The 57,671-nt window shown below is 53.5% G+C and carries 58 protein-coding genes (2 of these 58 running past the window's edge); 43 read left to right on the top strand and 15 right to left on the bottom strand.

All coding sequences use genetic code 11. From position 1 onward, the window contains the following. The 19 genes from CBW46_RS11420 to CBW46_RS11330 all read left to right on the top strand — a co-directional run. Positions 1-33, top strand: partial view of an anti-sigma-I factor RsgI family protein gene (locus CBW46_RS11420; protein WP_089200135.1) — the 3' portion only. The gene continues 1,824 nt to the left of window position 1, outside the view; only the last 33 of its 1,857 coding nucleotides appear in the window; its start codon lies off the left edge, out of view; its stop codon occupies positions 31-33. A gap of 270 nt (positions 34-303) precedes the next feature. Further along, on the top strand, positions 304-1,320 hold the full coding sequence (locus CBW46_RS11415) for an aldo/keto reductase (RefSeq protein ID WP_089200134.1): 1,017 nt from the start codon (positions 304-306) through the stop codon (positions 1,318-1,320). Positions 1,321-1,344: 24 nt separating this feature from the next. Then, complete coding sequence (locus CBW46_RS11410; protein ID WP_243633275.1) at positions 1,345-2,925, top strand: leucyl aminopeptidase; 1,581 nt, start codon at positions 1,345-1,347, stop codon at positions 2,923-2,925. 672 nt (positions 2,926-3,597) lie between these two features. Next, a complete protein-coding gene (locus CBW46_RS11405; protein WP_089200133.1) occupies positions 3,598-5,136 on the top strand; it encodes a class I adenylate-forming enzyme family protein in 1,539 nt (512 codons plus the stop codon). Between the two features lie 14 nt (positions 5,137-5,150). Next, the gene (locus tag CBW46_RS11400) at positions 5,151-5,921 is read left to right on the top strand and encodes a response regulator (RefSeq protein WP_089200132.1); all 771 of its coding nucleotides are present in this window, start codon (positions 5,151-5,153) and stop codon (positions 5,919-5,921) included. Positions 5,922-6,025: 104 nt separating this feature from the next. Further along, positions 6,026-7,231, top strand: coding sequence for an XdhC family protein (locus tag CBW46_RS11395; protein ID WP_089200131.1), 1,206 nt, complete (start codon positions 6,026-6,028; stop codon positions 7,229-7,231). Between the two features lie 14 nt (positions 7,232-7,245). Continuing rightward, complete coding sequence (locus CBW46_RS11390) at positions 7,246-7,839, top strand: nucleotidyltransferase family protein (RefSeq protein ID WP_165842274.1); 594 nt, start codon at positions 7,246-7,248, stop codon at positions 7,837-7,839. Continuing rightward, positions 7,836-10,256 carry a xanthine dehydrogenase family protein molybdopterin-binding subunit gene (locus CBW46_RS11385; RefSeq protein WP_243633274.1) on the top strand — a complete coding sequence of 807 codons (2,421 nt, stop codon included), beginning with the start codon at positions 7,836-7,838 and terminating at the stop codon, positions 10,254-10,256. The genes CBW46_RS11390 and CBW46_RS11385 overlap by 4 nt, the downstream gene beginning before the upstream one ends. Before the next feature lie 14 nt (positions 10,257-10,270). Then, entirely contained in the window at positions 10,271-10,726 is a 456-nt protein-coding gene (locus CBW46_RS11380; RefSeq protein ID WP_089200129.1) for an SRPBCC family protein, read from the top strand. Positions 10,727-10,782: 56 nt separating this feature from the next. Next, the gene (locus tag CBW46_RS11375; RefSeq protein ID WP_089200128.1) at positions 10,783-11,667 is read left to right on the top strand and encodes an FAD binding domain-containing protein; all 885 of its coding nucleotides are present in this window, start codon (positions 10,783-10,785) and stop codon (positions 11,665-11,667) included. Further along, a complete protein-coding gene (locus tag CBW46_RS11370) occupies positions 11,664-12,188 on the top strand; it encodes a (2Fe-2S)-binding protein (protein WP_089200127.1) in 525 nt (174 codons plus the stop codon). The genes CBW46_RS11375 and CBW46_RS11370 overlap by 4 nt, the downstream gene beginning before the upstream one ends. Continuing rightward, positions 12,166-13,725, top strand: a complete 1,560-nt coding sequence (locus CBW46_RS11365; protein WP_089200126.1) for a class I adenylate-forming enzyme family protein — start codon at positions 12,166-12,168, stop codon at positions 13,723-13,725. Before CBW46_RS11370 ends, CBW46_RS11365 begins: the two co-directional genes overlap by 23 nt. Next, positions 13,725-14,525, top strand: coding sequence for an enoyl-CoA hydratase/isomerase family protein (locus CBW46_RS11360; protein ID WP_089200125.1), 801 nt, complete (start codon positions 13,725-13,727; stop codon positions 14,523-14,525). Before CBW46_RS11365 ends, CBW46_RS11360 begins: the two co-directional genes overlap by 1 nt. Positions 14,526-14,666: 141 nt before the next feature. Beyond that, positions 14,667-15,995 carry an MFS transporter gene (locus CBW46_RS11355; RefSeq protein WP_089200124.1) on the top strand — a complete coding sequence of 443 codons (1,329 nt, stop codon included), beginning with the start codon at positions 14,667-14,669 and terminating at the stop codon, positions 15,993-15,995. A gap of 79 nt (positions 15,996-16,074) precedes the next feature. Continuing rightward, positions 16,075-17,553 carry an aldehyde dehydrogenase family protein gene (locus tag CBW46_RS11350; protein WP_089200123.1) on the top strand — a complete coding sequence of 493 codons (1,479 nt, stop codon included), beginning with the start codon at positions 16,075-16,077 and terminating at the stop codon, positions 17,551-17,553. A 34-nt stretch (positions 17,554-17,587) separates the two neighbouring features. Continuing rightward, positions 17,588-18,793 (top strand): iron-containing alcohol dehydrogenase family protein, encoded by a 1,206-nt coding sequence (locus CBW46_RS11345; RefSeq protein ID WP_243633273.1) that lies wholly within the window; start codon positions 17,588-17,590, stop codon positions 18,791-18,793. A gap of 34 nt (positions 18,794-18,827) precedes the next feature. Then, entirely contained in the window at positions 18,828-19,697 is an 870-nt protein-coding gene (locus CBW46_RS11340) for a R2-like ligand-binding oxidase (RefSeq protein ID WP_243633272.1), read from the top strand. After that, positions 19,694-21,085 carry a UbiD family decarboxylase gene (locus tag CBW46_RS11335; protein ID WP_089200121.1) on the top strand — a complete coding sequence of 464 codons (1,392 nt, stop codon included), beginning with the start codon at positions 19,694-19,696 and terminating at the stop codon, positions 21,083-21,085. The genes CBW46_RS11340 and CBW46_RS11335 overlap by 4 nt, the downstream gene beginning before the upstream one ends. Positions 21,086-21,134: 49 nt before the next feature. Then, on the top strand, positions 21,135-22,907 hold the full coding sequence (locus tag CBW46_RS11330; protein ID WP_089200120.1) for an adenine deaminase C-terminal domain-containing protein: 1,773 nt from the start codon (positions 21,135-21,137) through the stop codon (positions 22,905-22,907). Between the two features lie 263 nt (positions 22,908-23,170). Here CBW46_RS11330 and CBW46_RS11325 read toward each other — a convergent pair whose 3' ends face one another. Next, positions 23,171-23,743: a hypothetical protein gene (locus CBW46_RS11325; protein ID WP_089200119.1), complete on the bottom strand. Its 573-nt coding sequence runs from the start codon at positions 23,741-23,743 to the stop codon at positions 23,171-23,173. Positions 23,744-23,998: 255 nt separating this feature from the next. On the opposite strand from CBW46_RS11325, the gene CBW46_RS11320 reads away from it, so the two are divergent. Continuing rightward, positions 23,999-24,592, top strand: coding sequence for a sulfite oxidase-like oxidoreductase (locus CBW46_RS11320; RefSeq protein WP_089200118.1), 594 nt, complete (start codon positions 23,999-24,001; stop codon positions 24,590-24,592). 173 nt (positions 24,593-24,765) lie between these two features. After that, positions 24,766-25,305 (top strand): acyl-CoA thioesterase, encoded by a 540-nt coding sequence (locus CBW46_RS11315; RefSeq protein WP_424446299.1) that lies wholly within the window; start codon positions 24,766-24,768, stop codon positions 25,303-25,305. A 170-nt stretch (positions 25,306-25,475) separates the two neighbouring features. Here CBW46_RS11315 and CBW46_RS11310 read toward each other — a convergent pair whose 3' ends face one another. Further along, positions 25,476-26,267, bottom strand: coding sequence for an SDR family NAD(P)-dependent oxidoreductase (locus CBW46_RS11310; RefSeq protein ID WP_089200117.1), 792 nt, complete (start codon positions 26,265-26,267; stop codon positions 25,476-25,478). Between the two features lie 170 nt (positions 26,268-26,437). On the opposite strand from CBW46_RS11310, the gene CBW46_RS11305 reads away from it, so the two are divergent. The 13 genes from CBW46_RS11305 to CBW46_RS11250 all read left to right on the top strand — a co-directional run bounded on the left by CBW46_RS11305 (position 26,438) and on the right by CBW46_RS11250 (position 38,709). Further along, on the top strand, positions 26,438-26,932 hold the full coding sequence (locus CBW46_RS11305) for a DinB family protein (protein ID WP_089200116.1): 495 nt from the start codon (positions 26,438-26,440) through the stop codon (positions 26,930-26,932). A gap of 127 nt (positions 26,933-27,059) precedes the next feature. Beyond that, positions 27,060-27,851 carry an ABC transporter substrate-binding protein gene (locus tag CBW46_RS11300; protein WP_243633271.1) on the top strand — a complete coding sequence of 264 codons (792 nt, stop codon included), beginning with the start codon at positions 27,060-27,062 and terminating at the stop codon, positions 27,849-27,851. Positions 27,852-27,884: 33 nt separating this feature from the next. Beyond that, complete coding sequence (locus CBW46_RS21780; protein WP_243633270.1) at positions 27,885-28,124, top strand: hypothetical protein; 240 nt, start codon at positions 27,885-27,887, stop codon at positions 28,122-28,124. 4 nt (positions 28,125-28,128) lie between these two features. Further along, a complete protein-coding gene (locus CBW46_RS11295) occupies positions 28,129-28,905 on the top strand; it encodes an ABC transporter ATP-binding protein (RefSeq protein ID WP_089200115.1) in 777 nt (258 codons plus the stop codon). Between the two features lie 3 nt (positions 28,906-28,908). After that, a complete protein-coding gene (locus CBW46_RS11290) occupies positions 28,909-29,757 on the top strand; it encodes an ABC transporter permease (protein WP_089200114.1) in 849 nt (282 codons plus the stop codon). Positions 29,758-29,995: 238 nt separating this feature from the next. Further along, complete coding sequence (gene nikA, locus CBW46_RS11285) at positions 29,996-31,573, top strand: nickel ABC transporter substrate-binding protein (protein WP_089200113.1); 1,578 nt, start codon at positions 29,996-29,998, stop codon at positions 31,571-31,573. Positions 31,574-31,575: 2 nt separating this feature from the next. Next, positions 31,576-32,520: a nickel ABC transporter permease gene (nikB, locus tag CBW46_RS11280; RefSeq protein ID WP_279386464.1), complete on the top strand. Its 945-nt coding sequence runs from the start codon at positions 31,576-31,578 to the stop codon at positions 32,518-32,520. Continuing rightward, positions 32,517-33,380, top strand: a complete 864-nt coding sequence (gene nikC, locus CBW46_RS11275) for a nickel transporter permease (protein ID WP_089200112.1) — start codon at positions 32,517-32,519, stop codon at positions 33,378-33,380. The genes nikB and nikC overlap by 4 nt, the downstream gene beginning before the upstream one ends. A gap of 25 nt (positions 33,381-33,405) precedes the next feature. Continuing rightward, positions 33,406-34,434, top strand: coding sequence for an ABC transporter ATP-binding protein (locus CBW46_RS11270; RefSeq protein ID WP_089200111.1), 1,029 nt, complete (start codon positions 33,406-33,408; stop codon positions 34,432-34,434). Further along, a complete protein-coding gene (locus tag CBW46_RS11265; RefSeq protein WP_243633269.1) occupies positions 34,382-35,158 on the top strand; it encodes an ABC transporter ATP-binding protein in 777 nt (258 codons plus the stop codon). Before CBW46_RS11270 ends, CBW46_RS11265 begins: the two co-directional genes overlap by 53 nt. A gap of 505 nt (positions 35,159-35,663) precedes the next feature. Continuing rightward, on the top strand, positions 35,664-36,149 hold the full coding sequence (locus CBW46_RS11260; protein ID WP_089200109.1) for a tripartite tricarboxylate transporter TctB family protein: 486 nt from the start codon (positions 35,664-35,666) through the stop codon (positions 36,147-36,149). 18 nt (positions 36,150-36,167) lie between these two features. Continuing rightward, positions 36,168-37,673, top strand: coding sequence for a tripartite tricarboxylate transporter permease (locus CBW46_RS11255; RefSeq protein WP_243633268.1), 1,506 nt, complete (start codon positions 36,168-36,170; stop codon positions 37,671-37,673). Positions 37,674-37,707: 34 nt separating this feature from the next. After that, positions 37,708-38,709: a Bug family tripartite tricarboxylate transporter substrate binding protein gene (locus CBW46_RS11250; RefSeq protein ID WP_243633267.1), complete on the top strand. Its 1,002-nt coding sequence runs from the start codon at positions 37,708-37,710 to the stop codon at positions 38,707-38,709. A gap of 77 nt (positions 38,710-38,786) precedes the next feature. Here the strand turns inward: CBW46_RS11250 and CBW46_RS11245 are convergent, their stop codons facing one another. The 5 genes from CBW46_RS11245 to CBW46_RS11225 all read right to left on the bottom strand — a co-directional run bounded on the left by CBW46_RS11245 (position 38,787) and on the right by CBW46_RS11225 (position 41,730). Then, complete coding sequence (locus tag CBW46_RS11245) at positions 38,787-39,239, bottom strand: c-type cytochrome (RefSeq protein WP_089200108.1); 453 nt, start codon at positions 39,237-39,239, stop codon at positions 38,787-38,789. Between the two features lie 67 nt (positions 39,240-39,306). Then, the gene (locus CBW46_RS11240; protein WP_089200107.1) at positions 39,307-39,558 is read right to left on the bottom strand and encodes a hypothetical protein; all 252 of its coding nucleotides are present in this window, start codon (positions 39,556-39,558) and stop codon (positions 39,307-39,309) included. A 186-nt stretch (positions 39,559-39,744) separates the two neighbouring features. Further along, on the bottom strand, positions 39,745-40,644 hold the full coding sequence (locus tag CBW46_RS11235; protein ID WP_089200106.1) for a DMT family transporter: 900 nt from the start codon (positions 40,642-40,644) through the stop codon (positions 39,745-39,747). 37 nt (positions 40,645-40,681) lie between these two features. After that, positions 40,682-41,362, bottom strand: coding sequence for an LrgB family protein (locus CBW46_RS11230; RefSeq protein WP_089200105.1), 681 nt, complete (start codon positions 41,360-41,362; stop codon positions 40,682-40,684). After that, a complete protein-coding gene (locus CBW46_RS11225) occupies positions 41,359-41,730 on the bottom strand; it encodes a CidA/LrgA family holin-like protein (RefSeq protein ID WP_089200104.1) in 372 nt (123 codons plus the stop codon). Before CBW46_RS11225 ends, CBW46_RS11230 begins: the two co-directional genes overlap by 4 nt. A 105-nt stretch (positions 41,731-41,835) precedes the next feature. Here CBW46_RS11225 and cidR point away from each other — a divergent pair, with 105 nt between their 5' ends. Continuing rightward, positions 41,836-42,747 carry a cidABC operon transcriptional activator CidR gene (gene cidR, locus CBW46_RS11220; protein ID WP_089200103.1) on the top strand — a complete coding sequence of 304 codons (912 nt, stop codon included), beginning with the start codon at positions 41,836-41,838 and terminating at the stop codon, positions 42,745-42,747. Positions 42,748-42,920: 173 nt separating this feature from the next. Here the strand turns inward: cidR and CBW46_RS11215 are convergent, their stop codons facing one another. Next, a complete protein-coding gene (locus CBW46_RS11215) occupies positions 42,921-43,319 on the bottom strand; it encodes a hypothetical protein (protein ID WP_089200102.1) in 399 nt (132 codons plus the stop codon). A gap of 301 nt (positions 43,320-43,620) precedes the next feature. On the opposite strand from CBW46_RS11215, the gene CBW46_RS11210 reads away from it, so the two are divergent. The 3 genes from CBW46_RS11210 to CBW46_RS11200 all read left to right on the top strand — a co-directional run bounded on the left by CBW46_RS11210 (position 43,621) and on the right by CBW46_RS11200 (position 45,337). Further along, complete coding sequence (locus CBW46_RS11210; RefSeq protein ID WP_243633281.1) at positions 43,621-44,316, top strand: DsbA family protein; 696 nt, start codon at positions 43,621-43,623, stop codon at positions 44,314-44,316. A 2-nt stretch (positions 44,317-44,318) separates the two neighbouring features. Then, positions 44,319-44,765 (top strand): disulfide oxidoreductase, encoded by a 447-nt coding sequence (locus CBW46_RS11205; RefSeq protein WP_424446295.1) that lies wholly within the window; start codon positions 44,319-44,321, stop codon positions 44,763-44,765. A gap of 227 nt (positions 44,766-44,992) precedes the next feature. Further along, positions 44,993-45,337: a KGG domain-containing protein gene (locus CBW46_RS11200; protein WP_089200101.1), complete on the top strand. Its 345-nt coding sequence runs from the start codon at positions 44,993-44,995 to the stop codon at positions 45,335-45,337. Between the two features lie 75 nt (positions 45,338-45,412). On the opposite strand, the gene CBW46_RS11195 is transcribed toward CBW46_RS11200, so the two are convergent. Further along, complete coding sequence (locus tag CBW46_RS11195; protein WP_089200100.1) at positions 45,413-46,579, bottom strand: ROK family transcriptional regulator; 1,167 nt, start codon at positions 46,577-46,579, stop codon at positions 45,413-45,415. 196 nt (positions 46,580-46,775) lie between these two features. Between CBW46_RS11195 and xylA the strand changes: the two genes are divergently transcribed. After that, on the top strand, positions 46,776-48,092 hold the full coding sequence (gene xylA, locus CBW46_RS11190; RefSeq protein ID WP_089200099.1) for a xylose isomerase: 1,317 nt from the start codon (positions 46,776-46,778) through the stop codon (positions 48,090-48,092). A gap of 373 nt (positions 48,093-48,465) precedes the next feature. On the opposite strand, the gene CBW46_RS11185 is transcribed toward xylA, so the two are convergent. Together CBW46_RS11185 and hisA are read right to left on the bottom strand one after the other, a co-directional pair. Then, positions 48,466-49,245 carry an ABC transporter ATP-binding protein gene (locus tag CBW46_RS11185; protein WP_089200098.1) on the bottom strand — a complete coding sequence of 260 codons (780 nt, stop codon included), beginning with the start codon at positions 49,243-49,245 and terminating at the stop codon, positions 48,466-48,468. A 20-nt stretch (positions 49,246-49,265) separates the two neighbouring features. Then, entirely contained in the window at positions 49,266-50,030 is a 765-nt protein-coding gene (hisA, locus tag CBW46_RS11180) for a phosphoribosylformimino-5-aminoimidazole carboxamide ribotide isomerase (RefSeq protein ID WP_089200097.1), read from the bottom strand. 329 nt (positions 50,031-50,359) lie between these two features. On the opposite strand from hisA, the gene CBW46_RS11175 reads away from it, so the two are divergent. The 3 genes from CBW46_RS11175 (at position 50,360) to CBW46_RS11165 (ending at position 52,619) form a co-directional block, all read left to right on the top strand. Further along, complete coding sequence (locus CBW46_RS11175; RefSeq protein WP_089200096.1) at positions 50,360-51,676, top strand: deoxyguanosinetriphosphate triphosphohydrolase family protein; 1,317 nt, start codon at positions 50,360-50,362, stop codon at positions 51,674-51,676. Positions 51,677-51,854: 178 nt separating this feature from the next. Beyond that, complete coding sequence (locus CBW46_RS11170) at positions 51,855-52,043, top strand: hypothetical protein (RefSeq protein ID WP_089200233.1); 189 nt, start codon at positions 51,855-51,857, stop codon at positions 52,041-52,043. Between the two features lie 246 nt (positions 52,044-52,289). Continuing rightward, positions 52,290-52,619: a hypothetical protein gene (locus CBW46_RS11165; protein ID WP_089200095.1), complete on the top strand. Its 330-nt coding sequence runs from the start codon at positions 52,290-52,292 to the stop codon at positions 52,617-52,619. Positions 52,620-52,774: 155 nt separating this feature from the next. Here the strand turns inward: CBW46_RS11165 and CBW46_RS11160 are convergent, their stop codons facing one another. The 4 genes from CBW46_RS11160 to CBW46_RS11140 all read right to left on the bottom strand — a co-directional run bounded on the left by CBW46_RS11160 (position 52,775) and on the right by CBW46_RS11140 (position 57,093). Continuing rightward, complete coding sequence (locus CBW46_RS11160) at positions 52,775-53,326, bottom strand: hypothetical protein (RefSeq protein WP_165842273.1); 552 nt, start codon at positions 53,324-53,326, stop codon at positions 52,775-52,777. Between the two features lie 206 nt (positions 53,327-53,532). Beyond that, positions 53,533-55,263: a hypothetical protein gene (locus CBW46_RS21775; protein ID WP_243633266.1), complete on the bottom strand. Its 1,731-nt coding sequence runs from the start codon at positions 55,261-55,263 to the stop codon at positions 53,533-53,535. A gap of 211 nt (positions 55,264-55,474) precedes the next feature. Continuing rightward, positions 55,475-56,275, bottom strand: coding sequence for a Cof-type HAD-IIB family hydrolase (locus CBW46_RS11145; protein WP_089200094.1), 801 nt, complete (start codon positions 56,273-56,275; stop codon positions 55,475-55,477). A gap of 62 nt (positions 56,276-56,337) precedes the next feature. Further along, entirely contained in the window at positions 56,338-57,093 is a 756-nt protein-coding gene (locus CBW46_RS11140; RefSeq protein WP_089200093.1) for a DeoR/GlpR family DNA-binding transcription regulator, read from the bottom strand. A 245-nt stretch (positions 57,094-57,338) separates the two neighbouring features. Between CBW46_RS11140 and CBW46_RS11135 the strand changes: the two genes are divergently transcribed. Further along, on the top strand, positions 57,339-57,671 hold the beginning of the coding sequence (locus CBW46_RS11135; protein WP_165842272.1) for an alginate lyase family protein. It continues 840 nt past the right edge of the window; the window shows 333 of its 1,173 coding nt (coding positions 1-333); it begins with the start codon at positions 57,339-57,341; the stop codon falls past the right edge of the window.

Raw genomic sequence — 57,671 nt, 5'->3', positions numbered from 1 at the left:
CGGAATGCCGACGGCAGAAAAGGCGACGACTAGAGGGGACCACACGGCTGGCTTGAATGTAAAGCGATTTCATGACACAAAGTGCTTATCCGGCGCTTGTGTCTTTTTTCGTGCTGGTTTATGCTCACTCGCCATGACGCAGACCATATCGTTGTGATAATATTAGTAGTTGAAAACACCGATACCTCGGAGAAGCAAGGGAATCGGCGCACAATCCTGCTTCGCCGCTTTAAAGCATATGGGAACCAGTCATCGAGTGTATAGGAGTATGATTTTATACCATCGGAACAGGGGAGAATAACCGTGAGGTATACTTTATTTGGTCAAACCGGTCACCGTGTGTCGGCGCTGGGCTTTGGGGCAATGAATTTGCCCGATGTGCCTCTCACGCAAGCGGGGGATGCCCTCAATTATGCGTTGGATCAAGGCATCAACTACGTTGATACGGCTGCCGCCTACCGCAACAGCGAGGAAATTATCGGGGAAACGATTTCACACCGGCGGTCGGATTATTTTTTGGCGACCAAGACAAAGTACCGGGACTACGAGACGGCGAAGCAGGATATCGACAACAGCTTGAAGCGGCTGAAAACCGATGTGATTGACTTGCTGCAGATTCACTATGTGAATATGGTCAGCGACTACCAGGCGGCGATGGCCGAGCAGGGCGCATATAAAGCAGCGCTGGAAGCGAAAGCAGCCGGTAAAATCCGGTTTATCGGTATTACCGGCCATCGGCCGGACCTGCTTGCCAAATGGATCGGCAAGGGCAGCTTCGATCAAGTATTGTTTCATTTGAACTTGGCGCAGCCATTTGCCTTGCAGGAATTAATTCCTAAGCTGACCGAGATGGGCATGGGCAAGGTCGCGATGAAGCCGCTGTCCGGCGGGTTTATTCAACCGGTGGAGAAGGCGATACGCTATCCGTATAGCCAGGACGTGCACGTGATTATTTCCGGGATGGTGAGCGTCGAGCAGGTAAAGGAAAATTTGGCCGCCATGGAGCTGGAAGTGGCGGATGCCGAGCGGCAGGAGCTGGAGCAGCTGGCTCTGGATCTGGGCGCTCACAACTGCCGCCGCTGCAACTACTGTTCCTGTCCGGTAGATGTGAAGATTCCCGATGTGATGATTTCGAGCCGCATCCGGGATGTGTTTGGTTTGCTGCCTAAGGGTAATCAATTTTACGAAAAACAACAGCATAGCATACTATCGTGCGCTGACTATGAGCCATGTAAAGAAACACCACTCTGCGAACAGAAGTGTCCATACCATTTGCCGATGCGTAAAACAGTCATGGAGGCAGCTTCATACTACAGATGACTTGGAACTAACGGAGGACATACAATGGACAATTTGCATAATCTGATCAAGGACGATATACATACTAAATTATATTTTGTCGAGTCCGACGGAGCGGCTGATGCGGCAGCGATGCTGCAGCGCGTCGCTGTCGATGCGCTGGTGATGTTGGTGGCGCCGGTAGAGTTGGACGATGCCGCCACGATGAAAGAGCGGCTGCCGGCGCCTCTGGCGGCCGAAGTGGCGGGCATGCGCGAACGTGACCTGTTCGGGGGCCGGCTCGGCCAAGTGCAGGCGCTGCCCACGCTTGGCCTGCTGCCCTGCCGCTCGCTCGTGCTGAGCGGCCTTGGCCCTGCCGCGTCAAGCGCGGACGCTTGGCGGGACGCCGGCGTTTACGCCGCCCGCGCGGCGCTAGCCCGCGGCCTGCAGCGGCTCGCGGTACCGCTGCCGCAGGCCGCGGGCGATGTTCGCGAGCGTGTGCGCGCGCTCGCGGAAGGGCTGCTGCTCGGCGGCTATCGCATGCCGAGCTTTGCTGCGGCGGCGCAGCCGTCGCCGCCTGCGCTGCGCGAGATCGCCCTGGTCGCAGACCGGGCGGATCTCGCGGCGCTCGGCGGGGACGACGCCGCCGAGGGCTTCGCGCAGCCATTGGAGGCTGCGCGAGTGCTGGCGATCGCGACGCAGTACGCGCGCGATCTGACGAACTTGCCCGGCAACGTGCTCGTGCCGGACACGTTGGCGCAGGAGGCCGCCCGAGTGGCGTCCCGCTACGGCATGGCCTGCACGGTGCTGGACGAGGCGGCCATCAAGGAGCACGGCATGGGCGGACTCTATGCCGTGGGCCAGGGCAGCGCCAATCCGCCGCGCATGATCTCTATCCGGTACCAGGGCACGGATACGTGGGATGACGTGGTCGGCTTGGTCGGCAAAGGGATCACCTTCGATACCGGGGGAATCTCCCTCAAGAAACCGGAAGGCATGGAGGAGATGATCAGCGATATGGGCGGCGCCGCCGTGCTGCTCGGACTTTTGCACGTGCTCGGCCGGCTGAAGCCCAAAATTAATCTCGTAGTTGTCATTCCTTCTGCGGAAAATATGCCCTCTGGGCGTGCTTACCGGCCTGGTGACGTGATTACAATGATGAGCGGACATACGGTGGAGGTGTTAAACACGGACGCGGAGGGCCGGATCGTGCTAGGCGACGGAATACACTATGCCAAGCAGCTAGGCGCTCAGCGGATCGTTGACGTTGCGACTTTGACAGGCGCCGTTCTCATTACTTTAGCGGATGTGGCGACGGGTGCTTTGTCGAACAACGAGCAGCTGCAGCAGGAGATTCTAGGCGCTGCGCGCCAGGCAGGGGAAAAGGTATGGGCATTCCCTAACTATCCCGAATACCATGAAATGTTGAAAAGCGAAGTCGCAGACATAAAGAATGCCTCCTCACGCGACAGGTGGGCAGGCAGTATTACAGGGGGCTTATTTATAGGCTTTTTTGCCGGTGATACGCCATGGCTGCATTTGGATACAGGCGGAACCGCCTGGCTGTGGAACGAGCGCGACACGCAGCCCAAGGGAGGGACTGGCGCCATGGTGCGGACGTTGGCGCATTGGCTGTGTAATGTGTGACGGCCTACGGCCGGGAGAGCGCTTCGAGCAAGCTAGCCCGACACAGCGCGGCTCGCTGCTCCGTAGCACCGGACGCCGGCGCCACGCGAACTGGAAAGTGGCGACCGGATGCTGCAGCTTCAATTAGCGTAAAGCTGTATGAGATGAGACCGGTGTAAGAGAGAAAGGGCCGTGGAAGCCCGTGAAAACGACAGAAATTCCACGGGTGTTGTCCATGCAGGATTACGGGAGATGTACCTGACTAAATAACGGCAGCAGAGGTCATGGCTGAGATTGTCGCTCGCTGCAAATGCGCCAAGGCATGAACCGTGCCGCTTTGCAGGACGGAATAGAGGCTGTCCATAGCATGGATTTGTTGGAACGGGCATTTATAAAGCAAAAATTGCGCGCGTGCTTGGAAAAAATACGTTAGGGAGGCCCCCTTCCTTGAAAATCATTCGCCCTTTCATCCGGCGCTTTTACCGTGACTCTGACCAACTTTGATGAGTTGGTTTTTTTATTGCGCTCTAAAGTGCGTTGCTCCGCATTACGGGAACAACCGGCATGATCCGGGATCTCTTTTGTTTCATAAAGTTGATCAGTTTATAAAAGTGCAAATATCAAAAAAACAAAGGTCCTGCTTCCGGCGGCAATGTAGAATACGAGTAACAAGCTATAGAGGAGTTGGTCACCATGGATTTAGGTACCGTATTCGATTGTGCCGTTGACAGATATCCGCACAAAATAGCTATGGTTCAAGACAATAAAGTGTTAACCTTCCTGCAGCTCAACGATGAGGTCAACCGGTTGGCTTCTTCCCTTCAGAAGCTGGGCATTGTGAAAAGAGACCGTGTCATGGTCCTGCTCAAAAATCGTATTGAAACGGTGTGTTTATTTTGGGCGGCACAAAAGCTGGGCGCTATATTCACACCGATCAACCTGCGCCTCTCTCCGGAGGCCACCCAATACTGTATTAATGATGCCGAACCAAAAATCGTGGTGTATGAGAAAATTAGCCAGCGTGCCGTTATGAACGCCAAGTTTAATGAGCGGCCGCTCTTGATCAGTTTGGAGCCGGATGAAGGAGACCTTTCCTATGGAGAATTGGTGGCTAAAGGTTCCAATGCTTTCTCCGGTTCGCCTTGTGGTGACGATGATATAGCGGTCATGCTGTACACTTCGGGCACCACCGGTGTTCCCAAGGGCGTACCAAGGTTCCACAGAAATGAATACGCTTCCACTATGGCTCACATCGTCCAGAACCGTTACGAGCTTTTTGACAGCACCCTGGGGGCGATGCCTTTATACCATACGATGGGGGTGCGCTCGCTCCTTTCCATGTGTGTTTTGAATGGGAAGTTTGTTCTTTTCCCGGATTTCGACGCCCGAAAAGCATTGATGCTTTTGTCCGAAGAACAAATCACCTGCCTCTATATGTTCCCGACCATGTACCTCGAACTGCTGAATGATCCGTGTTTTGCTGATTTCGATCTCTCCGTCCTCAAGAAAATAGGCTACGCAGGCGCCCCGATGTCAGCAGCGTTAACGCAAAAATGCTTTCACATGCTGAAACCGAATCATTTTATTAACCATTATGGCAGTACAGAAATTTATACCTTTACCACCTGCTCCATACTGGACAAAAAGCCGGGGTGCGCAGGCAGGCCCGGTATTCATCAGAAGATCCGCCTGGTTCGGCCGGATGCCGGCTCCGCCGCCGCGCTGGAGAATATTATTGAGCCGGGAGAGATTGGAGAAATTCTTATATATGCCGAATCCATTGAGGCATTCAAGGGCTATTGGAACCGGCCTGAAGCGACCAGAAAAGCAATCCGCAATCATTGGTACCACACCGGGGATTTAGGCTACTACGATGAAGACGGTGATCTGTATGTCGTCGGAAGAGTGGATGAAATGGTCATTTCCGGCGGGGAAAACATATCCCCCGGGGAAATTGAGGAAGTGCTGCTTCAGCACCCGAAGGTAGCGGAGGCTGTGGTATTGGGAGAAGAGGACGAGCATTGGGGGCAGATCGTGGCTGCTTTTATTGTGGCCAAAGACGCAAGCGTGACGGTGCAGGAACTGGATCAATTTTGCAAGCAGCATCCAAAGCTGTCCAATTTCAAACGCCCCCGTAAATATGTGTTTATTCCCGAGATTCCGAACAGCCCTTCAGGAAAAATGCTGCGTCGTGAAATAAGGAAAGAACTGCTTTCGAAAATTGAGATGTGAACAGGAGGGATAGCATGTCTGGGTTGCTGATTATAGATGATGAAGCGCAATGCCGTGAAGAAATACGTTTGATCATTGAAGAAAGCCAGTATAACTATCTCACTGTCTACGAAGCAGCCTCCGCGGAAAGAGGGTTGTTTTCGTTCAAGCAAAACCAGCCGGACATCGTCATTTTGGACTTGTCCCTGCCCGACATGGACGGCGTGAAGTTAGGGAAAAAGATAATAGAATTGAATCCGAAAGTTTCCATTGTCGTAGCGACTCAGTTAAAGATGTTTGACATGGTGCAGATGTCGATGAATGCGGGATTCAGAAAATATTTTTTGAAACCGCTGTCAAATACCGAATTAACTTCCGCGCTCGACGCCCTGCTGCTGCCCAACTTAACGAAAGAAACCAATTATTTCGGTAAACTGGCAGCATCCTCCAAGCCGTCGGTGATTGACCTCGGCAACCCGATAAAGAGTGTTATCACTTATATTCACCATCATTTCTACGAGCAGGTTACTTTGAATGAAGTGGCCGACTGGGTCTATCTCAGCGCATCTCATTTCAGCCGCTTGTTCAAGGCCGAGATGGGTGTGACATTCATTGAATATTTGACGAAATACCGTGTGGAGCAGTCCAAACGGTTGATCAAAATGACTTCTCTGCCCATTGAAGTGATTGCCAATAACACCGGATTCACGAATGCAGGTTATTTCGCGACCACATTCAAGCGGCTGGAGGGAAAAACGCCTACGGAATACCGTACGATGTTTTGTAATTTTATGAATCAAAGCTAAAAATTAAAACTCATGATGAAATAATAATTAAACCGCAAACCGCCTTCTTTTTCTATTATGAAGATGAGCACTTAGATTGACGTCGAGCGAGGTGTGAATGGATCATGGTTGAAATTCTGCACGGGTTACAGAACTGCTGGGCGAACAAAGAACGGGCCGCATTGGCAACGATCGTCGAAGTGAAAGGGGCAGCATACAGACGCGAAGGCGCAAGGTGCCTGATTTGTGAAAGCGGCAGCATGATCGGTACATTAAGCGGCGGCTGTGTGGAAGGAGATCTCGTGGAACATGCCCGTCAAGTCATAGAGCAGGGAGAATCGCGGGAGATCCGCTATGATTTTGGCGGGGAGGGCGACCTCTTATGGGGACTCGGAGTGGGCTGCAATGGGGCGGTGACGGTATGGCTTCAGCCCTTCGATCCGGTACGGTTTCCCGACCAGGCGCAGCAGATCGTTCAAGCTTTCGCACAAAGGGTGTCGTGTACAGAAGCATATACAGCAGGCATCGTGTTGGAATCGGATGATCCCATCGGTACTCCGGTGGGCTCGCACCGGGTGTTGGAACGGCAAGGTGATAGCTCTCGCCGATGGTTCCGCGACAGGTGCGGCTTGGTGTACGACAGACGAAATGGCGCCGCAGTGAAATGGTTTGCAGAGACCGTAACACCCCGGACCAGGCTGGTTATCTACGGAGCCGGTTCAGGTGCGGTTCCCTTAATAGCGGGGGCGAGGAAGCTTCAATGGCACGTAACTTTAATTGACCATCGGGAAGAGCACTTGAAACAGGATTTATTCTCGCAGGCAGACGAGCGCGTTCTCATTTTACGGGACGAATATTCAGAATATTCAATCAATTTAGAATCCTATGCGGTTGTTATGACTCACAATTATGAGCTGGACCGCAAGCTGATCGAATCGCTTCTTCCGGGCGATATTGCTTATTTGGGGGTTCTCGGTTCCCGTGACCGTATTGTGAGAATCTTGCATGATATCAGGCTAAGCGGAAAGGAATGGAACGAGGATTGGCTGACCAAGCTGCACGCTCCGATAGGACTGGATATTGGGGCGGATTCACCGGAGGAAATCGCCTTAAGCATACTGTCCGAGCTGTTGTGCCGCAAGAACGGCCGCAGCGGTCAATCGCTTAAACTGCGTGAGGAACCGATGCATGAACGGTATTCGGCAGTCGAACCCCTGATGCATGAATGGGTTCCTAAACAGGGGTCTTTCCTAAACGAACGGTACCCCGCAGGCCAGTATTCGGTGAGCGGACGGCTCCATCCAATCAGGCTCGCTTTGGTCAACGAATGAGACAGGGGACTTGGTTGGTCATACTGGCTGGGGGTTATTCAAGACGGATGGGCCCGGGCATCCGCAAACTTCTGCTTCCGATCGGGGAAGAGGCGATGCTTCGCCATGTTACAAGCAAGGCTCTCCTGACCAAAGCCTCCGGAGTCGCGGTTGTCGTCAACGCGGAATTCCCTGAATTAGCCGAATGTATTGGTGATTTACCGGTGGTCATACTTCCCAATTACAACGCGGCGCTTGGAATGAGCTCATCACTTCGCATAGCAATCGATTATTTTGTCCGGATTGCGGCGCAGGGAGCCTGCGTCATGTTGGCGGATCAGCCTGGCATGGAACCGGCGGTCATTGACGAAGTCATGGATCGTTATGAAGAAACCGAAGCCAAGCTGGTTCAGGCCGCTTATCAGGGAAAGCCGGGACACCCGGTTTTATTTTCCCCTCATCTGTTCGAGGAACTGCGGCAAATTATAGGCGATAAAGGCGCACGAGAGATTATCCGAAAATATGCAGAGGCGCGGGAATTGGTGCATATATCGGGCGACGAGCCGCAAGATATCGATATTTATGAAGATTATGAGAGCTGGATGGCGAAAGGAGGCTGCCTCAATTGACACAATACCGAATCGGACAGCCGATGTCCCGGGTAGAGGATGCACGGCTTACTTCCGGGCAGGGCACTTACATTGAAGACATGAATCCGCTTCCCAATATTCATCATGCCGCGATTCTGCGCAGCCCTTATCCGCATGCGAGAATCAAATCGATCCGAACGGATAAGGCGGAGCAGATGCCGGGGGTCAAGGGGGTCGCCACGGGGCGGGATATCGCCGGGATGACACAGCCATTTCCGGTAGGCGTCACCGCACCGGTCAAATATTATTCGCTGGCCGTCGACAAGGTACGGTTCGTAGGGGAGCCCGTCGCTGTGGTGGTTGCGAAAAACAGATATTTGGCGGAGGATGCGCTTGACCTGATCGAGGTGGAATATGAACCGCTTCCGGCCGTGGTGGATATTGAGAAGGCGATGGAGCCTGATGCTCCTCTGCTGCATGAGGATGTCGGTTCGAATGTGGCTAATCACCGTTTGTTTGACTACGGTGATGTAAATCAGGCTTTTGCGGAAGCTGACCTGATAGTAAAGCATAAATTTCATTTTCCCAAATACAGCGCCACGCCGGTGGAAACTTATGGGGTGATCGCCCACTATGAGGCAAGCGGCAATCATCTGACGGTATGGTCCAATTTCCACGGACCTTTTACACTGCAGTCGGTAATGGCGCATGCGCTGCAGATGCCGAGCAACCATTTCCGCATTATAATCCCGAAGGATGTCGGAGGCAGCTATGGGATCAAGTCGGGTGTATTTCCCTACATGGTGCTCATGGGCGTAGTTTCGAAGAAGCTCGGGCTGCCGGTGAAATGGATTGAAGACCGCCAGGAGCATCTGATGGCAAGCTCCAGCGGTACGGACAGAGTGACCTGGATCGAAGCGGCTGTGCGAGGTGACGGTACCGTTACCGGTTTAAAGATGAAAATGGCTGATAACGTGGGCGGCTATATCCGGGCACCCGAACCGGCCTGTCTGTATCGCACCCATTCCAACAGCACTGGCGCGTACCGCATTCCGAATCTTGCGATGGAGACGGTAGCGGTGATGACCAATAAATGCCCGACCGGCCTCATTCGAGGATATGGAGGACAGCAGCTGTATTTTCCTTTGGAACGCATGATGCATATGATTGCCGAAAAGCTGGGCATGGACCCTGCGGAGCTGATTCGGCGAAATCTGCTCCGGACAGAGGAATTCCCTTATAAAACAGCAACCGGAGGCATATACGACAGCGGTGACTATGCCGCGGCATTTGCAAAAGCGCTGGACTTGGTCCATTACCAGCAATTCAGGGAACGTCAGGTGAAAGCCAGACAGGAAGGAAAATACCTCGGCATCGGGCTGGCCTGTATCGTGGAACCTTCGGGATCTAACATGGGCTACATAACAGTGGCTCTTACACCGGAGCAGCGGGCGAAATCGCTGCCCAAATCGGGATGTGCCGAGGGGGCGACCGTGTCGATTGACCCGATGGGCGGCATATCGGTACGAATTAGCACGACACCGACCGGCCAAGGTCATGAAACGGTCTCCGCTCAAATTGTGGGTGACGTGTTGGGGGTAGACCCGCGTTCAGTAAGAGTGGTTGCCGAGATGGATACGTTGACAAGTCCATGGTCGGTCGCATCGGGAAGCTATTCGAGCCGCTTCGCGCCTATCGGTTCCAGCGCGGTATATCAGGCTGCAATGAAAGTGAGGGCTAAATTACTCGCTATCGCGGGCGAGCAGCTTCAAAAGCCGCCCGAAATGCTGGATGTCCGCAGCGGCAAGGTCATTGTGAGGGATGATCCGCAGCAGCAAATTTCCCTGAAACGGCTCATCGGCTCCGCCCATTGGAACCCGCAGGGACTGCCGGACGGCTTGGAACCGGGAATTCACGAAACCTCCTTTTATACCATTTCCAATGCGCTTGCGCCGGATGAAAATGATCTTGTCAACGGTTCCGCTACTTACGGATTTGTAGCTGATGCGGTCACTGTGGAGGTGGACGCGGAAACGGGAGAAGTACACATTTTGGATTATATCACCGTACATGACGCCGGCAAGCTGTTAAATCCGCTTATTGTCGACGGTCAAATTATGGGTGGATTGGCCCATGGGCTGGGCGGGGCCTTGTATGAAGAACTGGCGTACGACCGGAACGGGCATTTTCTCACCGGAAGCTTTATGGACTATCTGTGCCCGACAGCTACCGAAATTCCGCCGGTTACGATCCGGCACCATGAAACGGCTTCGCCGCTCACCCCGCTTGGGGCCAAGGGGCTGGGTGAGGGGAATACCATGAGCGCTCCGGCTGTGATTGCGAATGCGGTTGCGGATGCTCTCTCGCCGCTCGGTGTGATGATTGACAGTCTGCCTTTGTCCCCTCACCGGATATGGTCTTTTATGCAGGCAGCGCAAACCGACAATGAGGTCTGAAAGGAGGAACGGATATGAATGGCAGCGGAAGTCTTGAGTTACAAGCGCCTGTCGAGCACGTGTGGGCTAAATTGATGGACCCCGAGGTGCTCGCGGGATGCATGATGGGATGCAAGAAGCTGGAACCGGTAGGAGAAGACAAGTATCAGGCCGATCTTAGTGTAGGGATCGCAGCAGTGAAAGGGAAGTATGACGCAACGATTGCGCTGGTCGATGTGCAAGCGCCAAGCAGCTACAAGCTGATCATGCATGGTGAAGGGGCGCCGGGTTTTCTGGATGCCGAGGGCGTGCTTCATTTGATTTCGACAGATGAGAACAGAACGACCCTCACCTACAGCTACACCGCAGAAGTCGGCGGCAAGGTGGCGGCCATCGGCCAAAGAATGCTTGGCGGCGTTGCGAAATTGATTATCAATGACTTTTTTAAAAAAATGAAGAAAGAAGTAGAAAGCAGCAAACAATCTGCGTAGCGGCGTGCTTTTCACATAACGATACACAAGCCGCACCATGAGAGGAAGGGATCGGTATGAAGCCGGCATCCTTTGATTATTACCGCCCCTCCACGCTGGAGGAAGCGTTTCAACTGCTGAAGCAGTCCGGTGACGAAGGAAAGCTGATCGCCGGAGGACAGAGTCTGATACCGATTTTGAACATGCGGCTGTCCGCTCCGGAGTGTCTGATCGATATCAATGGTCTCGCGGATTTGAACTATATCCGGCATGAAGCGGGATGGCTCAGGATTGGAGCTATGACCCGCCAGCGGGATGTGGAGCGGTCCCGTCCGGTAAGGGAACAAGCCCCGCTGCTCTCGGAGGCGATTCCGTTTATCGGGCATATGCAGACCCGCAACAGGGGAACGATAGGCGGCAGCGTGGTCCATGCGGACCCGACCGCAGAACTGCCTTTGTCGCTTTTGGCGCTAAATGGCAGGGCTGTGATTCAAAGCGCGGAGGAAACAAGGGAAGTGGATTTGAGCGACTTTTTCATCACTTATTTGACCACCGATGTCATGCCGAATGAACTGCTAACCGAAGTAAAAATACCGCTGGACGCGCCGGTGAAAGGATATGCGTTTCAAGAATACAGCCGCAAGCATGGCGATTTTGCTCTGGTGGCGGCAGCCTGTGTGCTCGACACCGATGTGGAGGGGCGGATCACCACCGCACGATTGACCTTGGGCGGCGTGGATGCCGTGCCAATGGTGGCGGAGGAGGCAGCCGGCCTCCTTATCGGAGAAACGATGACGGAAGCCTTGCTACAGGAAGCGGGAGCGCTTGCCGCATCCAACGTCGATCCGGAGGGGGATCTGCACGCATCGAGGGAATACAGATTGCATCTGGCGGGTGTGTATGCCAGAAAGGCGATCAGAGCCGCTTACGATCGCTCTATCGGAAAGGGGGAGCAAGCATGATCAAAGTGCCTGCAAAACAAAAAGCTGACATTCGCGTGAACATCAACGGCAGGATGTTTGAGGAGCGGGTCGAGCCCCGCAAGCTGCTGAGTGACTTTCTCCGCGAGGAATGCGGGTTAACCGGTACGCACGTCGGCTGCGAGCATGGAGTGTGCGGTGCCTGTACGGTGCTGCTGAACGGCTCGGCGGTTAGGAGTTGTTTAATGTTTGCCGTCCAGGCGGAGGGCGCGGAAATCACGACGGTAGAAGGCTTGGCCCAGGGCGGTCAGCCCGATGCGCTGCAGGCGGCATTTTCCGAATGTCACGCTTTGCAGTGCGGCTTTTGTACCCCGGGTATTCTCATGTCGTCGGTAGATTTTCTGGCCTCCCACGCAGAACCGACTGAACCGGAAATCAAGGAAATGCTGTCAGGGCATCTGTGCAGGTGTACCGGTTACAAGGGGATTATCGAAGCAATCGAAAAAGTGGCTTGCACGCGAAAGGATGGTGAGCACAGAAATGGATCTGGGGACACTGTTTGAATTTGCAGTTGAACGGCATCCGCAGTTCGAAACGCTAATCCAGGGTAACACCCGGTTCACGTACAGGGAGATGAATGTTGAAGTCAATAAGCTGACCTCCGCTTTGCAGGACAGGGGGATTCGGCAGGGCGACCGGGTTGTCGTGGTACTGAAAAACCGATTGGAAATGGTGATACTGTATTGGGCGGTCCAAAAAATCGGAGCGATTTTTACGCCGATCAATTTTCGGCTTTCTCCGGAAGAAATTAAATACTGTGTTCAGGATGCGGATGCAGCAGCTGTTTTTTATGAGCCGATTAGTGAAAAAACGGTGCTTGAAGCGGTCAAAGATCTCCAAATTGTAAAAATTAGCGTATTGGGCGCACAGGGAGCAGACGTATCCTATGAGGAACTTCGGGTAAACGGGACAGGGCAGTTTGACCGGCCTGTCATTCATGACGACGACATCTGTCTTATGCTCTACACATCCGGCACCACCGGCCGACCCAAGGGAGTTCCGCGCTCCCACAAGAATGAGTACGGTGCGGCGGTCGCTCATATTATCCAAAACCAATACGAGGTACAGGAAAGCACCTTGGGCGTTATGCCTCTGTATCACACGATGGGCATGCGGTCGCTCCTATCCATGGTGTTTTTGAATGGAAAGCTGGTGATGACACCGGATTATGTTCCCCAATCCCTGCTTGAGGTGCTGGAAAAAGAACAAATCAGCTGCGTATATCTGGTGCCTACCATTTTTCATGATCTCGTTTACCACAAGGATTTTGAAAAATATAATCTTGCCGCGTTGAGAAAAGTGGGCTATGCCGGAGCGGCGATGACTGAAGTGTTAACGGCGGAAATTTTCAAAAAGCTGAAGCCGCGGGTTTTCGTCAACCATTACGGGTGCTCCGAAGTATATACCTTTTCATACTGCAACTACCTGGATAAAAAGGCGGGATGTGCAGGAAAACCGGGATTCCATCAAAATCTTCGGGTTGTGGTTCCCGATCCGGAAGGCAACTCCACTCCGGACGATCTGGTTCCTCCCGGTGTGCCGGGGGAAATTATCGTCGACCTAAGAACCAGCGAAGCTTTTCAATGCTATTGGAATCGTCCTGACGCTACGCAAAAGGCGCTCCGCGGCGGATGGTATTTCACAGGCGATATGGGGATGCTCGACGAGGAAGGAGATCTTTTTGTGCTCGGTCGTCTGGACGATACGATTATATCTGGCGGCGAAAATATCCATCCCCTTGAGGTGGAGGATGTGATAGCCAAGCACCCGAAGGTGGCGGAGGTCGCAGTTACCGGATTGCCCGACCCGCGGTTCGGAGAGATTGTAACCGCTTTTGTAGTTCCGAAAGACCCAACGCTAACCGAAGAGGAACTTGATTGTTATTGCAAAGAAAGCAATCAGTTATCGAATTTCAAGCGCCCGAGAAAGTATGTATTAGTCTCCGCTATTCCCAAGAGTCCGGTAGGAAAAATATTGCGCCGAAAGCTCAGGAACGGCGAGTGCCAAGAATTATATCTGAAAAGGGAGAGTGCGTCGTAATGGAACAACAAAAGCTGGGGCAAATCGAGTGGGATCATCTGAGGGTGGAAAAAAATGCGGAGCGAAAAACGGCAACGATCGTGCTGGACCGTCCGGAAAAAATGAACACGCTGAGCTTTACCGCACGGGCGCATCTCAGCCAAATTTTTGATCTGTTGAACAACGACGATGAAGTACGTGTGATTATTCTGAAAGGCGAGGGAACGCAGGCATTTACTTCCGGGGGGACGATCACCGAGTTTATGGAGCGGTCTCCGGAAGAACTTTCCATGCTGCACAAGAACGTGGCGGCCCCGGAACGTTCCCCCAAGCCGGTCATTGCCCAGTTGCAAGGATACACGTTCGGCGTGGGACTTGAAATCGCGATGGCCTGTGATTTCCGTATCGCGTCCGAAACCACGCAGCTGGCGCTGCCTGAGCTGAGACTGGGCATGATACCGGGAAGCGGCGGAACGCAGAGGGTAGCGAGAATAGCGGGGCTCGGCCGAGCCAAAGACATGATCATGCGTGCCCGCCGGATTCCGGCTGCGGAAGCATATCAGTGGGGCCTTGTCACTATGGTGACGCCTCAGGATGAACTGGAGAACGAGGTGCAAAAATTGGTGGATGAGCTCCTCCTGTTCTCTCCGCTTGCGCTGCGGACCTTGAAACAGGTGCTTAACGCATCCCAGGAGGGTCCGCTCAGCACCGGCCTGGAGATCGAAGGATACGCTTACGGCATGCTCAGGAGCACGAACGACTTCCGCGAAGGGGTCGATGCATTCGCGAACAAAAGGAAGCCGAATTTCACCGGGCAGTAAAGTCGTCTGATGAGCCAACAGGTCGCATGATTAAGGTCGGGATGATTGGGGTTTGACATCCGAGGGCGGACAGCAGTGTGAATCCCAATCACCCGTTGCACGTTGTTGGCATGGACCATTCCATTATCGGGGGGGAAGAATATGTCCGTTGTTACTCAAAATAATATCGCGGCTCCCAATATTACAGTGAATCGCAAACAAATGGTAAACGCCGTCGTGGCATCGCTTTTGGGCTGGTCGCTGGATTTGTTCGATCTGTTTATTCTGTTATTTGTCGCGCCCGAGTTAGGCAAGCTATTCTTTCCGACAAGTATTCCGACACTTCAATTAGCTGCCGTTTATGCTTCGTTTGCCATAACCTTAATCATGAGGCCCCTGGGATCGGCGATCTTCGGCTCCTTAGCCGACCGAACCGGAAGAAAGCGGGCGATGACGATCGCCGTATCCGGGGTAGGGTTTTCCACAGCACTTATGGGAGCGCTTCCAACGTTTCAAAGCATTGGAGTTGCCGCTACGATCATATTCGTCTTTCTCCGCCTCGTACAGGGTGTTTTTGTCGGCGGGGTCGTGGCTTCCACACACACGATCGGAACCGAGACCGTACCGCCAAAGTATCGCGGACTCATGTCGGGTCTTATCGGTGGTGGCGGAGCCGGGCTCGGTTCGCTGCTTGCATCCATCGTTTACTTTATCGTCTCGGCTATTTTTCCGGGACCGGAGTTCGCGGAGTGGGGTTGGCGCTTCATGTTTTTCTCAGGCATTCTCAGTTCGATCCTCGGCGTTTTTGTGTTCAAATCCATTGAAGAATCCCCTTACTGGATGCAGCTGAAAGAATCCAAACAGGGCATCAAGCCGCCCAAGGCGCCTGCCCGAATGGTGTTTTCCGGCGAACATCTTCCCGTGCTTCTCGTAAACCTGTTGATTGTTACTGGAGGAGGGACAGCGTATTACCTGACCAGCGGATATCTTCCGACTTTCCTTAAGGTCATCAACCAGATCCCTGCGGGAATGGCATCGATGATTCTTATGGGCGCCAGTGTGGTTGCGATCATTGCGTCAATGCTCTTCGGTTTAATCAGCGATTATATTGGACGCAAGAAGACGTTTATAATTATCGGCATACTTAACCTTGTTATCCTTCCGTTTCTTTATATCGGATTGGCCGGTGTGGATGGGATTGCTTCCATTATTCTTATTGTTTTTGCGCTCGCATTCCTGGGTAACGCCGCCTATGCGCCAGTCGTGATTTTTCTGAATGAGCGGTTCCCTACAGCAATACGCTCCACCGGAACCGGGCTGTCTTGGAACATAGGGTTTGCTATCGGCGGGATCATGCCCACATTTGTGCAGTTAGCCAGTGGAACAACAGAGCATATTCCGGCGACGCTGGGCTATTTTCTCGCCGGGATCTTTGTTTTGTACCTGATCGGAAGCTTCATCATCCCCGAAACAAAGGGCGAGTTCAAGTAAAATACCGATTCGCGCTACGCCCATGAAGTGCTGACGAGATAACCGTATAACCCATTTCATTGGAATAGGGAGGGAAAACATGACTGTAATGACCAATCAACAGCCTGCAGTTTATTTCAACTACGTGGCGGGGGAGTGGACGGAGTCCGCATCGGGTGAAAAGCTCGAATCGCACAATCCGGCTACCGGCGAACTTATCGGGTATTCCCAAAAATCTAGAGTTCAGGATATTGAACAATCGATAGATTCTGTTTGCGATACGTTTCGTAAAAGCGACTGGAGCTGTAATCCGAAGCGGCGATATGAAGCTTTATTAGGGTTGGCTCATAAGATGGAGAATCATATAGAGCGTCTGGCCCGGATACTGACGATGGAGCAAGGAAAAACAATGCGTGAATCCCGTCAGGAACTCGCGGGGTGCATCGATACGTTAAAATATTTTGCCGGAGCCGCCCGGACGGTATTTGGCCGGTCCGTTCAGCTTGAACCGGCCAATCTCGGCGTTATCGTAAAAGAGCCTATCGGCATAGTGGGAATTATTTCACCGTGGAACTGGCCGGCGCTTCTCATGATCCGTGAACTTGCCCCGGCTTTGGCCGCAGGCAACGGCGTGATTGTCAAACCGGCGAGTCTTACGCCGGCCATCTCAGTGGAAATTTTTAAACTGATTGATGAGGTGCCTCATTTTCCCAAGGGAATTGTGAGTATCGTAACCGGTCCGGGGAAATCGATTGGCGCTGCCATGGGCACAAGTGAAAAAATCGATATGATCAGCTTCACCGGAGACACATCCACCGGTAAAACGCTCATGGAGCTTGCCACAAGCAACATCAAAAAGCTGGCTTTGGAACTGGGCGGGAAGTCTCCGAATGTCCTGTTTGAAGACGCGAATTTGGATAAGGCGATTCCGGTCATCGGACGCTCCATCTTTATTTCCGCGGGTCAAATATGCATGGCCGGCTCCCGGCTGTTGGTGCACGAGTCCATCAAGAGGGAAGTACTTTCCCGCTTAACACGTTATGCCGAAAATCTTTGTGTAGGGAACGGCATTCTGGAAACGACGGACATGGGACCGCTGGTTTCCCAAAACCAGCTGGACCTGGTCGAAGGATACTGCCAAATCGGCCGCAGCGAGGGGACGATCGTGACGGGCGGTTACCGGTTAACGGGCAAAGATTATGATCAAGGATATTTCTTTGCACCAACCATTATTGACAATTTGACGTCCGACTGCCGGGTTGTCCGTGAAGAAATTTTCGGTCCTGTCCTGGCCGTCCAAACGTTTTCCGACGAGGAAGAAGCCTTGACGCTGGCCAACGACACCGAATTCGGATTGTCTGCGGGAGTCTGGACGGAAAATCTCAACCGTGCGATGCGTTTATCCAGGGGGATCAAGGCAGGAACGGTGTGGATTAACACCTACAACAAAAACTTCCCAGAAGCCGAGTTCGGCGGATACAAGCAAAGCGGCTTGGGCCGTACACGGGGCGTTGACGGCTTGTTGGAGTACTGCGAAACGAAGCATATTCACTTCGAAGTCGAAGAACAAGCGGATTAAGGTCGTAAGCTCGCCCTGAAGGAGGCAGATCACTGTGATCGGAAACGTTGGAAATGCCGGAAGTCTGGTGAATACTGGAAATAGGGGAGAAGGGACGCAATTTGAGTTTTCATTCCATCTCCCTACTTTGATTGAGTTTGGATGGGGCAAGGCTGCCCGGCTTGGAGAGCGGCTGCTCCAGCTAGGCGTAAGCCGGATATTTCTAGTCAGTGACAAGGGCGTGGAATCTGCAGGCCTGCTTACCGGATTGGCTGCGGCATTAAGGTCATCGGGGATGGAGTATGACATCTACACGGACATAGAGCCTGACCCCGGCTTGGAGACAATTAACCGGGGAGCGGAAGTGTTTCGGAGCAGGCCGTATGACTGTATTGTTGCAGTCGGCGGAGGCAGCTCAATCGATACGGCAAAAGGCATTCGTGTCGTGGCAGCCCGCGGTGGGAGCATCAGAGAGTATGCCGGCGTGAATCGTATTCCCGGCGGTCCGGGCTCTATCCCTCTTATTGCGGTGCCGACCACTTCCGGCACAGGAAGTGAAGTGACCATCTTCGGCGTATACTCTGATTGGCAGAACAATGTGAAAGTCACGGTGACAAGCGAATATATGGCGCCGACGATTGCTTTAGTCGATCCGGAATTGACGGCAAGGCTTCCTGCCAAGTTGACTGCCGCTTCCGGCATTGATGCATTGGCGCACGGTATCGAGACGTTCTTCTCGCTAAGATCCAGTCCGGCATCGGACGCCCTTGCTATGGAAGCGATTGCCGTAGTTAACGCCAATCTCCGCCGCGCCGTGGAAGACGGATCCGACATGGAAGCACGCATCGGTATGTCGCATGGAAGCTTATTGGCCGGAATGGCCTTCAACAACGGTTTTTTGGGTTTGGCCCACGCGATCGGAAGCGCTCTGTCGGGACACTGCCATGTGCCGCACGGCATTGCCATCGGTTTACTGCTACCTTCTATCATTGAATTCAATACGCCGGCCTGCCCGGCAAAGGCCGCAAAGATTGCGGAGCTGATAGGTGTGCTCGATGATCACATCGGTCAATCCGCCGGAGCGGCTGTGGCGAAGCTGGTGCACGGCATCGGGCTTCCTACACGGCTTCGTGAAGTCGGTGTCGACCAAGAGAAGCTTCCCGCTATCGCGAAGGATGCTTTCAAGAGCGGAATGATGCAGTTTAATCCCCGCATGCCTACTGAAGAGGAAGTGCTGGAGCTTTTGCAACGCTTGTTTTAATTCACAAAGCTTAATTTTTGGGAGGTATGTGGCATTGACAGAAGAATGGAAAGAACAAACTTCGGCGGATGAGCTCATCCCAAGCCTTGACAAGTCAACCGATGAGGTTGCATGGGATTTGTACCGCAAAGCCATTCGCTTCGGAACCTGGGACCCTGCCGAGATTGATCTCACTCAAGATAAAGCGGATTTTGATTCGCTCGACGACGATCTCAAAGGCTACCTTATTCATTTTTGCACCGGGTTTCTGGATGCGGAAGAAAATGTTGCGCTCAAGTTTTGTCCCTGGATTATGCTCGGTTCTTCTACGGAACAGCAAGCATTCTTAAGCACCCAGCTGCTGGAAGAGTTTAAGCATACAGAATTTTTCATGCGATATTTCAGCGAGGTTTTCGGGCAAGCGCGAATTCCGGGGGTGAAAAATATTGTCCAGCAAAAACTGGATGAGCGCATCAAATTTATGCTGGCGGCTCTCGAGCTTGGACCGGAAGGCCGCGAAGAGGCTTTGGTCGAGGGTTTGGCCCATTACCAGGGAATTATTGAAGGAGTGCAGGCCATGACGGGTTACGAAGTGTTTGAGGCTGTATTCCGGAGCAAAGGATTGTTTCCCGGTTTGGCTGAAGGCTTTGCCCGAATTAAGGAAGACGAAGGACGGCATGTCGGCTTCGGGCTTCGCATGCTGAAGCTGCTTGCCCGCAATCCGGAGCATGCGAAGCGTATTCGCAGGTTGTTTGATGATTACCTGCCGCACATTTTAATTCGTTACGATCAACCTGTGATGGTGAACGGCAGGGAATATCCTACCCCTCCGGAAGTGCGCGGCCGGGAACGGTTAACGAAGATGTTCGAGCGCCGGCTGAAAGATATTTTCGGTAAAGCAAACAGGGAGGATTTCTACAAATGAAGGCTAGGACGTTTCGCACATGGCTGGAATACCTGCATTCGAAAAATCGCTTGGCGATCATCACTCGCAAGGTTAGTTTGCAGTATGAAGGCGCGGCTGTGACCAAAACAATGGACGGTAAAAAAGCCGTCTGTTTTACACAGGTGGAGGACTATCCGATTCCGGTTGTTTCGGGTATTTGTTCAACGAGGGAAGACTTTGCGGAAGCCCTGGAAACCGATCAGTTGGGGATCATTCCCAAGTTTATCGAAGCGGTGGCTTCGCCGAGCCCCTGCCGTTCAGTTGACAGCGGGGCAGCCCCCGTAAAAGAAAATATCATCTTGGCTGATATCGATTTAATGCAGCTGCTGCCTATACCGGTGCACCACGAGAAAGATTCGGGCAATTACATTACAGCCGGGTTGTTTATCGTGAGAGACCCGGTCACGCGCAAGCAAAATGTTTCAATTCACCGGCTTCAAGTTTCAGGAAAAAATAAACTTGGTGCCCTGCTGCTGCCTCGTCATACGTATCATTTGTATAAGCTGGCCGAAGACGCCGGCAGAGCGCTGGAATGCGCGATTGTGATCGGCGTGGATCCGGTGACGCTGCTTGCGTCGCAGGCGAGCACGCCATTCGGCGTGGATGAACTTGAACTCGCGGGCGCCCTTCGCGGGGAGCCGCTGGAGGTGGTCCGCTGCGAGACCGTCGATATCGATGTGCCGGCTTTTGCCGAAATCGTGCTCGAAGGCAGAATTCTGCCGCATGTACGCGAGCCGGAAGGACCTTTCGGTGAATTCCCGAAGTATTACGGTCCGCGCAGCGACAAAGAAGTGGTACACATCACAGCGGTCACCCATCGCAATAACCCTATGTATTACACCATTGTGCCTGCAGGCTATGAGCATTTGCTGCTTGGAGGCATCCCGCGGGAAGCGAGTCTGTTACAATCCATCCGTCAAACCGTTCCGACCGTCAAAGCCGTGCATATGAGTCCCGGCGGGACCTGCCGCTACCATGCCATCGTTTCTATTAAAAAAAGGAATGAAGGTGAGGGCAAAAACGCGATCTTTGCCGCGCTTGCCAACAGTTTTGATATCAAACATGTCGTGGTCGTCGACGAAGAGGTCGATATTTTCAATATGGAGGAGGTGGAGTGGGCTGTTGCCACCCGCTTTCAGGCGGAAACGGACCTGGTGGTGGTCCATAACGCTCTGGGCTCGAAGCTGGACCCTTCCACCGCCGGCGGTGTGGGATCCAAAATGGGACTGGACTGCACAGTTCCTTTAAACAGTGAGCCTATGCGGTATTTGCGGGTTCGCATCCCGGGATATGATAATATGAATGTGGAAGATTACGTCAATTCCCGGGCCGTTTTTCCCGCCAAGCATGGGGAGGGCAACAACTGAAGACCTAGCCGGATAAGGGAATGAAGCAGAGAAAGAAGGAGAGAAACCCATGACTGCCAGCACGTTGAAACACCTCACTGAGGAGAAATTGGGTGCGTTAATCGCCGTTTCCCAATGTAAAGCGCCGGCCACCACTTGGATTCGCGGAGCACAAGTTCTTCAAATTTACACAGGCGAAATCAGCAGGTTAAACGTCGTCATGTTTGAAGACCGTATCGCTTATGTAGGCGAGAAGGAGCCTTTAACCGACTCGAACACTCAAATTATCGACGCACAGGAGCATATCCTTGTGCCCGGATATATTGAGCCTCACGCACATTCGTTTCAAATCTACAATCCGCGCTCGCTCAGTGAATACGCTTTAGCCCGCGGCACCACAGCATTGCTGCATGACAATCTGCCGTTTTTTGTCCAACTCCGGCAGCACGAAATGGAGGGACTCATCGAGGCTTTACAGGATATGCCGATCAAAAATTATTGGTGGGCCCGGTTGGATCCGCAGGTCGGCGATTCCGCGTTGGCGCAGCGGTTCACACATGAGCGCATGAGCCGGATGCTGCGGCATCCGGCGGTTTTGCAGGCGGGTGAGCTCACCTACTGGAAGGCGTTGCTGGATGGCGACCCAGCCATGATTTCGCGAATGCATCAGGCGCGGGAGGCGGGAAAACGCATTGAAACACATAATCCGGGCGCATCCGTAGAGACATTAAACGCGGTAGCTGCAGCGGGCGCAACGGGGTGCCATGAGAGTATCAATGCGGAAGAAGTGATGAGAAGAATTCGTTTGGGCTATTACGCTACGCTCAGGCATTCTTCCATCCGGCCGGATTTAAGCGCTCTGGTCAAAGGTTTACTCGACGGGGGCTGCCGTTACTGGGACCGGATCATGCTTACGACAGACGGCTCGCCGCCTTTTTTCCTTCAGTCAGGCGTGATTGATGAATGTATACGCATCGCGATTGAAGCGGGGCTTGATCCGGCGGCAGCTTACCGAATGGCATCGCTCAACCCTGCTGTTTATTATGGTTTGGATCAAGATTTGGGAGGAATCAGTCCCGGTCGAATTGCCGACATTTTATTTCTGGATGATCTGCGTAATCCAACCCCTGTCAAAGTGATGGCTAACGGGCGCATCGTTTCGGAAAACAAGGTATTAACCCTCACGTTACGGGAGGTGGAATGGAGCCGGTTTGGTATCGACGCCCTACAAGTAATGGACCCGGTTGTGCAGGCGGACTGGTTTGAGGTGTGCCCGCCCAAAGAGCAAGTGCCGGTCATCGAGCTGATGAATGCGGTCATAACCCGCTGTCATTTTGAAACGCTGCCTCTAATTGACGGAAAAGTACATTTGGCTGAGGCGACGGGCTATATGTATGTTTCACTTCTTCATAAAGAAGGGGACTGGATTACGACGGGGATCATCAAGGGTTTCGGAGATTTCGATGCTTTGGCCAGCACATATTCGCTGTCCGGCGACTTACTCATTCTAGGGCGCGATCCGGTGCAGATGGCTCAAGCGGCCAACCATATTCTCGCGCAGCAAGGCGGCATTTGCATGTATCATAACGGGGAGCTGCGATTTGATTTGCCGCTCCCGCTGTTGGGAACGATGAGCTCGTCAGATATGGAGACGTTAGTTGGCGAGACGGCGCATTTTGTTCGTTTGATGCGAGAATCCGGCTATAAGTTTGCCGATCCGATCTATTCCTTGCTGTTTTTATCCGCTACCCATCTGCCTAAGGTAAGGCTGACTTCCACAGGAGTGCTGAACATCACTGACGGCAGAATACTGCTTCCGGCCCGGCAGCTGCCGCCAAAGTGACAACCGGACATCTGACCGGAGCAGGAACCGATTGTGCGTCCGATGACGAACAAAAGCACACATTGGAAAGGGTCATAAATTCAACAAAGGCTCTGATCACCCTCCGTATTGGGACGATCAGAGCCTTAATATATCCTCGCTTTGAAGCAGCCGAGCCCCCCATATGCCTTTGTACTCTGCTTGGGCTTTAATGCAGCTGCACCATTGCCATGCGGCCCACCGCATGGGCCACAGCGGCGGCGCTGACCTTGCGCCGAACAGATTTACGCGGATATGCTTTTGCTCTTGCTCCTGCCGGTTGGCGTTTGACTGCCCGGTGATAGGTTCAGTATAATTTCCTCGAGATCGCTCATGTGGATGACAAGTCGTGTGATTTCGTCCGTCGTGTAAGAGAGATTGGCGGTGCGCTGCGCCAGCTGGGCGAGATCAATGCCTACCCAGCCTGCTTTGCGGGGATGAACAGATAAGTCATAAGTAAGGACAGGCAGTGATACCGCGTGAGATTGTACCGTGTCAAAACGGTTTGGATTCATTTGCATATCGTCCAGGTGGAAGTACAGCTTGCTGCAGTTCCAACGCACGAATCCGGCTTCGAAGGATACGATCAGAAGCGACTCGTTTTCATGGGTTTGCTTGAACATTTGAATTGATTTGCGGCTCTTGGCCCCGCGGACATATTGGTTCTGCCGGATGTCGGGCAGGCATGCTACGATCAGCACAGGCAGCGCACTTGCGGCATAAAGGAAAAGCTCGGACTGCATCAAGATGGCGAGCGCAATTAGCGCCAGAAACATAATGATCGAACTGCCTAATACCCAAGGTCGTTTTTTTGACATAATAGCGCGCCCCCAGATGCTAAGATTAATGGTAATCTGAAACGTGGTCACATGACTGACTCAAAAAATACAGCAACATCCTATTTTACCACAATTACGCCCGGCATTTAAAGCAATCCCTCCTGAACACAAAAATGGTAGGCAGCGCCGCTGTAGGGGTATAATAGAGATAGGCCATCACATACAGCTCAGCCCTTCACCGTTGGCCGGATGGACTGGACATGATCGCGCAAGGCTTGATAGGAGGTAAAAGAGATGTCCGATGACAGCATGAGCAGGACCAAAGACCGCGTACCGCCCGGGCAAACCGTAACCGAAGGTTTTCCGGTGCTGCATTATGGAAGTGTGCCCTATTATAATGATATGAGCAAGTGGGATTTTCGAGTATTCGGACTTGTCGAGGAAGAGGCCACCATCAGCCACAAAGAATTTATGGCTCTCCCCCGGCAGGAATACAGGAATGATATCCACTGCGTTACAACGTGGTCCAAATTGGACAATGTGTGGGAAGGGATACCGGTGCGTGAGGTAATGAAAAGGGTAAACCTCAAGCCTGAGGCCAAGTTCGTTATGCTCCACAGCGAGCACGGGTTTACCGCGAACTTGCCGCTGGAAGATTTCATGGCGGAAACCTCCTTCTTCGGCGTACGACACAACGGTCAGCTGCTGACTCCGGAGCATGGTTATCCGGTGCGTATGGTCGTACCCCATCTTTATTTTTGGAAAAGTGCGAAGTGGCTTCGCGGATTGGAATTTATGGAGAAGGATAAGCCCGGCTTTTGGGAGCGCAACGGCTACCACATGTATGGAGATCCGTGGCGGTCTCAAAGATACGATTTCGAGGACTAGGCTTGGATGAATGGGAGGGCGGGGGATGACCTTGTCCCTTGTTCTACATGAAGTTTTTTCCTATGTGTTATAGCGTGGTGAGCGCCTTGCGGCGTGTGTCAGGTGAAGGGCGCGGCAAAGCAATGGCATCGACAGCATATGAAGCCCCGCCTTGGGAAAATGTTTCATAATTCATGCAAGAAAGTGACGTGTTAGGTTTGGAGCAAAAAAGAGTAAGCGAAACTAGATGTGTAAGAGTTTCTAGAGTATTTCCAGCCGATGTAAATAACCATAATACGATGTTCGGTGGCAAATTGATGTCCCAAATTGATGATATCGCTTCGATATCGGCTTCCAAGCTGTGCCGCGTGACCGCGGTGACCGCTTCCACGGATTCCGTGGATTTTCTGCTGCCGATCCGGCCAACCGACAGTGTATCGTTGGAGTCGTTCGTCACATGGACAGGCAGGACGTCGATGGAAGTGTTTGTAAAAGTAATCAAGGAGGATTTACGCACCGGGGAGCGGAACATCGCCGCCACGTCCTTCTTAACATTCGTTGGTCTCGATGAGAATAATAACCCTGTTGAGGTGCCCAAAATCATTCCGGAAACGGAAGAGGAAAGAAAGCTTTACGAGACGGCAGGCCGTCGCGCGGAAATGCGCAAAGCCAGAAGAGAAGAGAGTAAGAAATTTGCAGATTTCCTCGTCACGGAATATCCGTGGGATCGATAAGGTCTTATGTATCCAGATACAATTTTAACCTCCGGCCGTTTTCGGTCGGAGGTTGTTTGATGTTGGGGGCTGGGCGCTTGCCGCCGTTGACTGAAGCGTATCTGCAGCCTCGCTGGCCCCACAGCTGCCGTGATCCATATTACGGCACAGCGGAGCAGGCCAAAACGCGCTTAAACGGCCCGGATCGAGCCGCCGTTTACCGTGTATTCCGCTCCGGTAACGAACGCGGCCTGTTCCGACGCAAGAAACAACACCACGGCGGCGACCTCTTCCGGCATGCCCATGCGCCCGAGAGGGAGTTCTCGCACATTGCGTGCAAAATGATCAATTGCCGCCTCTTTGTCCATGCCGAGCTGCTCCGACAGCACATCGGCAAATCCGCCCGGCATGTCCCACAGAGGAGTGCGTGTTGGTCCCGGCGACACTGTGTTGACACGAATCCCGCTTGGGCCGAATTCGTCCGCTAGCGCCTTGGAAAGACTGAGCATGGCTGCTTTCGATACGCTGTAATCAACCAGTATCGTATCCGGTTGTCGTCCGCTTTCGGAGGCAATGTTGATGATCACTCCTTTATTACGTTCAACCATATGCGGGAGAACCGCACGCGAAGTGCGAACCATGCTCATAAAGTTTGTCGTCAGGACTTCATCCCACTCTTCATCGCTGATGTCGATAAAGCCCTCGCGCGCGGGAGCTATCCCGACATTGTTCACCAACACATCCACCCGGCCAAAAGCTTCGATCGCCCGGTGAACGATTTGCGAAGCCGCCTCAGCAGTGCTGAAGTCCACCGCCACAGGGACAACCTCCGTTTCACTGCCAAGCTCGGCTAACCCTTCGGGGTGACGGCTGCCGCCGACCACTTTGGCGCCTTCTTTCAGAAAAGCTTGGGTCACCGCCAGACCAATCCCTGCGCTGGCTCCTGTCACGATCGCCACTTTATCGCGTAAGCCCAGATCCATGTCTCGTTCATCCTCCAGTGTTATTTTTTCTTGGCACCACATGCTCTGATTGTATTATTTTAGTCCGGTGAAAGAAACGGAGATTTTTACATTATTGTTTCCCTAAATTCACTGTTTGTAATATGATTTGAACAGTATAAAAATCACATTTCCCAATTGGAGGTAATGCTATGTTCACCGTTACGACTTTGAGTTTGCTGGATAAGGAATTGGAAAAAATTCAGCAGGCTTTGTCCCGCCTGACCGATGAGGATTTGTGGAAGAAGCCGCGGGAGGGCATGAACAGCGCGGGCAATTTGTGCCTCCACCTGGCCGGCAATGAGTATCACAACATTGTCAGCAGCATCGGAGGCGCCCCTTATGCGCGGGAGCGTTCGGCTGAATTTCTGGCAGCAGGCGGATTTACGCGCCGGGAGGTATCGGAGCGTTTGGCGGCTGTCAGGGAGAAATCACGCTCGGTGCTTACCCGACTATCCGAGGCCGACCTTACGCGGGAAGTGACCGTGCAATATCCTCCGGAAGCCGGCATCGCCTCTTCGCAGCGGCAAACGCTGGAACTGCTGTACCACGTCACGGTCCACTATGCATATCACACAGGACAAATTTTGTACATAACCCGCCTGCTGCAGGAAAAGGATGAACATTTGCTGCAATGGAGGCACTAAGGGGGCTGAACGTGTTTCCGCTGGCACGCCATTTAAATCGAATTGGAGCAGGAAATTTGCATTCGCGTGTCGAATGTGTATTGCATTTTGCAGAACCAAGTTAGAAATAACTGGAGGGTACACGTAAATGAAGAAGAGGGCATCATTGTTAGCGTTGACCACAGTATTATTGCTCAGTACTGCTCTTGCAGGCTGCGGCAGCAAGGAGACCGCTCCGGCAGCGGGCGGGGAGACGAACAGTGCGCAAAAGGAAGCGGTTGCACTGGATATAGGGATGCTCAAGCTGGCGAGCTCCGCACCGTTATTCATTGGCATCGAAAAGGGATTTTTCAAGGAGCAAAATATCGATGTCAAGGCCAAATGGTTTGAGGCGGCGCAACCTATTGCGGTCGCGACTGCAGGCAACAACGTGGACGTCGGTGCCACAGGGATCACGGCAAGCTTGTACAATATGGTAGCTGCAGGACAGAAGCTCCTGATTGTCGCAGATAAAGGACGAGAGCAGAAGGGCTACTCATCCACTGCCCTGATGGTCCACAAGGACTCACCTATCGCATCCATCGAAGAATTAAAAGGCAAGAAAGTAGGAATCACACAGACGGGCTCCACCTATCATTACATGGTCGGCCGCATGCTGGAGAAGCACGGTTTGACGTTGAAAGACATCCAACTCGTGCCGCTTAATAGTATTCCCGGACTGATGGATTCTCTTAAAAGCAAGCAGGTCGACGCCGTCATGATGAACGAGCCGAACCTTACAGCGGTGCTTAAGGAAGGGTATGGCAAGGTGGTGGCCCAAGTGGGAGACGAGATGGAGTATCAGACCTCCGGCGTTTTTTTCTCACCTAAAATGGCGGCCGACAAGGAAGTCGCGGTGCGCTTTTTGCAGGCTTATGCAAAGTCCACCCGCTACTACTAAGACGCTGTGCTGACGCAAAAGGACGGCAAGCTTGTGCCTGGAGCCAATTATGACGAGGTAGTGAAAATCGTAGCGAAGTACACAGGCCAGCCTGAAGAAAACGTCAAGCAGGGACTTCCGTATATGGACCGGGACGGCAAGCTATTGGCGGGAGATATTAAGACACAAATTGATTGGTATGCGAAAGAGAAGCTGGTAGAAAAAGCCATCGGCCCCAAGGAAATCGTAAATACCGAGCTGTTGGACGAGGCCATACAGAAGCTGGGGCAATAATATCATGCGAATTGTTGTGAACAACGTAGAAAAGAAGTTTGTCGACTCGAAAAAGAGACAGGTTACCGCACTGCAAAACATCAACTTTTCGATTGAAGAGCAGGAGTTTGTCGTTTTGGTCGGACCAAGTGGCTGCGGCAAGTCGACTTTGTTGAATATCGTGGGCGGGCTTTTAAGTCCCAGCAGCGGGGAAGTATACTTCGAGGGCCATTCTTTGGGCAAGGAACCGAAGCTTGGCATCGTGTTTCAGGAAATCGCATTGTTCCCGTGGCGCACCGTGTACGAGAACGTTGTGTTTGGGCTGGAGGAGCAGGGTGCCAGCAAGCAGGTACAGCGGGAAAAAGGGCAGCATTTCATCGACATGGTCGGGCTGACAGGATTCGAGTCCGCTTACCCCAAGCAGCTGTCCGGAGGTATGCGCCAGAGGGCGGGCATTGCCAGGGCGCTCGCGGTAGAGCCCGATCTGCTCCTGATGGACGAGCCGTTCTCCGCGTTGGACGCTCAGAGCCGTACGATTATGCAGGAGGAATTGTTGTCCATCTGGAATCGTACCAAGTTAAGCACTCTGTATGTGACCCACAACATTCAGGAGGCCGTCTATCTCGCGGACCGGGTCATTGTGCTCTCCCGTCATCCGGGACAAATTAAGCAAGTGATTCACATCGATCTGCCGAAGACGGGCAGAGACCAGGATCAGCACCGTGCTGCCTTTGAGCGTTATGCCGATGAAATCTGGCAGCTCATTCGACATGATGCGCAAGAAGCGCTGAAGGAGGGATAGTCAATGAGTGGTACATGTACAGATACGGTCAGCGCTGCACGAAACCACCCTTCGGCTAACGGTGCGCGGGATCGCCATATCATCCGGAACCGGGTAGCCTTCCTTGAGCAGAAAATACCGGGCTATGCTTCCATACTCGGGATCGTCGGCATTCTGGTGCTGTGGGAAGTGGTCTGCAGACTGGAGCTGGTCACCTCGTCATCACTGCCGGCTCCCACAGCCATTCTTACGACGGGATGGGATATGCTTATCAGCGGCGAGCTGCATCAGAACTTGCTCACGAGCTTGTACCGGATTTTGATAGGCTATGCCATCGGTGCCGGAGCGGGCATTGTGGTTGGGCTGGCGCTCGGCTTTTCCCGTTGGGCGGATGCTATCTTTTCCCCTGTGGTGTACTCCATATACCCGATACCGAAGATCGCTTTGCTCCCGCTAGTCGTTTTGTGGCTCGGTATCGGGGAAACACCGAAGTTTACGCTAATCGCGCTCGGGGTATTTTTTCCGGTTGTCATTAACACCTTCTCAGGTGTGAAGAACGTTGATCCCATCTGGATCAAGGCGGCGGTCACGTTCGGCTCGAGCCACTTGCGAGTAATCAGGAAGGTGATTTTGCCGGGAGCCTTGCCGATGATTTTTGCAGGCCTGAAGCTGGCCGCCGGCACCTCTCTGCTGCTGCTGGTGGCCGCGGAAATGATCGCAGCCCAGCAGGGCTTGGGCTCTATGATTTTGCATTATGGGAATCTGATGATTACCACTAAGCTGATGGTTGGCGTGCTTATCCTGTCCCTTTTGGGGCTGTTGTTCAACCGTGGGCTCCAGTGGCTTGAACGTAAGCTTCTGCCGTGGAAATAACTCAAGCCGTTAGTAACGCAATCCGGACCTGCACGACAACTTCTGCAGCCATTCCGGTTAGAGCATATCAATTTCAATGTAAAAGCATAAGCATACGCTGAGCGATCGGCGTGTGCTTTTTTATTTGTCGTAGACAGTAATACTTACAATTAGCATTGACACACCCCATTCACGCTGGTAACATATGTTTTTGATAAATGTAATTTTTACAATTAAACAGCGGGAAAGGGAGGGTACAATGAAAAAAAGATCTCTCCGACGCAAGGCGCCTTTGTGGTTGCTGTCGGCAATCCTTGTGTGCGCTGCGGCGGGCTGCACAGGTTCTACGGCTTCTGACGCGGGGGGTGATAAGAATGTCCACTCAGGCGATGGTGATAAACATGTCACGCTGCTGATGCATTTCAAGTCGGCCACATTCGACCCCCACAACGACTTCATTCCACTACGGGCAGGTGTAACCGAGACGTTAACCAAACTTGATGAGAATCTGCGGCTGCAAGGCTGGCTCGCCTCTCAGTGGGAAGCCAAAGGGGAAAAGACGTGGGTGTTCACCATCCGTGACGGTGTTACATTTCACGATGGCACCAAGGTTGACGCTGCAGCGGTAAAAGCATCCTTCGAGCGGGCCATTGCTGCCAGTAAACCTTTAGCAGCCGGCCTAAAGATCGCTTCCATGGAAGCGGACGGTCAAACGTTCACGGTTCACACGACGGAGCCGCATCCGGCACTGCCATCCGAGATCGTGAGTCCGTATGCGTCTATTGTCAATGCCGAAGCTGAGAAGTCCGTGGGCAAGGAAGCGTTCAACAGCGCGCCCGTCGGCACGGGCCCATTCAAAGTGAGGCAGTTCACGCCAAATATTGAGGCGCAGCTCGAACGGTACGATGGCTACTGGGCGGGTCAGCCCAAGCTGCAGACCGCGACAGTAAGATTCAACGAGGACGCCAATGTCCGCGCGATCGCACTGCAATCACAGGAGGCGGATATTGTGTATAATATCCCGGCTGAAAGTATCCCCTCCATAGAGCGGAATGAGCGATTAAAGATTGAATCGGTATCCGGCTTACGGGTACATTTCTTATTGTACAACCAGCAAAAACCAATGATGCAGGATTTAAAGGTCAGGACCGCGCTCAACCTGCTGCTGAATCGGGAGAGTGTGGCGGGAGATATAGCGCTCGGGCATGCAGCGCCGGCGAACGGCCCTTTCAATGATAAATTGCCGTTTGGCATTAAGGAGCCGGCTCAGAAGCAGGATCTGGCTAAAGCGAAAGCCCTGTTGGCGGAGGCGGGCTATGAGCCCGGAGAGAGCGGCAAGATGTACAAGGACGGTGCGCCCCTAGAGTTGGAGCTTATCACTTATAAGGCGAGACCGGAGCTTCCCCTCATTGCGCAGTTGGTACAATCGGATGCGGCGAAAGCGGGAGTAACGGTCAATATCCGTTCCGTGGAAAACGCCGACACCTACCTGGCTCAGAACAAGGACTGGGACATGGCTACGTACAGCAATCTTAGCGCCCCAAGGGGCGACGGAGGCTTTTTCTTAAACAGCGCTTATCTGCCCGGCGGAGCATTGAACCATGGGAAAATCAACATTCCAAGGTTAACTGAGATTGTTACACAGCTTAACCGAACGAGCGACAGCGCTCAAAGAATACAGCTCACACAGAAGGCGGTTGCCGTAGTCAATGAGGAGATTCCACACAGCTATGCGGTATATCCCAATTTGATTGTTGGTGTGAATGAGAGAGTTATCAACTGGATGCCGGGAAGAGAGGAATTCTACATACTTACTCATACGATGGATGTGAAATAAGCGTGGTATCGGTGATAGGAAAGCGTGTGATGCAGTTGTTGGGCGTTCTTTTTATTCTGTCGGCGGCAACGTTCACGTTAATGAAGATGGCGCCTGGTGATCCGGTAAAAACGATCCTCCAAGCGGACGAGTTTGCGGTAACCGAGGCTGATGAAGCGAAATTGCGCGCGCAGCTTGGCTTCGATCAGCCGGCTGCTGTGCAGTATGGCCGCTGGCTGTGGGGAATCATGCGCCTCGACTTGGGCAAATCGTTTCTCAGCGGCAAACCGGTGTGGGACCTGATTATGTCGCGGCTGCCTACCACCGCACAGCTGGCGGCAGGTGCACTTGCAGTGATGGCGCTGATCACGGTGCCGGTCGGCATCGCAGCCGCGAAGTTCCCCGGCAGGTGGCCGGATCATTTGAGCCGTCTGCTCGCGTGGATTGGAGCGTCCATTCCGAGCTTTTGGCTAGGCTTGATTCTCATTTATTTGTTTTCTTACCAACTGCAGCTGCTGCCGTCCATGGGAACGGGCTCTCTTGCCCAAACAATCCTGCCGGCTTTTACACTAGGGTTTTCGTTGGCAGCCGTATACGCCCGCCTGCTGAGGGTTGGATTGCTCGAAGCTCTGGCTCAGGATTACGTGCGCGCAGCCCGTGCCAGGGGCATTTCGGAGTGGCGGATTATGACACGGCACGCTCTTCGCGCCGCTATACTGCCGGTCGTCACCATGTTCGGGATGAGCATCGGTTATCTGCTGGGCGGGTCCATTGTTGTTGAGACCCTATTTTCGTGGCCAGGCTTGGGCAGCATGGTGATGGATGCCATCCTTGGGCGGGATTATCCCGTCATTCAAGGGTATATCCTTTTCACAGGAGTGGTGATTGTCGCCATAAACATGCTTGTCGATCTGTCCTATTATCTGATTGATCCCCGCCTTCGCATCCGAAAGGGGGTTAAAGCATGAGCGCTACGGCATTCGATGCCGCTCGTTCGATAGTTAGCCGCAAGCGGAGCCGCCTCTTTTGGCAGCCGACGGCGGTGTTCGGCATTTTGCTGGTGTTAGGCATTCTCGCTATCGTTATATTTGGCCCGTACATGGTTCCCAATGATCCGTTGACGGTGAATATGGGCGAACGACTGCTCGCTCCGAGCTGGGAGTATCCGTTTGGAACGGATCATATGGGACGCTGTATCTTTTCACGGCTTGTTCAAGGCGGACAATCAACACTGGCCATCACGGGGCTTGCCATTATTACGGTGATGCTCGTCGGCGTTCCTGTCGGTCTGTTATGCGGATATGTCGGGGGACGAGTGGATGCTGTGGTAATGCGGTGCATTGACGGAATGCTTGCGCTGCCCGAGTTTATACTAGCCATCGCGATCGCGGGCTTCTTGGGCCCGAGCCTGCCGAATGTGATGCTAGCCATTGTGCTGGTGAAATGGATCGGCTATGCCCGGGTGGTCAGAGGGGTGATCCTCACGGAGCGGGCAAAGGAATATGTACTGGCCGCAAAAGTGAGTGGGTGTGGAACGTTCAAACTGCTGTACCGGCACCTGCTGCCGCAAATTATTTCGCCGGTCCTCGTATTGGCTGCGCTCGACGTCGGAAAAGTCATTTTGACCATCTCTTCTCTGTCTTATCTGGGTCTCGGCGCCCAACCGCCCGCTCCGGAATGGGGTGCTATGCTGAACGACGGCAGACCATACTTTGAGACCGCGCCAGAGCTTATGCTTTACCCGGGCCTCGCGATTATGGTTGTAGTATTGGCTTTCAATCTAATTGGAGACGGGCTGCGGGATGCTCTTGATGTAAAGGGCAAATGAACACTGGAAAAGGAGGTGGGTTGCCGTGCAGGCGGAACCAGTGTTACACATATCCGGATTGACGATCACAGCAGTTGACTCTGGTCACCGAGCCTCGCCTAAGCTGGTAGATTCGGTAAGTTTGTCGGTTTGCCCCGGGGAGATGCTTGGCATTGTCGGGGAAAGCGGGAGTGGTAAAAGCATTACGGCCTCCGCGGTACTTGGGCTGCTGCCCAACGGGCTCACGATCACGGCGGGTGATATTTTTCTCAACGGAGTCAATCTACAGCATTTGTCTCACAAGGAGAGACGACGTGTCCGCGGCAGGCAGATCGGCTATGTTTTTCAAAATTACCAGGAGAGCTTCACCCCTTTCCGCAAAATAGGCAAGCAGCTGGTGGAAACGGTACAAGCGCATGAACACCTTACATCTGCCAAGGCAAGGTCGATTGCTCTCGACTATCTCGAGCGAGTTAATCTGCCTGCGGAGCGCGTGTTTACAAGCTATCCGTGTCAGCTGAGCGGCGGACAGCTGCAGCGCGCTGCCTTAGCGTCCGCACTGATGCTTAAGCCGTCCCTCATCATCGCGGATGAGCCCACCACGGCACTGGATGTACTTACCGGCAAACAGGTGCTCGACCTGCTCGCAGAGCTTCAGCAGCAGACGAATTGCGCTGTCTTGTTAATTTCCCACGATCTTGCTCATGTGCTGAAGCGTACGCACCACATCGCAGTTATGTATGCGGGCAGGCTGATCGAGGCGGCTCCCACCGGGCACATGCGCAGCGCAGCGCGCCATCCGTACACTCAAATGCTGCTGCACAGCAGGCCCGCGCTGTCTGACGACGAACCGCCTGAGCGTCTGGGAGTTGTCGCGGGTGAGCCCGGCATGCTGCCGCAGCATGGCTGTCCGTTTGCTCCAAGATGCCCCCACCGATTCGCGCTCTGCGATCAAACGCCCGAGCTCAAATCGGAGGCTCACGCGGTCGCCTGTCACCTGCCGCTGATTGAAAGGAGGGACGATGATGCAGCCGTTGCTCGAGATCAACCATATTTACAAGTCGTACATCAATGACATCAACGTTCTGCATGACGTGTCGTTCACCATTGGAGCAGGCGAATGTTTCGGGCTGGTGGGTGAAAGCGGCAGCGGCAAAAGCACACTGGCGAGAATTACTCTAGCGCTCGAACGGCCCGATGCAGGCGAGGTCACCCTTAATGGGATAAATCTCCACCGTCTGAAAGGGAAGGCGCTGCGCGCTGCCCGTCGGCATATACAAGTCGTGTTCCAGGATCCGACGGCATCCTTAAACCCCCGCCTGCCGGTGTGGAAAACGGTGATTGAGCCGCTGGACAATTATCCGGATGCCGTGGCGGCGTTTCTCACTGAGGTGCGCCACAATAGACGAGACCTGGCTGCAGCGTTGCTCCACCAGGTCGGGCTGGACCGAGAGCTGCTGGACCGGTTCCCGCATCAATTGAGCGGCGGCCAGAGACAGCGTGTGGCCATCGCTCGCGCGATCAGCTTGCAGCCGCAGCTGCTGGTGTGCGATGAGCCGACATCCAGTCTGGATGTGTCGATTCAAGCGCAAATTTTAAATTTATTCAAAGAATTGAAGGAGAGCATTGGCTTATCCTATCTATTTATTTCACACGACCTGGCAGCGGTCCGGTTTCTGTGCGATCGGGTTGGAGTGCTTCGGCACGGTCGCGTGGTGGATGTATTCCCGTCGAGGGAGCTGTTGTCGCGTGACCGTCATGCGTACACCCGTGCGATGGCAAAGGCAGTACAGCTGTGAGCGTCAGTCAGTTCACTACCGGCAGTATCTCTCGCTGGCTGTGCCGTTACGGGCACATACGCGCGGGGGGTAGGGCATAGCGCACGGCGAGCACACCTCGTCGGTTGCACTGGGCTAGCACTGAGAACCCAGGGCTTATCTGGTCCCCAGCGTTGGCAGCGACATAACTACGTCTCGGTTTGGATATAATAACACCTATCAACTCAGATGGGGTGAACATCATGAAGATTACACCGCCGTTTGCCGCTGGTTTTCTTGCAGCTTCGCTCAGCATTGTGACCGCCTTTGGCTTTCCGATCTATTTTGTCTTTAAGGGGAGGTAGCTGAAGGCGCAGTCAATGTAGGGTGGCACGATATAGTTTCGCCCAGGTCCGCACATGTGGCGGGCGCGAGGTCCGCCAATTAGGCGGGCCTTTTTTGGCTTGCCCGGGCAATCACACAGTGCCGCACCGGTCCATATACTGAGATAGCATGATGAACCCAGCTGCTTAAAGGAGGCGCGCCCATGCAAATGAAACGAATAATGTCTGCGAACCGTGCGGGCGGGTTGCTGGCGGCGGCGGTCGGTGTTTTATCGCTCATGGAGGCGTCACGGCTGTACCCGCTGCGTGAAGGGGTGTGGGTCGGGGATCACACCATACCCGCGTTGATGGGCGGTGTGCTGCTTGTTCTTGGCGTGATCATAGCTCGCGGAAGCCGTAAGCAGGCAGCGGTGCCCGCCAGCCCGCAGCCTCCCACGGACTCCGCTCCCAGCGCGGAACGCCGGCAATTAGTTGGATGTTTCGTGCTGCTGCTATGCTATGGCGTGCTTATTTCCCAACTGGGTTATGTCATCTCAACCTTCATTAGCGGCATGCTCTTGTTCAAAATGTTTGGGAAATACCGCTGGCCGGCCTGCGCTTTGAACTCTGCCATGGTAACAGCAGTGATCCAGCTTCTGTTTGTGGAATGGCTGCAAGTGTCATTTCCGAATGGCATCTTTGGCTTCTAGTCGGAAAGGGGTGCTTCTATGTTACTTTTGGATGGTTTTCTTCAGGCTCTGACTGTGCAAAACATGCTTATGTGCGCACTGGGAGTCTTGATCGGCACCTTTGTCGGCGTGCTGCCCGGGCTGGGTCCTACGTCTGCGATTGCCATTCTGCTGCCGGCGACCACAGTGCTGGATCCGGCTCAAGGCATCATTATGCTGGCCGGGATTTATTATGGCGCCATGTACGGAGGCTCAACCACCGCGATCTTGCTCAATATACCGGGGGAAGTATCATCGGTGCCAACCTGTCTTGACGGCTACGCTCTGACCAAGAGGGGCCGGGGCGGGCCCGCTCTCGGTATTGCCGCTGTCGCTTCATTCGCAGCCGGTACGCTGGGGGTGGTTGGATTAGCATTGTTCGCGCCGTTTCTGGCGGATCAGGCGCTCAAGTTTGGACCCCCCGAATATTTTGCGCTAATGTTTTTGGCCTTTACGGTGATCGTTAATCTGGCGGGCAATTCGGTAGCGAAGGCGTTGGCTATGGGGGCATTCGGCTTCCTGCTTGCTTCGGTCGGGATCGGCAACCAATCCGGCATGGCCCGCTTTCATTACGGCAGCACCGCGTTGACCGGCGGACTGGACATGATCAGCATTATCATCGGCCTGTTCGCCATCACAGAAGTGTTTAAGGGACTAAGTGAAAAACGGGCCCGCATCTCCAATGCCTCGCTCGGGAGTGTATACCCGACCAGGCAGGAGCTGATACAGTGCCTGCCAACATTTCTCCGGGGCGGTGCAGTTGGCTTTGTGCTCGGATTATTGCCAGGCTGCTCGGCGGCGATCTCATCATTTTTTGCCTATGATCTAGAGAAGAAAATGTCCAAACAGCCCGAGCGGTTCGGCAAGGGAGCGTTGGAAGGCGTGGCCGGACCTGAAGCGGCGAACAACGCAACCAGCTCCGCCGGATTCATACCCTTGCTCGCGCTGGGGATACCCTCATCGCCCCCCCTTGCCATTTTGCTCGCCGGCTTGATGATTTACGGCTTAACGCCCGGTCCGGTGTTGTTCGAGCAGAACGCGGCTTTCGTCTGGACGATCATCGCCAGCATGTTTATCGGCAACGCAATGCTGCTGATCCTAAATCTGCCAATGGTGGGTGTATGGGCGAGGTTAACTCAAGTACCTTACGGTATTATGGCTCCGGTGATCCTGCTTCTCAGCTCGATCGGGGCGTACACGGTCCGCAACAGTTTGCTGGATGTTTTCGTCGCTTATTTGTTCGGTGGAGCCGGTTATCTGTTTTACAAATATCATTGGCCGGCGCTCCCGTTGGTTCTCGGCTTTATTCTGGGGCCGCTGCTTGAAAGATCATTTCTGCAATCGCTGTCCCTTTCAGGGGAAAGCTTCAGCGTTTTTTTTACAAGACCCATCTCTGCCGGTCTGCTGGCAGCTTCTTTGTTGCTGCTGTTTGTATCTATGCGTCTGAAGAGAAAAACAAAGGAGAAGATGCTGCAGCAGGTTGGCGAAGAGCTGGAAATTGCTTGACGCGATACTGTATCACATAGAGGAGGATTTTGCCGTGCGTAAAACGATCATCGCGGGAACCGCCGCGCTGCTGCTGGCATTCAGTGCCATGCTGAGCGGGTGCTCACACAGCGCACAGGCGGATGATATTAACTATCCAACTAGGCAAATCGAGTATGTGGTGCCTTTTGCGCCGGGCGGGGGCGTTGATCTCGTGGCCCGGACTGTAGCCGAATACTTGAGCAAAAAATGGAATCAGCCCATCTCTGTCGTGAATAAACCTGGAGGCGGCGGAGCGGTAGGCGCGCAAGCGGTTCTGCAGCAATCCGCTAAGGACGGGTACACTGTACTTGCGGATAATAACTCCAGCACATCCATGCTTGCCGCAGGTGCCGCTAAGCCGCCTGTCGGAATTGAAGAGCATCTGCTGGTGTCCAGAGTGGTGGAGGATGCCGCAGCTTTCGCCGTCAGTGAGGATGCGCCCTGGAAGGATTTCAACGAATTTTGCGATTGGGTTAGGGCGAACCCTGAGCAGCTCAGTTGGACCAGTGTCGGACCTGCCGGTTTTTCCTCATTTGCCGTGGCTGAATGGACCAAAGCGATAGGTGCAGACCTGTCTCGTACCAAAATGGTGGCCACAAAAGGCGCATCCGATTCCGTTCCGATGATCGCCGGGGGGCATGCAGTGTTGGCCGTGCATACGGTAGCTGAGCTGTATCCGCTTGCGAAGGCCGGCAAGATCCGGCTGTTGGCTGTCGTGTCCGACAAACGGAGCCCATACTTCCCTGATGTACCGACAGCGGATGAACAGGGCGTGAAGGGGCTAACCGTGCAATGGTGGACCGGTATCTCCATGCCTGCCGGAACACCACCGGCGATCCGGGAAAAATGGGATAAAGCAGTGTCTGAAATGGTCGAAGACCCGGCTTTCGTGGAAAAATTAAAAATGATCCAGGTCGAGCCGGGCTATTTAAATTCGAACGACTTCGAGTCCTTTTTGAAAAAGGAGACGGAATATTACACAGAGATTGCAGCCAAAGCGGGTATTCGCAAATAACAGAAGTATGGGTGACATTGACTGCCTCGTTATCTGTTGAGGTTGGCTTGTCTCCCTGACCTCCCGGTCGGACGGCACTATTGCGGACGGCTAGCGCTGCGCGCGCCGATCCCAAGCTGCTTGTGCGCTGCCAACCAGGCCAACGCATTGATTTCTTCTGCCGTGAGCCGGCCGCCGAATGCCGGCATGCCGCGTCCGCCGTTAGCTATCATGCTTGCAATCTGCTCGGCAGAGAGCCGGGCGCCAACCCGCTCGAGATTAACGCGGCCGCGCAGTTCAGCTCCATGGCAGGTGGCACAGTTCTGCCTGTATAATGCTTGCACTTGCTGTTGTGCTGCACCGTCTGCGGCGTCTCCGCCGGTATTCCCATGGTCAGCATCACCATCTGTGGTGCCGCCGCCTGCATTCTCATCGGCCGGGGGACTGCCGCCGCGTGCGGAGTCAGGCACAGGCGCATTCTCTTGGCCGCAAGCGGAAATCGTAACCGCCAGCAGCACAGCTATCGCTGATAAAATGATTTTCCTCAGCATGTTGCCTCCCACATAGCTCCTTTCCCACCGCCGGCCGGTTTAAGCGATTCGCACGTGCCCCACGGTGCTATTGCGAGCCTCCGCCATTGCCGTTACCGCCGCCGTTGCCTCCGCCATTCCCACCATTGCCTCCGCCATTGGCTTGGCCGGGATCGCCGCCCCTCGTAGCGCCGTCAAGATAACCGCCGCCCGTCGCATCTGCCGGCGGGTTTGCGCCGCCTTGCGCGTTAGGAGAAGGTGTTTCATTGTCTTCGCCGCATGCTGTGAGTGCAGCCGATAAAACCAAAGCGATGGCAACTATACTCATTTTCTTTAACATTGTGAACCTCCCTGTTGTTTGCTTCAATGTAAAATGGAGACCAATCAAAGACAGTTTTCCCTCAGTCCTTCAATTCATGCGTGGTGCGAAATCAAAAAAAGGAACCCAGTCCGTTGTCAGGAATGAGTTCCTTTTTGTGTGCCCGCGATGCGGCGTCCGTTTCGCCGCGCCGAGCAGTGCAGCTTATTACGCAGCCGTCTCGCGTGCAACGGCTAATTTCGGCTTGCGGTTAACTAAATAAATGCTGACACCGATGAACATGAGTCCGACCAACAGGTTGAACGTGAACGATTCTCCGAGGATTAATGTGCCGCTTAACACCGATATGACAGGGACTAAAAACGTATATGAAGCGACCCTGCTGGCATCGCCGGCGTTGACTAGCATGAAATACACGATCCAGGATAAGGAGATCCCAAGAGTAATTCCAAAGATAAGTCCGGTCAGATACGGAATGTTCCACACAATATCAGACCAATTCTCGGTGAAGGAGCCAGCCGCGCTCAGCACAGCTCCTCCGATCAAACATTGCACAGAGACAAGCCACATCGAGTCGACATGGAGGCTGACCTTCTTGACATACACGGTGCCTACCGCCCAACCGACCGCTGTCAGTATCGCGAGCACGATACCCAGCAACGCAATATGACCGGTGAAGCCTCCCGCACTAACCACCGCCACACCGAGAAATCCTATAATCAAGCCGACCACTTTGACCGCGGTCATCTGCTCTTTTAACCATGCCCATGCCAATACGCCGACCAGTACGGGCTGTAGATAGACAATCACCGAGAACAGGCCGGATGGCGTGAGCATTAAGCCCACGGTTTGAAGCCCATAGAACATGATTACGTTGAACAGGGAGGATATGACATAGATGTGCCAGTTGTGCTTCCAACGCAGATGTTGTCTCCTGGGCAGTAACAAAAGAGCCAGCAAAGCGCCGCCAAAGAAGGTACGCATGCCGGCAAAAAGCACTGGCGGGGTATAATCCAACGCGATTTTATAAATCGGCCAAGATATTCCCCACACCAGAACGAGAAACGTAACGAGCACAAGGCTCCTGATACGCGAAAATTCACTCATATGGGCAGGCTCTCCTTATTAAATATATTGCTGAGGTTTAGGAAAAAATCTTTATCAACCAAGGCGCGAAGCCTAGTGTGACGAATGCGGTCACCATCATGGCAATGCTGGAGATCGTGCCGGCCACCGCGCCGAATTCAAAAGCTTTGGCTGTTCCCGCGGCATGCGCGCTTGTGCCGAACAGGACGCCGCGTGCGATGTCACCTTGGATTCTGAACATTTTAACGACCACGGGACCGAGTATCATTCCAGTGAGACCTGTGATCATGACGAAAACTGCGGTAATGTTGGGAATGCCGCCAAGCCCATCCGAGATAACCATAGCTATCGGCGTTGTTGCAGACCGCGGCGCCAGACTCTCCATAATCTCTGTACTCAGGTGCAGCCGTTCAGCGAACCACACCGAAGTGACAAAAGCCACCACCGCGCCGCTGCAGACACTGGTCAGGATAACGGCTGCATGCTTTTTGAACACGGCAAAATTTTTGTATAAAGGCACTGCAAGAGCGACAGTTGCGGGACCGATCATCTCGGTTAACCACTGACTGCCGGCGTTGTACGTTTCATACGGTATATGAAAACATTCTATCAGCGCGATGACGGCGATCGGTGTCACCAATAGAGGCGTCAAGTAAACTCGGGGAACAACCCGATACAGCCGCTTGGCCAGCCAATAGATGAGTATGGTTCCAATCAGACAACTCAGCGCTAGTATCATCCTGCGCTCATCTCCTTGGATTTGGCAAGCCTTTGTGCGATCAACCCGGCACAGACCATCACTATGATCGAGCTCGCCGCAATTACGAGGAGAATACGGGGACCGCTGCTTAACATCAAACTTTTATATTGAACCACTCCGACAGCGGATGGTATGAAAAATAGCAGCATCTCGGCAATCAGCCATTTGGCTCCGAAATCAACCCAGCTCAGCCGGATGATTTTGGCTTGCAGCAAAGCGAACACCACGATGATGCCCAGAATGCTGCCCGGAATCGGCAAATGGAAGTAATCGGCCAAGAAATTCATCAGCTTCGACACGATAATGAACGAGATGATCTGCACTGTTGTTATAACCCATGTTTTCATTATCGATAGCTCCTTTCAAAAGATTAGTGTACAACACATTCTGTCATAGGTAAAATGAATAGATAGAATAAATATAATTCCAAACGTCTATAGTTGGAGGCCGACATGGATATCAGACATATGCAGTATGTGGTGGAAGTCGCGCGGTTCGGCAGCTTTACCAAAGCCGCAGAAGCGCTGCATATCACGCAGCCGACCATTAGCAAAATGGTGAAAAACCTGGAGGACGAATTAGGGGTGGAGGTTTTTATCCGACATGGCAAAAAGGTGGAGCTGACCGACGCAGGACATGTTATAATGCAGCATGCCCAACATATCTCGAATTCGTTTGAGAATTTGACGTCGGAGCTGAACGATTTAACCCATTTCAGGAAGGGGCGGATCCGGATCGGTTTGCCGCCCATGGCGGGAGCGAATTTTTTTCCGGGCGTGATGAGCCGGTTCAGAGAGCAGTACCCCGGCTTGATTATACAGCTGGTGGAGGACGGCTCCAAAAAAATCGAAGCCCAGGTAGCGAGCGGCGCCTTGGATATGGGCGTAGTGCTGCTTCCTGCCAATGCGCAGGTGTTCGAGTCATTTCCTTTTGTATATGAAAGTTTGCAGCTGCTTGTACATCCCTCACATCCGTTGGCCGGACGCAAGGAGGCGGCGCTCTCTGAGCTATCGGAGGATGCATTTATTTTATTTCGCGAGGACTTCGCTTTGCATGACAGAATTATAGCGGAGTGTATACGGGCCGGCTTCAAGCCCCGGGTGTTATACGAGAGCTCACAGTGGGATTTCATCAGCGAGATGGTGGCGGCTAATCTGGGGGTTGCGATGCTGCCCGAGACGATATGCGCGACGTTGGATCCTGAGCGCGTGTGTGTGCTGTCTTTGGTGGATCCAATCATTCCTTGGCAGCTCGCGATGATTTGGCGGAAAGACGGCTACCTCTCCTTCGCGGCACGGGAATGGATCCGGTTTACGAAAGGAATGTTAGCGGACAGGCATAACGCAGCAGTCGATACGCGCTGACCAGTGGGTCAGTATAGCTAAACATAGCTCCAACACGGGTGGACAAAACTGCAAAGACCCAGCCGCAATCGGCTGAGCATCCGGTCATGTTTTCCGGCTCTTAGCCATTCGCAGGGCTGGGTCTGTCGTTATTTAACTAGCACGAGATGCGATGTCTGTCAATCGGTATAAAGTTAGGACCTGGTTACCGATGCTTCTTCGTCGCGGGGACTGTGTACCGCCACGTGCTTTACTTCGACCAGTTGATAATCCGGGTACTCGCGCGCCGCTTTACGCGTGGCGTGGTCTATGTCCATGGCCTTAATCACGGCTTGATACCCAGCTCCGGCCCGGTCTTGCAAATTAAGCTCGAATTGCTGCAGCGTATTGTGCACGACTGCGACTTCGGCCTCGTCGATGCCAAAATATTGCCTGCTCTTATGCATAATCCGCCGGAGCTCCTCTAACTGACCATTATAACAGCTCAGCTGCTCCATACTTTCTTTTTGTGTTCTAAGCAGCTCAATCTCTTCCGCGCGCTCCCGCACGTCCGCCAAAAATTCGATGATTTGCTCCCGCAGCGCTGTCGTCATACGAATCACCCTCCGTTTGACTGTAATGTTAGTTCTTACCCGTGCCGGGTTCGCCTGAAACGACACGGAACGTCACGTGCGCACCATCTCGCCGTCAGCCGTACAGCCTGCGTGGAGCGGCGGTTTGCCTTGACTTTTAGGCACCTCGTCACTACAATTCGTAGTGTAATATGGTTGATAGGTTGCTGTTTTTACTGACAACAAAGATGCATTCGTGCGCGCCGTTTTTTCTGCTGCGTTCGAAGCAGACATCATTCTTATTCTCATTTTGATAGAAAAGGGAGAGGACAAGTTGAAACAAGTGAGTGCAAACAAAGCCAGCTACAAAGAGCAGCGCAGGCTTGAAGCGGTGAAGCAGCGGAGAACGAGCCGGATTCTGATGTGGAGCACAGTGGCGTTCGTGGCAGCCGTGATAGCTGCGCTAATTATCTTTAGTCCGAAGGCAGCTCCTACGGAGATGCCGTACGACAAGCTTCCGGTACTGGGGAATAAGAATGCGCCTGTCAAAATTGTCGAGCTAGGCGACTACAAATGCCCAACGTGCCAATACTTTAGCCAACAAGTGGCGCCGCAGTTAAAAAAGGAGTACATCGACACCGGCATTGCCTCGTTGCACTTTATGAATCTTACTATTTTAGGGCCAGACTCCAATACGGCAGCGTTGGCTGGGCAAGCGGTTTACCACCAGAACAATGATGCCTTCTGGAAATATTACGACGCCGTATACAAAAATCAAGGTGACGAGCGCACACAATGGGCCACGCCGGAGTTTTTAACGGACTTGGCGCGCCGGGAAGCGCTGCCCATCGATTATGATCTATTGAAGCAGGATATTCTATCAAAGAAATACCAGAGTGAGGTAGACGAGCAGAATGCATTTGCCAGACAAAATCAGGTGACCACCACGCCGACGGTGTTCGTTAACGGCAAGAAGCTGGATGGGTTCGACTACAATTCGCTGAAAGCTGCGATTGAAGAAGCCCGAAAGGGTGAGTAACGGTGAACCGGATTGCATACACGGTGAAGCAGTACAGCCTGTACCTGGCATGGGCGGTGTCGCTCGCCGCTGTCGCAGGCAGTTTGTATTTCAGCGAGGTCATGCTGTTTGAGCCGTGCAAGCTGTGCTGGTTCCAGCGCATATTCATGTACCCTCTGGTAATTCTACTTGGCATGGCCTGTTACAGAGACGATCGGCGGCTCGCGCCGTACCTCCTGCCGATGAGTATCATTGGAGGCTGCATTGCTCTGTATCACTATCTGGAGCAAAAGATTCCGGCGTTAGCCGAGCTGCTGCCCTGCACCATAGGCGTCCCGTGCAACGGCCAATATATTAACTGGTTCGGTTTTATTACCATTCCTTTCTTGGCGTTGGTCGCGTTTGTTTTCATCACTTGTCTTTTATGGATCAACTCGCAGGAGCTGGAGGCGGGCGCAGACGACGAGTGAAAAGCGCAATAAACAGATTGAAGAGACAAGCTGGCTCGGAGCGAGTTACTGGAAGCGAACACGCCGTATGGTTGCGGCAATGCCCATTCTCTCTTGTGCAGGATATGTTACATGGTGCCATGAATACCGGATCCCTGCTTACGCTGGGGTCTTTTTCATGTTTAACTCCGGGGGTGCTAGGTTAAATACATAGTGCTTCAGAAAAAACTTATGAGGAGTGATTGAACATGGCACGTGACAATCAGGACAAAATGAGTAGAGAAGAAGCAGGACGTATGGGCGGCGAAGCTACGGCTGAGTCGCATGACAAGGAATTTTACCAAGAGATAGGCCGCAAAGGCGGAGAGGCTACGGCTGAGTCGCATGACAAGGAATTTTACCAGGAAATAGGCCGAAAAGGTGGAGAGGCCACGTCCGAATCGCATGACAGGGAATTTTACCAAGAAATAGGCCGCAAAGGCGGCGAATCACGTGATGATAACGGCAGCAGTGGTAATGACGGTAAAATGAGTCGTGAGGAGGCCGGCCGCAAGGGCGGACAAGCCCGGGCGCGTCAGCGGAATAACGATTAAACTGGATAAATAGCGCAGCAGCCGCCGGACTCATTCCGGCGGCTATTTTATGTGTGCCTGGGCGGAGTGGACGTATCATACCGATACCTTGGGAGAAGCGAAGAACCGGGTGATCGCAAAAGATGCCGCCCCGAGCAGCGTGGACCGGCCTCGCAGTGCGCTGAATTCAATCTCGAGGCCGGCCCGCGTCAACGGCAGCGACCGCTGCTGTATACACTGTAAAATCGGAGGCAGCAGCCACTGCTTCAATGCAACCATACTTCCGCCAATAATGATCTGCTCCGGATTGAAAGTATTGATCACGTTAATGAGTCCCACGCCCAGATAGTATCCCGTTTGATCAAGCAAAGCTGCTGCCTCAGGGTTGTCCTGTTCCGCGAGCCGGGCCAGTGCAGCGACATCCGTCGGACGCCCCGGCAACATCTGCGCCTGCTGAAGCATCGCTTGCTCTGAGGCGTAGAGCTCCCAACACCCCACATTGCCGCAGCGGCATGCCCTGCCGTTGAACTCGATGGAGGTATGCCCGATCTCACCGGAGAAGCCGGACACACCCCGGTACAACTGGCCGTTAATAATAACGCCCGTGCCGATCCCGCTGCTCACGCTGACGTAGATGAGGTGGGAGGTGTTCACGCCAGCCCCGAACTCCTTTTCGCCCAGTGCGCCTGCATTCGCCTCGTTGTCGATCACTACCGGCAGCCGGAAATGCTCTTCGATTCGAGCCCGCAAAGGCACTCCTTCCCAGCCGAGGTTAGGCGCGAACAGAACATGGCCTCGCTCGTCTGCGATGCCGGGAATGCCGATGCCTATGCCTACAATACCATATGGGCCATCCGGCGCTCGCCCACGCATTTCCTCAATGCAGCCAATAAGCCGGTGAATAACCGCGTCGACGGAATCGTTGCTGTGTGCCGCTTCAGTGTGCTCCACAATGTGCCCGGCTAAATCGGTGAGCACAGCTGATATATGCCCAACGCCAAGTTCAACGCCCACCGCGTAACCGGCTGTGTGATTAAAGAGAAGCATCATCGGCTTACGGCCTCCGCTGGAAGCGCCCTCGCCAATCTCCTGCACCAGCCGGCTGTCGATCAGCTCATGGACCAAGGTGCTGACAGTAGCTTTGGTGAGTCCCGTTATCTCCGCGATTTTTGCCCGGGATATTGGAGCGTGCTTTTTTACGTGCTCAAGAACAATCGATTTATTGATTTGCTTCATCAAATTTAAATCGCCTGTTTGTGTCATGTCGTCCCCCGCGTAAAAAATTAGCAAAACTCGATTTCCGGTGTCGTTTCACAGATTGATAAATTGTAGCATGAAACCGGAGAACACGCATCGCCGGAAAAGTTAGTTTAATCGATTTACAAACTTTTTATTGGATGCTATTCTAAGGTTACAATCATGAATCCGCAACAACGAATAACTCATTGGAGGGACGAATATGAGCTATTTCGGCCAACTGCCGCAGATTCAATTCGAGGGCAAACAATCTACGAATCCATTAGCATTCAAGTTTTATAACCCCGATCAGGTGGTGCTCGGCAAAACGATGCGGCAGCACTTGCGCTTCGCGGTTGCCTATTGGCATTCATTTACTGGAACAGGCGCGGACCCGTTTGGTGCGGGTACCAATGTGCGGGGCTGGGACCGCTTCAGCGGTATGGATCAGGCTAAAGCCCGTGTCGAAGCATGCTTCGAGCTGTTGCAGATTCTCGATGTGGACTATTTTTGTTTTCACGATCGTGACATCGCGCCGGAGGGAGACACACTGCAGGAAACCAACAGCAATCTCGACGCCATCGTAGAATTGATTGGGCAGCACATGAAAGCTACCGGTAAGAAATTGTTGTGGAATACGGCAAACATGTTCACTCACCCGCGTTTTGTGCATGGTGCGGCGACAACCAGCAACGCAAATGTATACGCTTACGCAGGGGCGCAGGTGAAAAAGGCGCTTGAGCACGGGAAACTGTTAGGTGCGGAAAATTATGTGTTCTGGGGCGGCCGTGAAGGTTATGAATCGCTGCTCAACACGGATTTGGGCCTGGAGCTGGATAACCTCGCCAGATTCCTGCACATGGCGGTGGATTACGCTAAGGAGATCGGTTTTGACGCACAGTTCCTCATCGAACCGAAGCCAAAAGAGCCCACCAAGCACCAATACGACTTTGACGCAGCAACAACATTGTCATTCCTGCAAAAGTATGACCTTCTGCCCCATTTCAAGCTGAATATCGAAGCGAATCATGCGACGCTTGCAGGCCACACCTTCGAGCACGAGCTGCGCCTCGCCCGGGTGAACGGTGTGCTTGGTTCGATCGACGCGAATCAGGGTGACACGCTGCTTGGTTGGGATACCGACGAATTTCCAACCGACCTATATTCCACTTCACTCGCTATGTATGAAATTCTCAAAAACGACGGAGGGATTGGACGCGGGGGCGTGAATTTCGATGCCAAGGTGCGGCGCACGTCCTTTGAGCCTGTTGATCTGATTTACGCGCACATTGCGGGGATGGATGCTTTTGCAAGAGGGATGGAGGTGGCCGCCAAGCTGATTGAGGACCGTGTGTTCGAGCAGATTCTGGATGAGCGCTATGCTACGTTCAAGAGCGGTATCGGCGCTGACATTGTAGCGGGCACAGCGAACTTCCATACATTGGAGGCATACGCTCTGCAAAATCAATCTTATGAGCTCCAATCGGGCCATCTGGAACGGATAAAATCCGTCGTCAATCAGTATATTATCAACGCATAACAGATGTGGTGGCGCACCACGTATTTTCACTTTCTTTTTATGCGGCAGTTTTTCGCCAGGCTAACGTTTCCGCCGAGGTCGAAGCTCAGAGTGTCAAGAACATGCCCACTGGAATAGCGAAGAAATACTTCACAGGTGTGGGTATCCTGTTACGGCCGCTATCGCTCCCGCAGAGGATACCCACTACCCGTATATTCTCGTTATCCCATTCGCCAGGCATTTGCGGGCCAAGCTCAGCTTCCACCATTGTGGAAGCTTTTTTGTTTTCTTGTGCTCGCGCGAAGACCAATATGGCGTGCCGAAGTACGGCACACGGAGAGCTCATGAGAACGCTATCATGAGATAGGCAAAGTATGAGAACGCTCTGTGGATGCTACGCCAGAGAAAGCCACGCTCGCTCCTTATGCCATTCCACATGCACCGGCGCTTCAAAAAAATCCGTTAAGCAAGCGCTGTCCAAAATCTCCCGGCTACTCCCGCTGTGTACGACTTCGCCGCGCCGGATCAGAATGGTATGGGAGAAAATCGGCAGTATTTCTTCAGTGTGATGTGTGACATACAGCATATTCGGCGCATCGGGCTCGGACGCCAGCAGATTGATGCTCGACAGAAGCGCCTCCTTGGACAAAAAATCCAAGCCATTGCACGGTTCGTCTAAGATTAGCAGCTGAGGCGAGGCCATCAAGGCGCGGGCGATCAGCAGCTTTTGTTTTTCGCCCTGCGAGCACGTTTGATAGGTCCGGCCTATCAGGTGGGTGCAGCGCAGCTGCTCGATCAGCTTCGAGGCCAGCTCGCGGTCTGCGGGTGCAGGCTCGTCGTACAAGCCTATGGTCGCATATTTACCGCTCAGCACCACATCCTCTGTCAGGCTGCTGCCATACAGCTTTTCCTGCAGGGAGCTGCTCACCCAGCCGATCGATTTACGCAGCTCTCTTAAATCGAACGTGCCGAACTGATGGCCCAGAACGCTAATTTTTCCCTCGGTCGGCCAGATGTATCCGTTGATCATGTTGAGCAGTGTTGTTTTGCCTGAGCCGTTAAGTCCAAGCATCGCCCAATGTTCGCCTTTTTCAACCCTCCAATTAACACGGTTGAGCAGTGTGGTCCGGTCGCGTCTCCAAGACACGCTGCTCATATCGATGACGGTTGCCATGCGGGAACTCCTCCTACAGCTTAGTTTACCGCTTTGCCGCACTCGGCTAGGACTTCTTCATAAGGCAGGCTTCCTCCGAAAATATCCAATGCGCTGCCGATCGTGATGTCCAGCTTACCTCCGGTCAGACGGCGGAATATCTGCAAATCGTCGATGGATCGGGCGCCCCCTGCATACGTGGTTGGAATCGTCACTAATTGGGCGAGATGGCGCACAAGGCTCTCCTGGATGCCTGCTCGTTTGCCCTCTACATCCACAGCATGGATCAGAAACTCGCTGCAGTATGCTTCAAGAAACCGCAGGTTCGTTTCATCTACTTCGAAGTCACTTATCGTCTTCCACTGGTTGGTGGCTACGAACCATTTACCGTCATGCGCTTTGCAGCTCAAGTCGATGACCAGCCGGTCAGTGCCGACTTCGGACACGATTTTATCCAGATGCTGCACGCTCAGCCGCCCGTCACGAAAGATATATGAAGTAACAATGACGTGCGAGGCCCCTTTTTCCAAGTAGTACGCTGCATTGTCCGCCGTAATGCCACCGCCTACGTGCAGGCCGCCCGGATACGCTTGAAGGGCTTGTGCCGCCGCTTCCTCGTTGCCGGGACCGAGCATGATTACATGTCCGCCGGGAAGACCGTCACGTTGAAACATTTTTGCATAATGGGCGGGGTCATGCTCCGAAACGAAATTCTCAATCACATCCGCAGTATCTGTACTGAGCGTTGAGCCTACGATTTGCTTCACTTTGCCTTGGTGCAGGTCGATGCAAGGTCTGAATTTCATGAAATGTGGTCTCCTATAATCAGATTCAGCTTCTTATACAATAGAATAGCACAAAATGTGTACGTTTTTGAGGTCTGACATAAACTACGAATTAAGAGCCGAGGCTGGGCGGCGTGGGAGGAATTGCTGGTGGTCTGCTTTTGCAATAATCTGTCGTACAATGATACAATAACAAACAATCAAAACCCAGCAGGCAGAGCGATAGCATAAAAAGGGATGTACAAAAACGGCGGTCCTGGATGGACGTCGTTGTTTTTTGGTTATACAGAGTTGTTTTGTGCCACACTTCGTTACGAAAAGCCGCAGCAATAGAAGGGAGTGAATGCGGTATGGACTTGCGGAAAATGCGTTTAGACGATACAACCAATGCTTATTCAAGTGAAGAACGCGACGAATATGAAAAAGACTACGCACGGCTCGTGCAATCTCCGGCTTTCCGCCGGCTGCAGGGGAAATCCCAGCTGTTCGGAGCAGGGTCAGGGGATTATTACCGGACTCGGTTGACACACTCATTGGAGGTCTCCCAGGTGGCCCGTGAGGTCGCACGCCGATTGCAAAAGACGTATGGGTTTCTGGCGCGCAAGGAGCATCCGGGACTGATGATTGACCCAACGGTGGTCGAATGTGCCGCACTGGGGCACGATCTTGGACATCCGCCTTTTGGGCACAAGGGAGAGGAAGTGCTCAACCAGCTGCTGTCGGCTGAGCACGGACTGGCGTATGAAGGTAACGCCCAGAACTTCCGAATCCTCATGTTTCTGGAAAAGCGCGCGGGCAGCGAAAGCGGCCTGGATTTGACCGCAGCTGTGCTGCTCGGTATTAATAAATATCCGTATTCTCTCGGGGAGGAAGGGCGAATCAAGGGCGTATATCCGATGGAATGGGAAGGGATACAGTATTTGCGCGACGCGTGGAACATGCCGAAGGGCTGCGCTACGTTGGAAGCGCAATTGATGGACTTGTCCGATGACATCGCCTATTCCACACACGATATCGAGGACGGTATCCGGTCGGGGAAAATCCAGATGAACCGCACCTTCTTTGAGGATAAACGGCTTGTTGACCAACTGATCCAAGAAATAGTCGAAGACCAAGGCAATGTTGCGGTGGGCTGGGATCAGGTGAATCTGCAGGAAATGGTTCGTCAGGTGCTGGCCGATTACTTGGAGCAGTGGGAGACAATTTACGCTGAATGCGATAATGAAGCGTCTCGCACAAGACGGGAGATGAAAGCGCGTTGGGTCAGCCGCTTCGCCAACCGTGTCGGTATCATCGACGATCCTGAGACCGGCTGGAAGCGGGTGACCTTCGTCGACGGCGACGAGCAGGATTTACATCTACTCAGGACGATGGAAATATTGAAAAAGCTGGCCTGGGTTACGTTAATCAAGGATTTTCGTGTGCAGCGGCTGCAAAAGCGCAGTGAGATCATGCTGCACCGGCTGTGGGACACCTTTAAGGTGTACGAGACAGGAAGACTCATTCTGCCGCCGGATTGGATTGAAAGCTACGAGCAGAACAAAAGCACGTGGAGCTGGGAGCGAATGGTCGCTGATTATATCGCCGGCATGACCGATGCATACGCGGAAAAGGTGTATCTAGAGCTGTTTGCAAACAAATCCGGTTCGATATATGAGATGGATTAAACCGCAGCCGCCACGGGCTGCATAACTTAGCGTACCGCCGCCAATTCTATGCAGTAGAAAGGTGGTGGCCGTTGTGCAGCAGGACAAGCAGGCAGCGCAGAAGCAGAGCGGGCGGCAGCAGGATGGGCAGCGTGCCGAGGGTGCGCAGGATGCGGTATATACGAGCGGAAGGCAGACTATGAGCTCTGTGTCGGGCGCGCGGCAGGGCGCGGATAATCGAAACGAGCAGGATCATCACGAGCCGACGCTGGCGCCGACAATGGACACCCATAACCCGCTGGAGGAGAAAGCTACCCCGGAGGAGATCCGCCAAGGCGAGTATACTATGGTCACCCGTCTGTATTTGGATCGCACGCCGGATGATTAAAGCATCTATCGTTTTCAATAAGTAAAAGACGCTCCATGCCGGTTGTGGTTAGGCGCAGCACTTGCAGCGAAATATGAAGTGTATCACTCGACTAAAGACTCTTGAGTCAGCCGCGTATGGTGCGGCTGCTGAAGCGTCTTTTTTTGCTGCGCTCCGCGAGCTGCACCGCCATCTATCCGCAGCACCGGGCATAGACTAGAAGGGAAAACGCGGCTTAGCCGCTCCCCGAAAGGAGGTACTGTGTTTATGGATCGCACGGAAGTATTCGCTCAGCTGCAACGGCTGCCGGAGCAGTTGAGAGAGGCCGAGTTGGCCTATTACGGGGCGCTCGGCCGATTGGAGGATGCGAAGCTTGCATTGCACGCTAAGGAGTGCGAGCTGTTTAATCTGGGCATTATCAAGGGAAAGAATGAACAGATACGGGATGCCGAGGTGTGGCAGCATACCCATGAGTTAAAAAGAATGGTCATTAAGGCAAAGCTGGAGGTGGATCAAACGAAAAGCGAGTATCACTACTTGAAAAACAAGCAGGATAACGTGCAGCTCATCGCCCAGCTGTTGCTGCAGCTGCAATAAGGGCGGCACAGCGGCCTGGCGCAGCTATCGGGCATTTTGTCCTGGCAAGCGATGGGAATGTCGGCCGCAATGCGTTCACACGCGGGCAAGGGGCTCACACACCGCGCCGTCTACCCACAATTATCGCCAATGAACATGGAAACGGACACCGTTTGCTAAAAGCAGGCGAATTGATCGATTCGCCGCAGATCCAAGCCGAAATACAGCCAGACGCCAACTGCACCATAGCCGTGCCAGCGGTAGCCGGCAATGGAACGGCGGCCGACGAAGGTCAGGTAAATCCAATACTGTTGACCGTTGTCCTGCCAGATATACACGTAACGGTAGAGGCAGCGGCGAATACTGCCTGGATCGACCGCATACGCACCGACCTGCGGCTGGGAGGGCACGAATGAGGGGGGCGGGGATCCGGGGGCACCCGGCGGCTGCCCGCCCGGAGCTCCACCTGGCGGAAATCCACCAACGCCTCCTGGCGGAAAGCCGCCCGGAGCTCCACCTGGCGGAAATCCACCAACGCCTCCTGGCGGAAAGCCGACGCCACCTCCCGGCGGAAAGCCAGCGCCACCTCCCGGCACTGGGGCGGGACTGTAGCCTCGCGCTGCACCGCGCAGCGGTGAAGGATACAACTCTGCTGCGGTTGACCTGGTTGAGCTGGATGTGGTGCTACCGCTGCTCCCATCGTTAGATCTCATTTGCTGTTTACCCATAGAGAAATCCATCTCCCTTTGATTTCGATTGAAAGGTTGAACGGCTAACCCATGTACGATTGTGTCGCGGTCAGCCCATACCACCAATATATGTGCCTGACGCCTACGCCTTATGGGCGGCTGCCCATGCGATGAATATTTTCTGGGAAATAATATGCCGAACTACTTGCGGGAAAGGCCGTTCTTTCAGCTTAGCAGCCAAGGTGTTACACCAGAAACATAGCGACAATCGTGGTTACGCCGAGACCCAGGACGACTGGCTTCAGGTTACGGCGCGCCAACTCGAACGGATCCACACCACAGATAGCGGCGGCGGGAATGAGCGCCCACGGGACGAGCGTGCCGCCGCCGACCCATATAGCGGCCACCTGTCCCAGTGCCGTCAAGGTTGCCGTACCCGAGCCGATGGCGGCGGCGAACATTGTGGCAATAGAGCCGGTCAGAGAGATGCCCGAAAAACCGGATCCGTCCAGCCCGGTGATAGCTCCAACCGCTGTGAGGGTCATCGCGCCGACGGCTTCGTTGACCGGCACTGTATGGGCCAAAGCAAGCCCGAGATCGTTGACAAGGCCATGGGAGCCTGCCGGCAGCACTTTGCCAAAGATCGTGTCAAATGCGGAGTCTCCTAAGTAGAAAAACGCGGCAATAGGGATGACGGGGCCAAAAATTTTAAAACCAAATTGAAATCCTTCCACCAGGTACCGCGTTGCCTGTTCCAAGCTGCCCTGCCTGTTTGTCGTCAACGTGATGATCAGCATAATGATCAAAGCAGTACCGCCAACTAGCGCCGTGGCGTCGCCGCCCTGCAGATTCAGTGCGAACATGACGGCCACATCGGCCATGAACAATAAGGGAATGAGCACTGCAAAAAAGATGCGAGTTCCCCGTCCCAAGCTTTGGCCCGCACCCGTCGCCGTCCGGCTCAGCCCCCCGCCTGATCCGTGGGCGCCCACAGCCTCGCCACAGGCCCGAACGCCTCCCACCGCCCCGGTGTCCCGAGAGAGCTGAGCGTTGCCGGTGCCCCCAGCAGGCTGACCACCGCCTGTGGCCCCCGCGGATGCGGCATCCGGGGAGCGCCGAACGCCTCTGATCGTTCCAGTGCCCCCAGCGAGCTGACCACCGCCTGCGGCCCCCGCGGATGCGGCGTCCCGAGAGAGCTGACCATCGCCTGCGGCCCCCGCGGATGCGGCGTCCCGAGAGAGCTGAGCATCGCCGGTGGCCCCTGAGGAGCTAGCGCTCTCGGAGCCGTCTGAATCCGCGGCCCCCGCGGATAGTGCTTCCGGCCGCAGCTTGCCGGTACGCATGTCGCGCCGGAGCAGCCAGAAGCTGCTGCATGTGGTCACCACGCCCATCACCAACACCAACGGGATGCTGGCCTGCAGTACGTCGCCCACCGGAATGCCGGCGGCGTCTGCGGTCAGCTTGGGCGCTCCTTGTATAATGTAATCGCCGGACAGAGCGATGCCGTGGCCGAATAAATTCATGGCCGCAGCCGCACCCACAGGCGGCAAACCGATCCTTACCGCCACCGGCAGGAGCAGAGCCCCGACCAACGCAACGGCGGGAGACGGCCAGAAGAACAAGGAGATGATCATCATGAGGATGCCGATCAGCCAATAGGCCAGGGCAGGTGTGCGAATCAAGCGGGCGAAGGGGGCGATCATCGTTTCGTTGATGCCGTTGACAGTGAGTGCTCTGGCCATGGCAGCGATGATGGAGATAATCAGTATGGTGCCGAGCAGTTCTTTCATCGCGTAAATAAAACTGAAAAACAGTCCACTGACCGCTTGGTACAGCGATAATGTCGCCAGCAGCCCCAGTATAAAGATACCCGCGATGCAAACAATGGCGGTATCCCTACGCATTATCATGAATGCGATAATTAAGAGAATGAACAACAAGTACACCCAGTGCAGCGAAACCAGCATAACTGCCATAAACACTTCCCCTCCTTGGGCGTTCGCCTAAGCGATTCCGTACAATACCTTATGCACACGCCGACGGATGGTGAGAGCAGCGGGGGAATACCGCAGCGGTGCGGGCTGTGACCACGGCAATTAACAAAAATAAAAGACCTTCATAACCCACAGCGGGGATGAAGGTCTCTATCGATTAGTTTTATGCTTTTGAAAATTGGCAAAGCCGCAGTTAAATCGTTTGCAGAACAAACTTTTCGACCACGTGCTTCACGCCGTCCTCGTTATTACTGTACGTCACGTAATCCGCGATCTCCTTGAGCGAATCGACGGCATTGCCCATTGCTACGCCAAGGCCTGCGGCTTCAATCATTTCGTGATCATTCCAACTGTCTCCGATCGCAATAACCTGAGACATATCGTACCCAAAGTGGGTGGCCAAATAACGAAGCGCGTCCCCCTTGTTGCCTTCACGGTGCATGATCTCCAGGAAATGGGGCTTCGATTTGGTGAGGTGCACCTGATGACCGATTTCTGCTCGCAGTTCTACAGCTACCTGATCGAGCTTATCGGGATCGTCGATAATCAGCAGTTTGCTGGACGGCTTATCCGCAAGTTCACTGAATTCCGGATACACGGTATAAGGAATTTTGGAGAGCGCCGCATATGCTTCAATTTTCTCGTTTTTCTCTTTAGCATATAAGACATCATTGAAATATGTTTGCAAGTGTAGTCCATTGCGTTCGCAATAGTCAAAAACAAACCGTGCCGCCTCCGTCGGCACGGCACGCTCGTACAACGTGCTGCCATCCAGCAAGTTTTTAATCAGAGATCCCTGATAGCTTATCAGCGGCACATTGAGCTCGAGCTGCGCGGCCAACTGTTTGGCTGACGCATACATACGTCCGGTCGCGAGCGTCACCGTTACTCCGTGGGCGATGGCCTGCGCCAGCGCTTTTTTCGTGCCTTCGCTTATTTCTTTGTCATCGTTAATCAGTGTGTCATCGATGTCGATAGCGAGCATTTTATACATCAGTTCAACCACTCCTATTGTTATGTCTACAGCCTACATTATACTCTAGTAGGTCCGCGCATTCATTGCACAATTTTCACGCCGATCGCATTGATGCTCCGAAGTATGTCAGCGGGCGCTTTATTATCTGTGATAAGCAGGTCGATGTCTTCTACCGCGGCGAAGGATACCAGGGCGGTGCGCCCGAATTTCGTGAAGTCAGCCAATAATACTTTTTTCTTAGCGGAAAGCAGCATTTGTTTTTTGAGTTCGGTTTCTTCCCGGTTAAGCAGGGACAGGCCCCGCTGCAGATCAATGCCCGTACACCCGATGAAGGCAATATCGGTATTGTACTCCTTCATCATATTGACCGTGCTGTGGTCGGCTATGGTGAAGGTGCCCTTTCGACGAAATCCGCCGAGAACGCACAGCTCAATGCTGCTGCTCTCCGCGAGCTCTGCCGCTATTTTCGTATCGTTGGTTATGACCGTTAACCGGAGATGCTTCAACAATTTTGCTAACTCATATGTGGTGGAGCCGGCGTCTAACAACAGCGTGTGGCCGTCCTCAACCAGATCCAAAGCGCGCGCAGCGATTTGTTCCTTTTCCTCTTGCTGTCTTTGGCGCCTGCCGAAGATCGGCAGCATCGAAAAGCCTTCTTCTCCCAGCACCGCGCCGCCGTGCACCTTTTTTAAAATGCCTCTTTTGTCCAACTTTTCTAAATCATCGCGAATCGTCTTTTCCGTCACCTGCAGCTTCTGGCTCAGCTCGGCCACTTTGACCGATCCGTTGGAATTCAGCATGTCGATAATGATTGATTGTCTTACTTCTGGCAGCATGGGCTTTAGACCACCTGACTCTTTCTTTTGCTAATGTTCGATTAGGTTTTATTTTTATCGAAAATGTTTGATGGTGTCAACTTTTTGTGCTAAATTGGGAATAGAAACCACAGATACCACATAGGATTGACAGTATTGCTGCAATGTGGATCACTAGGCTCCATTACCCGCAATTACATACGGCATGTACGGCTCCGAGTTTGTTAGCTCGTGGATCGCGAATTCAAGAAGGGCGGGACGGCTGCATGAGTTTTGTGTTCATTGATCGGAAACATGCGGAACAACTCAAACATCGCGTAACCGCTGCTGAAGGGATATGGGGTGACGTTCGCGGTCAGCTCCAGCGAAAAGCCGACCAAGCGCTGCTGGCTGGGCCGTGGAGTGTTACCTGCTACGGTGCTGCCGCGCCAAGCGGTGATCCGCATGATTACACAAGTGAGGCACCGTACTGGTGGCCCGATCCAGTGAACCCGGAGGGGCCGTACATTAGAAAAGATGGTGTCACGCGGCATCATAGATTTATGGGACACAGACAAGCGATCGATGATCTGTCGAACACGGTGTTTATCTTATGCATC

This window comes from Paenibacillus xerothermodurans (assembly GCF_002220865.2).
In the GTDB taxonomy this organism is placed as follows: domain Bacteria; phylum Bacillota; class Bacilli; order Paenibacillales; family NBRC-103111; genus Paenibacillus_S; species Paenibacillus_S xerothermodurans.
Note: the sequence above shows the minus strand (reverse complement) of the source record. Positions and strands in the feature narration are given on the sequence as shown.

Bases quoted from the DNA above. Each gene is read 5' to 3' on its own strand.
- CBW46_RS11395 (WP_089200131.1), top strand. From the start codon at position 6,026: ATGGTTGAAATTCTGCACGGGTTACAGAACTGCTGGGCGAACAAAGAA.
- CBW46_RS11330 (WP_089200120.1), top strand. From the start codon at position 21,135: ATGACTGCCAGCACGTTGAAACACCTCACTGAGGAGAAATTGGGTGCG.
- CBW46_RS11360 (WP_089200125.1), top strand. From the start codon at position 13,725: ATGGAACAACAAAAGCTGGGGCAAATCGAGTGGGATCATCTGAGGGTG.
- CBW46_RS11230 (WP_089200105.1), bottom strand. From the start codon at position 41,362: ATGATACTAGCGCTGAGTTGTCTGATTGGAACCATACTCATCTATTGG.
- CBW46_RS11400 (WP_089200132.1), top strand. From the start codon at position 5,151: ATGTCTGGGTTGCTGATTATAGATGATGAAGCGCAATGCCGTGAAGAA.
- CBW46_RS11235 (WP_089200106.1), bottom strand. From the start codon at position 40,644: ATGAGTGAATTTTCGCGTATCAGGAGCCTTGTGCTCGTTACGTTTCTC.
- CBW46_RS11350 (WP_089200123.1), top strand. From the start codon at position 16,075: ATGACTGTAATGACCAATCAACAGCCTGCAGTTTATTTCAACTACGTG.
- CBW46_RS11405 (WP_089200133.1), top strand. From the start codon at position 3,598: ATGGATTTAGGTACCGTATTCGATTGTGCCGTTGACAGATATCCGCAC.
- CBW46_RS11175 (WP_089200096.1), top strand. From the start codon at position 50,360: ATGGACTTGCGGAAAATGCGTTTAGACGATACAACCAATGCTTATTCA.
- CBW46_RS11380 (WP_089200129.1), top strand. From the start codon at position 10,271: ATGAATGGCAGCGGAAGTCTTGAGTTACAAGCGCCTGTCGAGCACGTG.
- CBW46_RS11355 (WP_089200124.1), top strand. From the start codon at position 14,667: ATGTCCGTTGTTACTCAAAATAATATCGCGGCTCCCAATATTACAGTG.
- CBW46_RS11185 (WP_089200098.1), bottom strand. From the start codon at position 49,245: ATGGCAACCGTCATCGATATGAGCAGCGTGTCTTGGAGACGCGACCGG.
- CBW46_RS11315 (WP_424446299.1), top strand. From the start codon at position 24,766: ATGCAAGAAAGTGACGTGTTAGGTTTGGAGCAAAAAAGAGTAAGCGAA.
- CBW46_RS11195 (WP_089200100.1), bottom strand. From the start codon at position 46,579: ATGACACAAACAGGCGATTTAAATTTGATGAAGCAAATCAATAAATCG.
- CBW46_RS11295 (WP_089200115.1), top strand. From the start codon at position 28,129: ATGCGAATTGTTGTGAACAACGTAGAAAAGAAGTTTGTCGACTCGAAA.
- CBW46_RS21775 (WP_243633266.1), bottom strand. From the start codon at position 55,263: ATGGCAGTTATGCTGGTTTCGCTGCACTGGGTGTACTTGTTGTTCATT.
- CBW46_RS11215 (WP_089200102.1), bottom strand. From the start codon at position 43,319: ATGACGACAGCGCTGCGGGAGCAAATCATCGAATTTTTGGCGGACGTG.
- hisA (WP_089200097.1), bottom strand. From the start codon at position 50,030: ATGAAATTCAGACCTTGCATCGACCTGCACCAAGGCAAAGTGAAGCAA.
- CBW46_RS11225 (WP_089200104.1), bottom strand. From the start codon at position 41,730: ATGAAAACATGGGTTATAACAACAGTGCAGATCATCTCGTTCATTATC.
- CBW46_RS11165 (WP_089200095.1), top strand. From the start codon at position 52,290: ATGGATCGCACGGAAGTATTCGCTCAGCTGCAACGGCTGCCGGAGCAG.
- CBW46_RS11255 (WP_243633268.1), top strand. From the start codon at position 36,168: ATGTTACTTTTGGATGGTTTTCTTCAGGCTCTGACTGTGCAAAACATG.
- CBW46_RS11145 (WP_089200094.1), bottom strand. From the start codon at position 56,275: ATGTATAAAATGCTCGCTATCGACATCGATGACACACTGATTAACGAT.
- CBW46_RS11375 (WP_089200128.1), top strand. From the start codon at position 10,783: ATGAAGCCGGCATCCTTTGATTATTACCGCCCCTCCACGCTGGAGGAA.
- CBW46_RS11140 (WP_089200093.1), bottom strand. From the start codon at position 57,093: ATGCTGCCAGAAGTAAGACAATCAATCATTATCGACATGCTGAATTCC.
- nikC (WP_089200112.1), top strand. From the start codon at position 32,517: ATGAGCGCTACGGCATTCGATGCCGCTCGTTCGATAGTTAGCCGCAAG.
- CBW46_RS11335 (WP_089200121.1), top strand. From the start codon at position 19,694: ATGAAGGCTAGGACGTTTCGCACATGGCTGGAATACCTGCATTCGAAA.
- CBW46_RS11325 (WP_089200119.1), bottom strand. From the start codon at position 23,743: ATGTCAAAAAAACGACCTTGGGTATTAGGCAGTTCGATCATTATGTTT.
- CBW46_RS11200 (WP_089200101.1), top strand. From the start codon at position 44,993: ATGGCACGTGACAATCAGGACAAAATGAGTAGAGAAGAAGCAGGACGT.
- CBW46_RS11410 (WP_243633275.1), top strand. From the start codon at position 1,345: ATGGACAATTTGCATAATCTGATCAAGGACGATATACATACTAAATTA.
- cidR (WP_089200103.1), top strand. From the start codon at position 41,836: ATGGATATCAGACATATGCAGTATGTGGTGGAAGTCGCGCGGTTCGGC.
- CBW46_RS11160 (WP_165842273.1), bottom strand. From the start codon at position 53,326: ATGGGTAAACAGCAAATGAGATCTAACGATGGGAGCAGCGGTAGCACC.
- CBW46_RS11260 (WP_089200109.1), top strand. From the start codon at position 35,664: ATGCAAATGAAACGAATAATGTCTGCGAACCGTGCGGGCGGGTTGCTG.
- CBW46_RS11265 (WP_243633269.1), top strand. From the start codon at position 34,382: ATGATGCAGCCGTTGCTCGAGATCAACCATATTTACAAGTCGTACATC.
- CBW46_RS11365 (WP_089200126.1), top strand. From the start codon at position 12,166: ATGGATCTGGGGACACTGTTTGAATTTGCAGTTGAACGGCATCCGCAG.
- xylA (WP_089200099.1), top strand. From the start codon at position 46,776: ATGAGCTATTTCGGCCAACTGCCGCAGATTCAATTCGAGGGCAAACAA.
- CBW46_RS11370 (WP_089200127.1), top strand. From the start codon at position 11,664: ATGATCAAAGTGCCTGCAAAACAAAAAGCTGACATTCGCGTGAACATC.
- CBW46_RS11305 (WP_089200116.1), top strand. From the start codon at position 26,438: ATGTTCACCGTTACGACTTTGAGTTTGCTGGATAAGGAATTGGAAAAA.
- CBW46_RS11320 (WP_089200118.1), top strand. From the start codon at position 23,999: ATGTCCGATGACAGCATGAGCAGGACCAAAGACCGCGTACCGCCCGGG.
- CBW46_RS11245 (WP_089200108.1), bottom strand. From the start codon at position 39,239: ATGCTGAGGAAAATCATTTTATCAGCGATAGCTGTGCTGCTGGCGGTT.
- CBW46_RS11300 (WP_243633271.1), top strand. From the start codon at position 27,060: ATGAAGAAGAGGGCATCATTGTTAGCGTTGACCACAGTATTATTGCTC.
- CBW46_RS11170 (WP_089200233.1), top strand. From the start codon at position 51,855: ATGAGCTCTGTGTCGGGCGCGCGGCAGGGCGCGGATAATCGAAACGAG.
- CBW46_RS11240 (WP_089200107.1), bottom strand. From the start codon at position 39,558: ATGTTAAAGAAAATGAGTATAGTTGCCATCGCTTTGGTTTTATCGGCT.
- CBW46_RS11310 (WP_089200117.1), bottom strand. From the start codon at position 26,267: ATGGATCTGGGCTTACGCGATAAAGTGGCGATCGTGACAGGAGCCAGC.
- nikA (WP_089200113.1), top strand. From the start codon at position 29,996: ATGAAAAAAAGATCTCTCCGACGCAAGGCGCCTTTGTGGTTGCTGTCG.
- CBW46_RS11290 (WP_089200114.1), top strand. From the start codon at position 28,909: ATGAGTGGTACATGTACAGATACGGTCAGCGCTGCACGAAACCACCCT.